Raw genomic sequence first — 57,097 nt, forward strand, 5'->3', positions numbered from 1 at the left:
GCCGTGCGCCGTGCGGTGCGCCAGCGGCCGGATCTCGGCGCGCGAGGCGGCGACCACCCCGCCCACCAGGCGACGGGTGGGGCGGAGGGTGTCGGGGTCGGCACCGCCGTCGAGGGACAGGATGCGGTCGGCGCCCAGGACCCGGACGTGCCCGCGGCCACGCGAGACGCTCGACGAGCCGCCGGAGGACAGGTCGACCACGGCCAGGGCGGGCGGATCTCCCTCGAAGGCCTTCTCCAGGACGGCGAGGACCTCCTCGGTCACCGAGCCGGTGACCGGCCGGGACCCCGACAGCACCGCCCAGACGTCCTCGAGCACGTCGTCGTCGCGCGGATCGGTGACCAGGACCCAGTGGTCACCGGCCCCCAGCAGGACACCGTCCCCTGCGGCGTACCTGGTCTCCACGACCACGAGCCTCTCCTCATTCGGTGCGAGTGCCCAACCGACTAGTCCGATAGTGTCATCACTCGGGGCTCAAGCGTGCCACTCTTGCTCAACTTGTCCGCTGCGCGCGCGGTACCTAGGCTYCATCCTGCGCCGTCGGGGGACGGACATTTCACACCGCGGTAGGGGGCTGCCAGTGGCACGGGTCGGCTTCATGCGACGGCACCGCACCGCCATCGCCTCGAACGCCGCGCTGGCGATCGCGGCCGGCGCCGTGCTCACCTACGCCGTCGCCGCCGATGGCTACCAGGCCCACGAGGCCGAGCTCAACGACGGTGGYATCTGGGTCGTCAACGGCAAGGACGGCATCTACGGCCGCATCAACAAGCCGATCAACCAGCTCGACACCGTCGTCTTCGCCGAGCGGGGCGACCTGCCGCTCGACGTCGTCCAGGACGGCGCCGCCGTGCTGGCGCTCGACGAGCGGGCCAGCACCGCCCAGGTGATCAACCCCGTCACCGGCGAGCTCGATCCCAATGGCCGGATCTCCGTGCCCTCCGCGGGGGACGTGCAGCTGGCGGGCGGCACGCTCGCCTCCGTGGACGCCGAGTCCGGTGGCATCTGGGTGGCCCACATGGACGCCGTGACCGGGCGGTCGCTCGTCACCGGCGCGGACCGGCAGTCCGACCCCTTCGAGGAGGTCGGAGAGGGAGCGGCGCTCGCGGTCAGCCTCGCCGGCACCGCCGTGGTGACCTCGGCGACCGATCGCACCGTGACCTACGTCGTCCCCGACGGGGACGCCTTCGCCAAGCCCCGGACCGAGGACCTGCCCGAGGCCGCCGGTGAGCCCACCGCCGTCACGACCGTCGGTGGCACCGTGGTCACCCTCGACGCCGCGACGGGAGCGCTCACCGTGCTCGGCGGCGGGAGCGCCAGCGTCCCCGAGGACAGCGTGCTTCAGCAGCCCGGCCCCGACGCGGACACCGTGCTGGTCGCCAGCCGCGGCAGCCTGATGAGCGTCGACCTCGCCACGGGCGGGACCACCGTGGTGACCGAGGGGGTCGACGGCCGGCCCGCCGAGCCGGTACGCCTCGGCGCCTGCCAGTACGCCGCGTGGTCCGGCGGCCAGGGCACCGTCGCCGTGCGGTGTGGCGACGACGAGCCCACGGTCTCCGGCCTCGGCGGCAAGGGGCGCGACCTCGCCTTCCGCGTCAACCGGGGCGAGATCGTGCTCAACGACGCCATCACCGGATCGGTGTGGGACGTCGAGGACCTCGACCCCCAGAAGATCGACAACTGGAACGCCTTCACGGCGAGCAAGAAGGTCGAGGACGAGGACAAGAAGAACCAGGAGCAGAGCAACGGCGACCGCCGTCCGCCCAAGGCCAAGCCCGACCAGTACGGCGCGCGCCCCGGCCGGACGACCGTGCTGCACCCCCTCGACAACGACTCCGCACCGGACGGCCGGCTGCTGAGCATCGTGCAGGTCGACGAGCCCAGCGGCGGCGCCCAGGCCGAGATCAGCCCCGACGGCCAGACGATCGTCCTCTCGCTGCCCGACCAGGCTCGTAGCACGTCCTTCGAGTACTACGTGGACGACGGGCGGGACCTCTCCGCGCACGCGACCGTGTCGGTGGGCGTCCGCGGGGACGCCGACAACCGGGCACCCGAGCCCCGCGAGGGCTTCAAGCCCCGGGTGTGGCGGGTCCCCGCCGCCGGCTCGCTCTCGGTCCCGGTGCTCTCCGACTGGCGCGACGACTCCGACGGCGACACCGTGGTGCTCGACTCCGCCACCGCGGTGGGTGGGGAGCAGACCGGTGCGGTCGCCCGCACCACCTCCGACGGACGAGTGCGATTCACGGCGCCCCGCGACGGCGGCGAGCCCGTCCAGGTGTCGTACTCCGTGACCGACGGCCGCTCCGCGCCGGTACGACGCACGATGACCTTCCAGGTGCAGGACAAGCTCGACCAGGAGTCCTTCGCCGCGACGGCCGAGCCCGACGTCGTCCGCGGCGAGGTCGGCCAGCCGATCAAGATCCGGCCGCTCCTCAACGACCTGCCCGGCTCGGACCCGTCGGACCCGGACGCCGGGCTGGCCCTCGGGAGCAAGCTGCCCGAGCAGGCCGGCGCGACGATCAGGACCGACACCGAGAACGGCATCATCACGTTCACCGGCGCCAAGGCCGGGTCGTTCTTCCTCGACTACGACGCGGCCTACGGCAACGCGCCGCTCGACGGCAGCACCATCCGGGTCGACGTGCAGCCCGCCCGGGGCGACCGCGACCCGATCGCGATGCCCGACACCCTGACGGTCTACGGCCAGTCGGCGGCGATCGTCGACGTGCTGGCCAACGACCTCGACCCCGCCGGTGGGCTGCTCGCCGTGCAGCGCGCCGCGGCCGACGACCCCGGCCAGCTGGACGTGGCGATCATCGACGGTCGCTGGCTGCGGATCTCCGCGCCCCGCGGGACCCTCGCGCCCAACCCGCAGCTGGTCACCTACACGATCAGCAACGGCCCTCGGTCGGGCGTCAAGGGCGAGGTGTCCGTGAGCCTGCGCCCGGTCCCGAAGGACAACGCCCCCGTCACCGCCGTGGACCGCGTCACGGTGCGGGCGGGCACGCCGGTGACCGCCCCGGTCCTCGACAACGACCTCTCGCCGTCGGGGGACCGGCTCTCGCTGCTCGGTGACGTCGTCGAGGGCTCGCCAGGTGCCCTGGAGGTGATCGCCCCTCTCGACGTGAAGGGCGACGTGGGTCGCGCCTTCGTCTCGGGCCGCACGGTGCGCTACGTGGCTCCGGCCGACATCGCCGAGCGGGACTCCTTCAAGATCCCCTACATCGCCGCCAACACGACCGGCCAGACGTCCCCGGGGCTGCTGGTCGTCACCATCACGCCGGCGGACGCGCCCAACACGGCCCCCGAGCCGCCCACCCTGGAGTCGCGGGTCGTGTCCGGCGACACGGTCAAGGTGCGGCTCGCCGGCAGCGGCATCGACCCTGACGGCGACCCCGTCACGATCGCGGGCATCACCTCGGCGCCGCGCAAGGGCCGCCTGGTGTCGTTCGGTGGCAACTTCCTGGAGTACCAGGCCTACCCGCRCACCGTCGGCACCGACGAGTTCGCCTACTCCGTGGTGGACACCCGGGGCGGTGTCGCGACGGGGACCGTGCGCATCGTCGTCGTAGCGCCGGACGAGCCGCAGAGCCCGCTGGCCGTCGGTGACCAGCTCACCGTCGAGCCGGGGCGCACGGCCACCTTCGATCCCCTCGCCAACGACTTCGTCGCCCCCGGCGACGACGTCCGCATCGAGCTCGTCGACCCGCCGGCCGGCGTGGAGCTCGACCCGGACACCAGCCTCGTGAGCGTCCCGGCCCCCGACCGGGTGGACGCCCCGGCCGTGCTCGTCGTCTACTCGATCACCAACGGCCTCGACTCCTCGCGGGCCGTGATGAGGCTCGAGACCGCGGCCGACTACAACAACCCGCCGGTCGTGTACGACGCCTTCGGTCGCGCCGACGACAGCGAGAGCGTGACGGTCGACGTGCTCGAGGGCGCCTACGACCCCGACGGCAGGGTCGATGACCTCGTCGTGGCCGAGGTGCTGGGCGACCCCGACGTCGCCCGCATCGCGGGCGACCGCATCAAGGCAGACCGGGCCGCCGCCCCGCTCGTGGTCCCGTTCCGCGTCGAGGACGGCGACGGCGCCTCCGCCACGGCGTCGCTCTACGTGCCGCCGACCGGCACCGGCATCCCGTACGTCAAGCCCGGTGCCCTCATCGAGCTGGACCGCGGCGGCGACTTCTCGGGCAAGCTCGACGACTTCGTCGTCAACCCTTCGGGCGGCGCCCTGCGGCTGACCGGCAAGCGCGCGGTCAGTGCGTCCCCCGCGCAGCTGCAGCCGGCCCCGGACGGCGAGCGCGGCTTCACCGTCGCGTCCGACGCCGACTACCGCGGCCCCGGTGCGCTGCTGCTCGAGGTGACCACGGCCACCGACCCGAGCGGCAACGAGGACCCCCAGGACCCCACGGACGGCTACACGGCCCTGCTGTCGGTCCCGGTGCAGGTCGGCGACGACACCCCCGAGCTCGAGTGCCCCGAGTCCACGATCCCGATCTCGGCCGGGCAGGACTACGACCTCGACATCGCCTCCCTGTGCAACGTCTGGACGCTGGACCCCGCGGACGCGGCCGGCCTCGACTACGAGGGCACCTTCACCGAGGTCGTCGAGGGCGTGGGCGTGAGCGGCAACGGCAGCCCGGTGCTGCGGGTCAGCGCCGCCGAGGACGCCACCGAGGGTGGCACGGCCGTCCTGTCGATCACCGCCGGCGACAGCAACGCCGAGCAGATCCGCTTCCGCCTCGCCGACGCGCCGCCGCCCTCGCTGCTTCCGATCCGCATCGACGACATGGAGGCGGGCGAGTCGAAGACCTACGACCTCGCCAGTTTCCTCGAGCCGGGTGTCTCCCAGCCCGATCCCACCGTGGTGTCGGTCGACCCCGTGGGTGGCTCGGGCGTGAGCGCGAGCGCCAGCGGGTCGTCGGTGACGCTCAAGGCCGGACCTGACGCCCAGGGCACGTCGAGCTTCCGGATCGTGATGAGCGACGTCGCCGACTCAAACAACCCGGAGCGGACCGCCGAGGGCCGCATCGAGTTCGAGGTGCGTGGCACGCCCGGTGCGCCCGGTCCGCCCCGGCCGTTCCCGTCCCTGCAGTCCAACAAGATCTCCATGGGCTGGACGCCCCCGCAGGACGACGGCGGGTCCCCGATCACGGCCTACGAGGTCGTCGAGCTGCGGAAGAACCGGTCGATCACCTGCCGCACCAACGAGTGCGACTTCGGTGGCCTCGAGAACGCCAAGGCCTACCGGTTCAAGGTCCGGGCGATCAACAAGGTCGGCAAGGGGGACTGGAGCCCCATCTCCCAGTCGGCGTTCGCCGACACGGCTCCCGGCCGGGTCGACAACATCCGCATGCAGTCCCGCGGCGACCACACGATCACCGTCGCCTGGAGCCCGCCCACGACCCAGACCTCCAAGGTCCTCAGCTACGTCGTCACGTGGCAGGGTGCCCAGCCGCAGACGGTGCCCGGCGACCAGACCTCGCTGGTGGCCGGCAACCTCGACAACAACACCCAGTACTCGTTCACGGTCAAGGCGCTCAACCGGGTCAACTACTCGCCCCCGCGCACCTCCGAGCCGTTCCAGTCCATGGGCACGCCCGCGCCTCCCGGCACGCCCGCCGTCGTGGACCTCGAGTCCGGGGTGGCGCAGACGTCGGTGCGCATCACGTGGCCCGCGACCCTGCCCGAGGGGCCCGGTCCGACGCTCTACACCGTCACCTACGCGACGCCGTCGGGGACGCAGACCGTTCCGGGCTGCTCGCGCGTCCAGGCCACCACCTGCGTGCACTCCGGCATCACCTACGACGGCACCACGTACGCGTACACCGTCAAGGCGCACAACCCCGACAACACCTCCGGGCCGAGCCAACCGGCGACGTTCCAGGCGGTGGGCAAACCCGCGAGCTGGGGTGCCTGGTCGGTCGCGCCGACCGGCGTGGACCAGCAGGCGCGGGTGCAGGCCGTGGCACCGGAGCCGCGGGGCAAGACGGCACGCGTCGCGATCCTGGTGGGCGGCGGCGTCGTCTGGGAGGGCAACGTGGCCGCAGGCCAGGCGATCTCCCAGGTCGTCCCCACGGCGAGCAACGGCACGGCGTACCAGGTGCAGCTCCGGATGTGCAACGAGTTCGCCGCCCAGGGCGGCTGCACCAGCTCGGACGTCAAGACCACCCAGACCTACGGACCGCTGCGCAGCTCGCACATCTACAGCACGACCCCCGTGGTGGAGGGCAAGTCGATCCGCTGGGTGATCGAGGGCACCAGCAACGGTGACGCCGCGATCATCGACTTCCAGGCCGAGGGCGGCGCCCTGCAGACGATCCGCCTGCCCGGACCGGGGGCCTTCCGGATCGAGACCACGCCGGTGGCGACGACCGACTACAACCAGCGCCAGTCGATGGCGTTCACGCTGTACGACGACGCACCGGCCGGTCGCGGGGAGTTCCGCGACGGCGCCACCGCCGAGTCGGGTGACCCGCCGCCGCCCACGCTGAACCTCTACAAGGGCACGGCGTGCTCGGACAACGACGACGACGCCGCGCCGGACTGTCAGGGCAACATCCTCGACCCGGCGTGCGACGGACCGACATGCGCGCGGCTCCACTTCACCACCGCGGGCTGGACCAACAACTTCTCGTGCACGATCTCGCAGAGCTCCACGTGGAACTTCCGGGGCGAGAGCAAGTCCTTCGACTCCTCCGACGGGGTCAAGACGACGGACTGGTACTTCGGCTCCGGCTACGTCCAGCTCACCTGCAAGTCCAACAAGCAGGAAGTGACGTCCGGCATCAGCTGGTAGCCCGCCCCGAGACACCCACCCCTCACTCCGCACCACACCGACGAGGCACGACACCGATGAACAGGAAGCGTCCATGACGATCTCGCACGAGCAGGCCGACTGGTTCAAGGGGACCTTCGACCAGCTGACCGACAACATGGAGAAGGCCGTGCTGGGCAAGCGCCACGTGGTGCGGCTGGCGCTGACCTGCTTGCTCTCCGAGGGCCACATCCTGCTCGAGGACTTCCCGGGGACGGGCAAGACGATGCTGGCCCGGGCGCTGGCCAACACCGTCCAGGGCAGCCACGCGCGGATCCAGTTCACGCCGGACCTGCTGCCGTCCGACGTCATCGGGGTGACCGTCTACGACCAGCACAAGGGGACCTTCGACTTCCACCCCGGCCCGATCTTCCACACGATCGTGCTCGCCGACGAGATCAACCGGGCGTCGCCGAAGACCCAGTCCGCGCTGCTGGAGGTCATGGAGGAGAGCCGCGTCACCGTCGACGGCGTGGCCCACTCGGTCGGTCGGCCGTTCCTCGTCATCGCCACCCAGAACCCCATCGAGCAGGCCGGCACCTACCGGCTGCCCGAGGCCCAGCTGGACCGCTTCCTGATGAAGACGTCGATGGGCTACCCCGACCGCGCCGCCACCGTCGAGCTGCTCGTCAACGCGGCCGTGCGCGACCGCGCCTCGCTCGTCACCCCGGTGATCACCGCGGACACGATCTCCCAGATGAGCGGGCTCGCCGACCAGGTGTACGTCGACCCGGCCGTCATCGGCTACRTCGCCGAGCTCGCCGAGGAGTCGCGCCGCCAGCCGCACGTCAAGCTCGGGCTGTCGCCCCGCGGCTGCCTGGCCTTCATCCGGGTCGCCAAGACCTGGGCGGCCGCCGACGCCCGCGACCACGTGCTGCCCGACGACATCAAGGAGCTCGCCGAGCCCGTGCTGTCGCACCGCCTGCTCCTCGACGCCGAGGCACAGTTCAGCGGCGTGAGCGTGCAGACCGTCATCGGTCGCCTGCTCGACTCGGTCGCACCGCCCACGGACCGGGTGGCCTGAGCTGCCGATGGAGCGCGTGAAGGAGCTGTTGACGATCGTCCGCCCCACGGGGTGGCTGGTCCTCGGCATCGGTGTGGGGGCGGCGTACGTCGCGGCCCTCGCGGGCTGGCGGGAGATGGCCGTGCTGGCGGCCGCCTGCCTGCTGCTGCTCGCGATCGCGGCGCCCTTCCTCCTCGGCCGGACGTCCGTCGACGTCGACCTGCGCCTCGAGCCGGAGCGCGTCGCCGCGGGGGACTCGGTCGCGGCCGGCGTCGTCGTCCGCAACATCGCCGGCGGACGGCTGCTGCCGACGACGCTCGAGGTGCCCGTCGGGTCCTCCATCCACCGCTACGGCATCGGCTCGCTGCCGGCCGGGGGAGTGCACGAGGAGTCGTTCACCATCCGCACCGAGCGCCGTGGTGTCATCCGGGTCGGCCCCGCCACCACCCGTCGGGGCGACCCGATCGGCATCTTCTCCCGCGACATGGTGTGGACGCCGGTGCGCGAGGTCCTCGTGCGTCCTCCGATGGTGCCCCTGGACTCCCTGGGCGCCGGGCTGCTGCGCGACCTCGAGGGCGTCTCGACCGACGCGGTCTCCCAGAGCGACCTCGCCTTCCACGCCCTGCGCGAGTACGTCCCCGGCGACGACCTGCGCCACATCCACTGGCGCTCCTCGGCCAAGGTGATGGCCTCGACGGGGGAGTCCGCCCTGCTGGTGCGGCAGTACCTCGACACCCGGCGCAGCCACGCCGCCCTGGTCGTGGACGACGACCGGCAGTCCTGGAGCAGCGACGAGGCCTTCGAGGACGCCATGTCGGTGGCCGCGTCGATCGCGGTCCGCGCCGTGCTCGACGAGTTCGACGTCTCCTTCGTGTGCGGCGAGACCGCCTCGACCGGGTCGGACGGCCACCTGGCCCTCGACGCGGTGTGCCGGGCCGACTTCGGCGACACCGGCATCGTGGCGGCCAGTCGCCGGGCCACCGCCGTCGCCCCCGACTGCAGCCTGCTGTTCCTCGTGGGGGGCAAGGACACGTCCTTCACCGACATGCTGCGCGGCTCGGCCGCCTTCCCGCCCGAGGTCCGCCGCTTCGCCGTCGTCCTCGATCCCGAGGGCACCAGCCGGGTCACCGAGACCGGCGGCCTCCCCGTCCTGCACCTCGCCGCCAAGGAAGACCTCGGCGGCCTGCTCCTCTGGAGCCTGCGATGAGCCACGTGGACACCCAGACCCGTTCCCGGCCCGGCCACCTGGTCCCCGACACCCACTCCGTCGTGGACCTGGTGTTCGTGCTGCTGCTGACGGGCGTCGCGCTCTGCGGCCTGGCCACCTCCTTCACCGGCTGGTCGTTCCTGGTGATCGGGATGCTGGGCGCCGTGGTCGCCGTCGTGGTGACCCACCTGTGCCGGGCGGCCGGCTGGCCGCTCGTCGCCCCGGTGCTCCTGCTCACCGTCGTGTTCTTCGTGCTCGGCGGACCGCTCTGCCTGCGCTCGGTGGGGGACACGGCCTTCGTCCCCGGGGGCCGGACTCTCTCCACGCTCGTCGACCAGGCTCTCTTCGGGTGGAAGGACCTGCTCACCACGCTCCCGCCCGTCGACGGGGACGGTCCGCTGCTCGTCCTGCCGTGGCTGCTCGGGCTGGTCGCCGGGGTCCTGGGGACCTCGCTGGCGCACCTGCACCTGCGCCGGTCGTGGCTGACCGCCCTGCTCCCGGTGCTGGGCCTCACCCTCGTGCTGGCCGCCGTGATCCTCCTCGGCGTGCGCCACCCGCAGTCCCTCGTCGTCCAGGGGTCGGCCTTCGCGGCCCTGGCCCTGGGCTGGCTCGCGCTGCGCGCACGCCGGTCGTCGGCGACGGTGCACGGCGGCACCTCCGGCTGGGGCCGGCTCGTGGTCGGGGCCGGGCTCGTCGCGCTGGCCTCGGTGCTCGCCGTACCCGCCTCCGCGCTCGTCATGGGCGACGACGACGGCGAGCGCGCCGTCGTACGCAACTGGGTCGAGCCGCCCTTCGACATCGGCAGGTACCCCTCGCCGCTGGCGGGCTTCCGCAAGTACGTCGACCCGCTCGGCAAGGACGACGCGACCAACGTCTACGACCGCACGCTCTTCACGGTGACCGGCGCCCCGGCGGGGACGCGGGTGCGGCTCGCCACGATGGACCACTACGACGGCATGGTGTGGGGAGCGACCGACAACGCCCTGCCCGAGGCCGCCGCGGACTCCTTCCAGCGCGTCTCGTCGACCATCGACAACCCCGTCGAGGGTGAGCGGGTCGAGGCCACCGTCACGATCGGGGAGGCGTACGACGGCGTCTGGCTCCCGACCGTCGGCGCCCTCCAGTCCCTCGACTTCCGCCTCGGCGACCCGGACGGCAAGGCCGAGGCGTTCCGCTACAACCTCGCCACGTCGACGGCCGTGGTGCCGACCGGGATGCACGAGGGTGACACCTACTCCTTCAGCGCCGTGGTGCCCGACGACTCCCTCGACTCCAGCACCGTGGCCTCGAGCGTCGTGGTCCCGGCCCCGGAGGACACGTCGTTCCTCAAGGCGCCCGCCGCCCAGTGGTCCGCGAAGGCGACCACGCCCATCGAGCGCGTCTACGCCATCGCCGAGCACCTGCGGACCGAGGGCAAGTACTCCGACGGCGTCCGCAAGTCCGAGCAGGTCTACCACCCCGGCCACAACGTCCAGCGGCTCTCGGACGGCTTCGTCCAGGCCCAGCAGATGGTCGGCAACGACGAGCAGTACGCCGCGATCATGGCGCTGCTGGCCGGCGAGGTGGGGGTGCCGGCCCGCGTCGTGCTGGGCGCCGAGGTGCCCGAGGGCGGTGTGGTCACCGGCAAGGACGTCTCGGCCTGGGTGGAGCTCCGTGCCGCCGACGGGTCCTGGCGGACGCTGCCGACCGAGGCCTTCATGTCCGACGAGCCGCCGGCCGACCAGCTGCCGGAGACCAACACCCCCATGACCGGCACGATCGTCCCGCCGCCGGTGCCGATCCCGCCGCCCTCGGACGCCGGCGACCAGAGCGACGCCGAGCTCAAGGAGCGCAAGGCGGACAAGAAGGACGCCGACGAGGACGAGGAGTCGGTCGTCGAGCGCCTGCCCGGCTGGATCCTGGTGGCCGCGACGTACGTCGGTGGCCCGTTGCTCGTGGTCCTGCTGGCGGTCGCTGCCATCCTCGGGCTCAAGCTGCTGCGTCGACGTCGCCGGCGCAACGCCGCCAGCGTGTCGGCGCGCTTCGTGGGGGCCTGGCGCGAGCTCGTCGACCACGCCCGTGACCTCGGCCGGCCGGTGCCGCTGGGCCCGACCGTGACCCGGCGCGAGCAGTCCGGGTCGATCGGGACCGAGCAGGCTCCCTCGCTGGCACGTCGGGCCGACAGCTTCGTCTTCGGCCCCGCCACCCCCGAGGCGGGGGCCGCCGCGACCTTCTGGGAGACTGTGGACGCCGAGCGACGCTCGATGTCGCGGTCCGTGGGCCGCCGTCAGCGCCTGCTCGCCGCGATCAACCTGCGATCGCTGCGCCCGACCGGGCCGAGCGGCCGTGCGATCCGCCGCCGCCTGCGCTGATTGGTCTTTTCCCGGAGCGCGAGACTAAACTGGCGTGTCGGCCCAACGTGGGTTGTGTTTCGTGGTGCCTCGCGGCTGCCGGAAGCGCCTCGACCGCCAGCAAAAGCGGTTCGTGACGTGCCCGGGTGATGAGGTCCACGGCCGCGCTTCACGAGGTCCACCGGTCCCTGAGGGCCGGAGGTTCGCGGGCCGACCCCCGCCACCAACGTGGCGTGGTGCAGCAACGGTAGACAAACGACCAACAGATTGTGGAGGACATGCCGAAGAAAGAAGGCGTGATCGAACTCGAGGGCTCCGTCGTGGAGGCCCTTCCGAATGCCATGTTCCGGGTCGAGCTGACCAACGGACACAAGGTGCTCGCCCACATCAGCGGCAAGATGCGCCAGCACTACATCCGGATCCTCCCCGAGGACCGCGTGGTGGTGGAGCTGTCCCCCTACGACCTGACCCGCGGTCGGATCGTCTACCGCTACAAGTAACCAGCCGATCCGAAAGGTCCTTCTGATGAAGGTCAAGCCCAGCGTCAAGGCGATGTGCGACAAGTGCAAGGTCATCCGTCGCCACGGACGCGTCATGGTCATCTGCGAGAACCCGCGCCACAAGCAGCGCCAGGGCTGAGCAGTCCCGTTGGGGCCGGGCGAAGCCCGGACACAACGAGACAGCGAACCCCGCTGCCGCTCGCGGCAAGGGGACAGCTCATCGCAGGACCGCAACTGAGACACCCACAACGTGATCGCTAGCCCGGCAGCAGCCGGTGCGAAGACACCTCCGGAGCAGTGGCCGGAGCCCGCAGGAGCGGGATGCGACACGACCGAAACCATTGTGAGCAACAGACAAGGAAAGCCACATGGCACGCCTCGTTGGTGTTGACCTCCCGCGCGACAAGCGCATCGAGATCGCACTCACCTACATCTACGGCATCGGCCGTACCCGCGCCCAGCAGCTGCTCGCCGCCACCGGGGTCGACCCGAACGCGCGAGTGCACACGCTCGGCGACGAGGAGCTGGTCAAGCTCCGCGACGAGATCGAAGCCAACTTCAAGATCGAGGGTGACCTCCGTCGCGAGGTCCAGGCAGACATCCGCCGCAAGATCGAGATCGGCAGCTACCAGGGTCGCCGTCACCGCATGGGCCTCCCGGTCCGCGGCCAGCGCACCAAGACCAACGCGCGTACCCGCAAGGGTCCCAAGCGCACTGTCGCCGGCAAGAAGAAGGCGAAGTGACCCGGCGCTGACGCGCTGAGTCCCGCCGATTCACTCGAAGCTTCCAGACCAGAACCTCGTAGGAGATACCTGAATGCCTCCCAAGAGCCGCGCGACCAAGGTCCGCCGCAAGGAGAAGAAGAACGTCGCTCAGGGCGAAGCCCACATCAAGAGCACGTTCAACAACACCATCGTCACGATCACCGACCCCACCGGGGCGGTCATCTCGTGGGCCTCTGCCGGCACCGTCGGCTTCAAGGGCTCGCGCAAGTCCACGCCGTTCGCCGCGCAGATGGCAGCCGAGGCTGCGGGTCGTCGGGCGATGGAGCACGGGATGAAGAAGATCGACGTCTTCGTGAAGGGCCCCGGTTCGGGCCGCGAGACGGCGATCCGTTCGCTGGGTGCGATCGGCCTCGAGGTCGGCACCATCCAGGACGTCACCCCCACGCCCCACAACGGATGCCGGCCGCCCAAGCGCCGCCGCGTCTGACCCGACACCCGAGAAAGAGAGACTTCCTGCCATGGCCCGTTACACCGGCCCGATCACCCGCAAGTCGCGCCGCCTCGGTGTCGACCTCGTCGGCGGCGACGCTGCCTTCGAGAAGCGTCCCTACCCCCCCGGCCAGCACGGCCGTCGCCGCATCAAGGAGAGCGAGTACCTCCTCCAGCTGCAGGAGAAGCAGAAGGCCCGCTTCACCTACGGCGTGATGGAGAAGCAGTTCCTCCGCTACTACAAGGAAGCCAACCGTCGCCAGGGCAAGACCGGTGACAACCTGCTCCAGCTCCTCGAGTGCCGCCTCGACAACGTGGTCTACCGCGCCGGGTTCGCCCGTACGCGTCGCCACGCCCGTCAGCTCGTCGTGCACGGTCACTTCACGGTCAACGGTCACAAGGTCGACATCCCGTCGTTCCAGGTGTCGGCCCACGACATCATCGACGTCCGCGAGAAGTCGCTCGAGATGACCCCGTTCATCGTCGCCCGCGAGACCCACGGCGAGCGTCACGTTCCTGCATGGATGGAGGCCATCCCGACCCGGATGCGCATCCTGATCCACCAGGTGCCGGTCCGTGCACAGATCGACGTGCCCGTCACCGAGCAGCTCATCGTCGAGTACTACTCGAAGAAGTAATCCTTGCCGGTGGCTGTCCTCGGGGGCGGCCACCGGTCCCTCCCTTTCACAACAATCCTGTGACTTCGGGCCCGTCAAATGGTGGGTGGGTCCGGAAAGGAAAAAATCAGTGCTTATCGCTCAGCGCCCGACCCTGTCGGAAGAGTCCGTCGACGAGTTCCGTTCGCGGTTCGTCATCGAGCCGCTGGAGCCCGGCTTCGGCTACACGCTCGGCAACTCGCTGCGCCGTACCCTCCTGTCCTCCATCCCCGGTGCGTCCGTCACCAGCATCAAGGTCGACTCGGTGCTGCACGAGTTCTCGACGATCGAGGGCGTGACCGAGGACGTCACCGAGATCATCCTCAACCTCAAGGGCCTCGTCGTCTCCTCGGAGCACGACGAGCCGGTCGTCATGTACCTGCGCAAGTCGGGTGCCGGTGACGTCACCGCAGCGGACATCACGCCGCCCGCCGGCGTCGAGGTCCACAACCCCGACCTGAAGATCGCCACGCTGTCCGACAAGGGCAAGCTGGACGTCGAGCTCGTCGTCGAGCGTGGCCGCGGCTACGTCTCGGCCGTGCAGAACAAGGGTGCGGACAACGAGATCGGCCGCATCCCGGTCGACTCGATCTACAGCCCGGTCCTCAAGGTCACCTACAAGGTCGAGGCCACCCGTGTCGAGCAGCGCACGGACTTCGACAAGCTGGTGATCGACGTCGAGACCAAGCCGTCGATGCGTCCCCGCGACGCCATCGCCTCGGCCGGCAAGACGCTGGTCGAGCTCTTCGGCCTGGCCCGTGAGCTCAACGTCGAGGCCGAGGGCATCGACATCGGTCCCTCGCCCGTCGACGAGCAGCTCGCCGCCGACCTCGCCCTCCCGGTCGAGGACCTGCAGCTGACGGTCCGGTCCTACAACTGCCTCAAGCGCGAGGGCATCCACACCGTGGGTGAGCTCATCAGCCGCTCGGAGCAGGACCTGCTCGACATCCGCAACTTCGGTGCGAAGTCGATCGACGAGGTCAAGGCCAAGCTGGTCGAGATGGGTCTGTCCCTCAAGGACAGCGCGCCCGGCTTCGACCCGCACGCGGCCCTGGCGGCGTACGGCGACGACGACGACGACGCCTTCGTCGAGGACGAGCAGTACTAATTGAATGGCGCGAGCGGGTCGCCTCCGGCGCCCCGCTGCCGCGCCGCAGTTGATCTTGACTGTGGTTGCGGTTGCGTGGCGTCTCACCGGCGCCCCGCTCGCCCGGTCCAAACCGTTCCTCTCCCTGAGGGACGTCTACCCCGGTACCTGACACGGCCGGAGAGAAGCGAGAACTGACATGCCCAAGCCCAAGAAGGGCAAGCGCCTCGGCGGTAGCCCCGCCCACCAGCGCCTGATCCTCTCGAACCTGGCCACCGCCCTGTTCGAGCACGGCCGCATCACCACCACCGAGACCAAGGCCCGCATGCTGCGCCCGGTCGCGGAGAAGCTGATCACCAAGGCCAAGCGTGGAGACCTGCACAACCGTCGCGAGGTCCTCAAGACCATCCGCGACAAGTCGGTCGTGCACACCCTCTTCACCGAGATCGGCCCGACGTTCGCCGAGCGCCCCGGCGGCTACACCCGGATCACCAAGATCGGTCCGCGCAAGGGCGACAACGCCCCCATGGCGGTCATCGAGCTGGTGACCGAGGCGTACAGCCCCAAGGCTGCCTCGACCAAGAAGACGCAGGCCGCCGCCCCGGCGCCGGCCGCTGCGGCCGAGGAGGCTCCCGCCGAGGAGACCACCGAGGCCGAGGCGACCGAGGCCGAGGTCCCCWCGGTCGCGGCCGACGAGGACGTCACGGACGGCAACGTGTCGGGCAAGTACTCCGGCTCGCACGCGCCGATGGAGAACGCCGACGAGGCCCCCGAGGGCTTCCCGGTGAAGGGCAACGAGAACTCGATGAAGTTCCACGAGCCCGACGGCCAGTGGTACGCCCAGACGGTCGCTGAGGTGTGGTTCGACTCGGTCGAGTCCGCCGAGGCCGCTGGCTTCACGCGCGCCGGCGAGTGATCTGACCGCTCTCCTTCGAAGGCCCGTCACCCCGCTGGGGTGGCGGGCCTTCGTGCGTCCGGCTCACCTCGCGGGCAGGGAGCGTCGCCCGCCGCGCAGGCGGGCGTCCCCGAGGTCCGCACGCTGGCCGGCGCTCCAGCCGTCCCGGGCACCGGTGCCGGAGAGCCGCCGGGCCGTGGCCTGCTGGAGGTGGGGGTACGTCTCGTCGCGCGCGGCCTCCACGGCGTGCGAGCGGTCGGCCAGGACGATCGCACTGGACGTGCCGCGCCGGGCGAACCGGTCGTCCGCGCCCTCGGCGGCGGCCCTCTCGACGCGGACCAGCCGGGCGCCGATGGACTGGGTGAAGCCCGCCAGCCAGCTGCGTCGGAACGCGGCCGGGTGGTCGTGGGACGGCACCGGGGTGCGCGCGAGGGTGTGCAGCCCCTGCACGAGGAGGCTGGTGAACAGGATCTCCACCCGCTGCAGGTCGGACCGGTGGCCGAACAGGTGCAGGGACAGCTCCTTGGTGCCGTCGGGGTAGCGGGTGCGGCGCACGCCACGACACCCGAGGGCGGACGCGACGGTGCCGAGCAGGTCGGCCTTGTCCGCGGCATAGGGGCGCTCGACGACGATGACGAGGTCGCCGACCACGTCCAGGGACGGGTCGGCGAGGGCGAGCAGGGCGCGGTCGATGCCGTGGGCCGCCATCAGCGCGGCGGCCTTGGCCGTGTAGGTCTCGGCCTCCGCTGCAGTCGCGGCGGGGTCCTCGGCCTTGGCCAGCAGCTTGCGCACCCGGGCCAGCATCGGGGCGGTGTCGTCGGTGTGGTCCATGTCAGTGGCTCCCGGGGTCAGTGGTGGTGCTCTCGGAGACTGGCACGGCGTACCGACAACCCGAGGGGCTCATCCACAGCTCGTCACGGCAGCGACGCCAGGACCTCGGCGGCCGAGAGGGTGCGCGGCGCCCCACCGGTCAGGGTCAACCGGCGAGTGGCGGCCACCACCGCCTCGCAGGCCGGGGTGGGGACGCCGTGCAGCCGACCGAGGAGCACGACCTCGCCGGCGAGATAGTCGACCTCTGTGTCCCCGGTCCCTCGCTGCAGGCTCTGCCACGTGGAGCCGCCGGCGGCCGGCAGGTCCTCGCGTTGGCGGAGCACGTCGCCGCGCCGCTCCCGGTCGGCCTCGGCCGTGGTGAGCGTGAGGCCCGCCGCAGCCAGGACGCGCTCACCCTCGAGGTGCGCGACCTCGGCCAGCTCGTCGGCCTCTGCGCCGGGCGCGAACGACGCGTCCACGCCGTTGCCGACGTTCATCAGGAGCTTGCGGCGCTTCCACGCCATCACGTCGTCACGCTCCACGGACTCGAAGCCGGCCGCGCGCAGGTCGGCGGCGATCGAGGCCGTGCGGTCGTCGGTGCCGTCCGGGATGCGACCCACGTCCAGGATGCCGGGCACGGGATGGCACTTCGCGACCACGAGTCCGGGCTCGAGGTGGGTGGAGGGCAGCATCACACACACGGCGTAGGTCGCCGCGAACCTGCGCAGGGCCGCGAGCTCGGTCGCGACGCCGTTGGTGGCGCAGACGACCGGGGTGCCGGCGGGTGCGTGYGCGGCGAGGTCGTCGAGGGCGGCTGCGGCCTGGTGCGACTTCACCGCGAGCAGCACGACGGTGTCGTCGGTCCACTCCACGTCGGCGGCGGTGTCGGTGGCCGGGGCCACGATGCGGTGCATGCCGTCGCCCGTGTCCAGCCGCAGCCCGCCGTCGCGGATGGCGGCCAGGTGCGCACCGCGGGCCACCAGCGTGGTGGGGAGGCCGGCGAGGTGCAGGTGGCCGCCGACGACCCCGCCTACCGCGCCGGCACCGTGGACGACCCACCTCATCGCGACCACCCCTGCTCGAGGAGTCGTGAGGTCTCGGCCAGGGTGAGCCCGGCGCGCCGGGCCGCGAGGGCGAGGGCGTCCGCCGCGTCTTGGACGGCCGTCGGGGTGGCGACCGTGCCGGTCACGCGGGTGCCGCGCCGTCCCTCGGTGGCCACGAGGCCGTCGGCCTCGAGCTCCTTGTAGACGCGGGCCACGGTGTTGACCGCCAGTCCGAGGTCGCCCGCGAGGGCGCGGACGGTCGGCAGCCGGCTGCCGGCGGGGAGCCGGCCGTCTCGGATCCGGGCGGCGAGCTGGACCCGGACCTGCTCGTACGGCGCGGTGCCCGACTCCGGATCGAGGGGATCGAGGTCGATCCTGGCGAGCTCCATGCGCGCCAGCCTAGGTGCGGAGGTGGTAGAACCACGCCATGGACCGGGTGGAGCAGGTGGCGCTGGTGGTCGGTGAGGCACTCGTCGACGTCGTGCGGGGACGGGACGGCAGCGAGCGCGACCATGCGGGCGGGAGCTCGGCCAACGCGGCGGTGGCGATGAGTCGACTCGGTCGCCCGGTGTGGTTCGCGAGCGCGTGGGCCGACGACGCGCACGGCCGGCTGCTCGCCAGCCACCTCAGCGCCAACGACGTACGGATGGCGGTCGACCCGCTCGTGCTCACCCGCACGGCCACGGCCGTGGCGACGCTGGCCGAGGACGGTTCGGCGAGCTACGTCTTCGACATCGAGTGGCGGGTGCCGGACATGTCGCTGCCCGAGCACGTCGTCCCGGCGGTGGTGGTCTACGGCTCCATCGGGGCCGCACTGGCGCCCGGGGCCGACGACGTCGCGGCGCTGGTGGAGTCGGCCCGGGGGAGCGCGCTGAGCGTGTTCGACGTCAACGCACGGCCGGCCATCACCGGCACGGGGGACGAGGTCGTCGCCCGGGCCGAGCAGATGGCGCGCCTGGCTGACGTCGTCAAGGCGAGCGACGAGGACCTGGAGACGCTCTGGCCGGGTCGGACCCAGCGTGAGGTGGCCGGCCTCCTCCTCGCCGCCGGGGCCGGGGCGGTGGTGGTGACCCTCGGCGGAGCCGGGGTGCGCTGGTACGCCGACGAGGGCGAGGTCGAGGTCGCCGCGCCGCGGGTCGAGGTCGCCGACACGATCGGGGCCGGGGACACGGTGACGGCCGCGGTCGTCCACGCCTTGTGGGACCTGGGCGTCGTGGGTCCCGGCGCGGGTGAGCGCCTGCGGGCCCTGTCGGCCGACGACCGGTCGGGGGTGCTCGAGTTCGCCGCGCGCGCCGCCGCGGTGACCGTCAGCCGTCCCGGCGGGGACCCGCCCCACCGGCACGAACTGGACTGAGGGTCGTCAGCGCGCCGGGGGCGCCCAGGCCGGGTCGCGGCCGATGAAGCCCATCAGCCGGTCGACCACCGGTGCGTCGTCGGCGACGGCCACCGGCGCGCCGTACTGGCCCGAGGAGCGCAGCACCTCCTCCATCTGCTGGAGGCCCCCGAGCAGCGCGCCCGCGAAGTCCTCGTCCAGGGCGACCTCCTGCCCGGTGGCCCGCGCCAGGTCCCAGCTGTGCATGAAGACGTCGGAGATGTAGAACTGGTCGACCGCGACGGCGAGGCGGTGCGTCCCGACGTACGGGTGGGTGAAGGACTCCTCTCCCCGCTCCTCGATGACGGCCTGGACGGCGTCGGCGTGGTGGTCCCACGCTCCGGCCGGGTCATCGGCGACCGCCGGTCCGGGCGGGAGGGAGACGCCCCCGGCGGTGAGGAAGCCGGGGAACCACTCCACGAGGTGGGCAACCACGTCCCGCGCGGTCCAGCCGTCGACGGGGGCGGCCGCCTGCCAGTCGTCGGCCCCGTGGACGAGTGCCCCGAACGTCTTGGACACCTCCCGGTGGCGCGCGGCCGGCGTGTCGGGCAGGGCCATCTCAGGCGGCCCCGTCGGCGAGCAGGGCGTCGAGCGAGCGGTAGCCCTCGTGGATGCCGACCTCCATGCCGCTGGCCAGCATGCCGTCGCGAGCCTCGAACGAGTCGCACAGCGAGAAGGCGTGCAGCCGGGTCATCCCGTTGCCGAGGTCCTCGAAGGTCATCGTCTCGAGGGCGACCGCCTCCGGCATCTCCTCCCACGTGAAGGTCTGCACGAGCCGGTCCTCGCCGACGTAGGGGAAGGTGCCGCGGAAGGCGAACTCCTCGCCGTCACGGCGCCCGACGTACCGGTAGGAGCCGAGGGTGCGGCAGTCCCAGTGGTCGATGGTCATCGCCACCGAGTCGGGCCCGACCCACCGGGCGAACAGGTCGGGGTCGGTGTGCGCCCGCATGAGCTGGGCGGGAGTCGCGGCGAAGTCGCGCCAGATGTGGACGGCGGGCACGGTCGGGTCGGCCTCGATGGCGGCCTCGGCGTAGCGGTGGTCCTGTGCGGTGGTCATGATGCGGTTCCTTCCTGGGCGGTGGGGTCATCGGTCTCCTGCAGGGAGGCCAGCACGGCGTCGAGGCGGGCGAAGCGCTCCTCGGCCTGTCGCCGGTAGCGCTCGATCCACTTGGTCATCAGGTCGAACACCTCGGCTTCCAGGTGCACCGGGCGGCGCTGGGCCTCTCGGCTCCGACTGACCAGGCCGGCCTCCTCGAGCACCTTGAGGTGCTTGGAGACCGCCTGGAGGCTCACGTCGTACGGCGCGGCGAGGTCACCGACCGTCGCGTCGGCGACGGTGAGGCGAGCGACCATGTCGCGTCGGGTGGGGTCGGCAAGGGCGGCGAAGACGCGGGAGAGCTGGTCGGTCATGGTCGTCCACCTTCCTCAACTGATCGGTTGATCAAAGGTAGTCCGGACGCTGAACGGTTGTCAACCGTTGCGTTGAATGCACTGCTCGGGACGGGTCTTCAGCCCAGCCAGTCGTGCACGAGCGACACCACCGACGCGCCCTCGCCCGACGCCGAGGCGACCCGCTTCATCGACCCGGCCCGGATGTCGCCGGCGGCGAAGATGCCCGGGACCGTCGTCGCGAGGTTGGCGGGTGGCAGTCCGTCCACCCAGGCCTCGGGGGGGACGTCGCGGCCGGTGAGCACGAAGCCGCGCTCGTCGCGGGCGACCTCGTCGGGCAACCACTCGCACTGCGGGTCGGCGCCGAGCAGCAGGAACAGGCCGCGGATCTCACGACGGTGCCGGTCCCCGCTCGTCACGTCCTCGACGTCCACCCACTCCAGGCGTCCGTCGCCGCCACCGTCCACGACGCGGGCGCTGCCGAGGACCTCGATGCGCGGGTTGTAGCCGATCTCGCTGATCAGGTAGTGCGACATGGTCGCCGCCAGGTCCGGGCGACGGATCATGATCGTGACCGAGCGGGCGAAGCGGGCCAGGTGCACGGCCGCCTGGCCCGCGCTGTTGCCGCCGCCGACCACGATGACGTCGGCCCCCTCCATCTCCCGCGACGCGGTCATCGCGGCGCCGTAGTGGACGCCGTACCCGACCAGCCCGTCGAGGGAGGCGATGCCGATGCGTCGGTAGGTGACGCCGGTGGAGATCACCACCGCTCGGGCGTGCACGTCGCCACCCTCGGTGCGCACGACGTGCGGGCGCCCGTCCGCGCCCGGCTCGAGGGAGACGACCGGCCACCCGGTGAAGAAGCGCGTGCCGAAGCGGATCGCCTGGTTGCGGGCGCGCTGGGCCAGCCGCATGCCCGAGATGCCGCGGGGGAAGCCGAGGTAGTTGCGGATCATCGAGCTGGTGCCGGCCTGGCCGCCGATGGCCTCACCCTCCACGGCAACCGTGGAGAGACCCTCACTGGCTCCGTAGACGCTGGCCGCCAGGCCGGCGGGCCCGGCGCCGATGACGACGAGGTCGACCACCTGGTCGACCTCGATGTCGTCGGGACGGCCGTAGAGGGTCACCGCGAGGTCGTGGGTGCTCGTGGGGACGAAGGGCGCCGTCGAGGTGAATGCTTCCACCAGGGGCCAGCGTCCGTCGTCGACCACGCGCCGGGAGACCACGTCGCGGCCCTCCTCGCTGTCGGGGTGGAAGACGCCGCACGGCAGGCCGACCCGCTCGAGGTAGTCCCGCAGCTGGAGGGTGAGCACGTCGTTCTCGGGCGTGACGATGCGGACCGTCACGACCTCGGGCACCGCGACCGTGGCGGCCCAGTCGTTGAGCAGGTCGATGACCGCGGTGTGGAACTCCTCGTCGCGCACCCCGCGCGGCATCAGCAGGAACGCGTCGTACTTGCCGGTCGCCTGGCCGTGGCGCAGGGCCTCGGCGTCGCGGCGGAAGTTCTCCCAGTGCGAGACCACGACGCGGCGCGCGGTCGGGACGGTCTGCCGGATCTTGCCGATCGCCGGGTAGAGCTCCATGTCGGGCAGCTCGGACTCCAGGACGAAGAGGGCGACCTGCCCGCCCGAGCCGATCACCTCGACGGCGTGCTGCTTGCCCTCGGCGGCCGTCGTGGCGAGGCGGACGTCGTACTCGCGTGCGTAACGGGAGAACTGCTCCTCCAGGACGTCGAGGTGCGCGCCGGAGACGAGGATGATCGCGGGGTTGCTCACGCGTCGAGTATGGCGGCTCGGGGCGCGCGAGGGAGGGCCTGCGAGGGCCACCTAGGATCGTCGGGTGCGCATCCGCCTCGACCTGTCCTACGACGGGACCGACTTCAGGGGCTGGGCGACCCAACCGTCGCTGCGGACGGTGCAGGCGACGCTCGAGGACGCGCTGGCCACCGCGTTCCGGCTACCGGTCGTGCGGGTGGTGTGCGCGGGGCGTACCGACACCGGCGTCCACGCGCGCGGGCAGGTCGTCCACCTGGACGTGGCGCCCGAGGACCTGGCGCGGGCGGCCGGGAGGTCGGCGGAGCCGCCCGCGGAGGCGCTCGTACGTCGCCTCAACGGCCTCCTGCCCGCCGACGTCCGGGTGCACCGTGGGTCCGTGGCGCCCGAGGGCTTCGACGCCCGCTTCTCCGCGACCTGGCGTCGCTACGCCTACCGCGTGGCCGACGACCCGACCCTGGTCGACCCCCTCGTGCGCTCGCACGTGCTGGCCTGGCCGCGGCGGCTCGACCTCGACGCGATGAACGGTGCCGCGACCTCGTTGATGGGGCTGCGCGACTTCGGGTCGTTCTGCAAGCGCCGCGAAGGGGCGACCACCGTCCGGACCCTGACGGAGCTGTCGTGGAGCCGCGACGAGACCGGCATCGCGGTCGCCCGGGTGGTCGCCGACGCGTTCTGCCACAGCATGGTGCGCTCGCTCGTCGGCTGCCTGCTCGCCGTGGGGGACGGGCGCAAGCCGCCGGAGTGGGCCGCCGAGCTCATGGTCGCGCGTCGTCGCGATCCCGCACTGACCGTCATGCACGCCCACGGGCTGACGCTGGAGGAGGTCGGCTACCCCGAGGGTGCCGAGCTCGCAGCGCAGGCCGAGCGGGCCCGCAACACCAGGGAGGCCATCGATGACTGAGGACCACTACTTCTCCGCCGACCCCGCCGCGCCGTTCGAGCGGGAGACGTTCACGGCGTCCGTGTGGGGACACGAGCTGGAGCTGACCAGCGGTGCGGGGGTGTTCAGCCGGGGGCACCTCGACCACGCGACCGCGGTGCTCTTCCGGGAGCTCGAGCCGCCGGTGCCGGGTCGGTTCCTGGACCTGGGCTGCGGGTACGGCGTGATCGGGCTCGGCATCGCCGCCGCGGTGCCGCTCTCGTCGGTGATCGGCGTCGAGGTCAACGAGCGCGCGATCCTGCTCGCCAACGAGAACGCCGCCGCGCTCGGGGTAGGCGGGCACTTCGTCGCCTGCCGGGCCTCCGACGTGCCCTCCGACATGCAGTTTGACGAGATCTGGTCGAACCCGCCGATCCGGATCGGCAAGGAGGCGCTGCACGAGCTGTTGCTGACCTGGCTGCCCCGGCTCGCGCCCGACGGGCGTGCCGTGATGGTGGTCGGCAAGAACCTGGGCGCCGACTCGCTCCAGCGTTGGCTGGGGGAGCAGGGCTACCCGACGACGCGGCTCGCGTCCGTCAAGGGCTTCCGGGTGCTGGAGACGCGGCGGGCCTGAGCCCGCCGCCACCCCGGCTCAGGACTCGATCTGCTCGATGATCGAGTCGACGTCGGTGTCGGAGAAGAGCGGCAGGATCACCATCGTCCACTCCGAGCGCTTCTCGTCGAGGGCGCTGGCGAGGTCCCACGCGGCCTGGGCGCCCATGGGGCCGAGGCGGACCACGTCGCCGGCCTCCTCGTCGTCGAAGTCGGTGTCGACCTCGACCATCCAGGTGTCCGACCAGTCGGTCGCGAAGTCGTCGAAGGCGGCGTCCTTGTCGTCCGGGGTGTCCTCGGAGACGGGGAAGATCAGGCCCATGTGAGTTCCGTTCGTTCGGGTGGAGCGGACGGGGTCATCGTGGCACGTGAACGAAGTGGCAGGTACGCCGCGGGGTCGTGGTCCCGGTGCTGGTATCGGGCCAGGCGCGGCCGGTGGCGGTGCTGCCGGTGTGGTCGCGGCGGTAGGTGAGGGCGGCGGGAGCGGCGTTCAACGACCGCCGGCGCGGATGAGGTCGAGAACCTCGGCGGTGGGTCGGACGTCGCCGAAGGAGCGGTAGACGACGTGCAGGGCCGCGTTGTGGTCCTGGTCGCGCATCGCGGCACAGCCGTCGGCGACCAGGATGACGCGAAGGCCCAGGGTGGCGGCGTCTCTGACGCTTCCCTCGACGCACACGTTGGTGACGGTGCCGGTGACGACCACGGTGTCGATCTCGCGCTCGGCCAGCAGGCCGGCCAGCGGGCTGCGGCCCGGGAAGAAGGCGCTGTGCGCGGTCTTCTCGACCACGAGGTCCGTGTCGGCGACCGCGAGGGCCGGCCACAGGCGCTCGGCCGGCGTCCCCTCACCGCCCGAGCGGGCGTACAGCTCGGCGATCTCGTCGCCGAGGTGCTCGCGGTCGCGGGCGGTGGGTTCGCTGTGGCCCGGCACGATCCACGCCACGGTGCCGCCCGCCGCGCGGAGCTCGTCGGCGAGCAGGTTGATCCCGGGGACGATGCCGCGGCAGTACGCCGAGGGCTCGACGAAGAAGTCGACCATGTCGACGACCACCAGGGCGGTCCGGACCGGGTCGAGGGACTCGAACGCGTGCCGACGACCACGGCGCTGCTCGTGGCGGAGGTACTCGCGCTCCTCGATGCGCCAGTCGTGGAGGGCCGCGTCGGGRGAGGTGGTCACAGGGTCAGCGTAGGGACACCACGCCACCTGCAAGAGTGGCTCCATGACGTACGACGCCGCCGAGGACCGCTACGAGTCGATGGACTACCGCCACACCGGGCGCAGCGGGCTCAAGCTCCCCGCGCTCAGCCTGGGGCTGTGGCAGAACTTCGGGACCGACCGTCCCGAGGAGACCCAGCGGGCCATCCTGCGCAAGGCCTTCGACCGCGGAGTGACGCACTTCGACCTGGCCAACAACTACGGCCCGCCCTACGGTCGCGCCGAGGAGAACTTCGGGCGCTACCTGCGCGACGACTTCGCGCCCTACCGCGACGAGCTCGTCATCTCGACCAAGGCCGGCTACGACATGTGGCCCGGCCCGTACGGCCAGGGTGGCGGCAGCCGCAAGTACGTCCTGGCCAGCCTCGACCAGTCGCTGGCACGGCTCGGGCTGGACTACGTCGACATCTTCTACAGCCACCGCTTCGACGCCGAGACGCCCGTCGAGGAGACGATGGCCGCCCTCGACACCGCGGTCCGCAGCGGTCGCGCCCTGTACGCCGGGATCTCGTCGTACTCCGCCGACAAGACGCGCGAGGCGGCGAGCATCGCCCGTGAGCTCGGCACCCCGCTCCTGATCCACCAGCCGTCGTACTCGATGCTCAACCGCTGGATCGAGGCTCCTCACGCCGGCGGGCAGAGCCTCCTCGACGAGCTCGAGGAGCAGGGGATGGGCTGCATCGTCTTCACCGCGCTCGCCCAGGGTCTGCTGACCGACCGCTACCTCGACGGGGTCCCGCGGGACAGCCGCGCGGCCCGCGACGACAGCACGCTGGCCGGCCTCGAGCACGACGTGCTCGACCGGGTGCGGGCCCTCAACGACATCGCGCAGCAGCGCGGGCAGAAGCTGGCCCAGCTCGCCCTCCAGTGGGCGCTGCGCGACTCGCGGGTCACCAGTGCGGTCATCGGGGCCAGCAGCGTGGAGCAGCTCGACACCAACCTCGACGCCCTCGACGGGCCGCCGCTGACCGCCGACGAGCTGGTCGCCATCGACCAGCACGCCGTCGAGGCCGGCATCAACCTGTGGGCGAAGCAGACCGAGGAATGAGCGAGGCCGTCACCCGGGTCGTGGTCGTGGGGGCCGACGCGGCCGGCATGTCGGCGGCCCACCAGGCGCTGCGCACCGCGCGCCGCACCGGCACCGCGCTCGCGGTGACCGTGCTCGACCGCGGGTGCCACACGTCGTACTCCGCCTGCGGGATCCCGTACTGGATGGCCGGCGAGGTGGGCTCGGCCGACGAGCTCGTCGCCCGGACCGCCGAGCAGCACCGCGAGGCCGGCATCGACCTGCGGCTCGGGACCGAGGTCGTCTCGGCCGACGTCGCCGGACGCACGGTCACGACGGCCGCGGGGGAGACCCTGGAGTACGACGAGCTGGTTGTCGCCACGGGCGCCCCGGCGATCGTGCCGGACTGGGCCCTGCGGCCCGACGGCACGCCCTACGACATGGTCGGCCCGGTCAAGACGCTCGACGACGGTGCCGCCTGGCTGGACCGCTTCGACGCGGCGGGCGACGGGGCGCACGTGGTGGTCGTCGGCGCCGGCTACATCGGCGTCGAGGTCGCCGAGGCGGCCCTGCGTCGCGGGCTCGGGGTGACCGTGGTGACCCGCGGGCGCGGGCTGGCGCTGCTCGAGGACGAGATGTCCGAGCGGGTGGCCGTGGCCCTCTGCGACGCGGGTGCCGAGGTGGTGCTCGGGGTCGAGGTCACCGGGCTGGACACGGTGCAGGACGAGTCCGGGGCCGACCGGGTGACCGGAGTGYGGTGGGAGGGCGACCGCCGCGACGCCGACCTCGTCGTGCTGGCCATCGGGGTCCGCCCGGCCACCGCCTTCCTCGCCGGCTCGGGACTCGAGACGTCCGCCAACGGGGCCCTGCGACCGGACCCGCGCGGTCGGGTCGCCGACCACGTGTGGGCGGCCGGCGACTGCTGCGAGGTACGCCGCCGCATCGACGACCGTTGGGTCTTCCGGCCCCTCGGGACGCACGCCACGAAGCACGGGCGGGCCCTCGGGGACAGCCTGGCCGGCGGGACCTTGGCCTTCCGGGGCATCGTCGACACCTCGATCACGAGGTTCGCCGCCGGCGAGCAGTACCTCGAGATCGCCCGGACCGGCCTGACCCGCGACGAGGCGGAGCAGGCCGGCCACGACCCGGTGACGCTGGTGACCGAGGGGACCACCGCCACCGGCTACATGCCCGAGGCCGACCCGATCGCCGTGTGGGTGATGGCCGACCGGGACACCCGGCGGCTGCTCGGGGTGCAGGTCGTGGGCGGCCGTGGGGCGGGCAAGCGGGTCGACACCGCGGCGGCGGTCCTGTGGGCGGAGGGCACCGTCGACGACCTCGCGTGGATGGACCTGGCCTACGCCCCGCCGTTCTCCTCGGTCTGGGACATCCTGCAGATCGCGGCCCGCCGGGTCGCGGAACGCATCTGAGGAGCGGCCCGAGGCCTAGGCCCCGGCGACCGCCTTGCGCACCTCGTTGACGCACAGCGCGACGAAGGCCAGCGCGATGATCGTCATCAGGACGTTGGAGTGCAGCTTGTTGCGCCACTCGACGGGCGTGCGGTCGGTGTTGAGCAGCCACAGCAGGGTGACGGCCAGGAACGGCATGAAGAACGCGCCCAGCACGCCGTACGCCAGGATCAGCCAGACCGGCTTGCCGAGGAACAGCATCGCCATCGGCGGGAACGTCAGCCACAGGATGTAGGCCTTGTACCACTTGCCGCCGGCGCGGGCGTCCGCGTCGTCGCTGTGCCCGCCGCGCACGTTGGTCATGAAGTCGGCGAACATCAGGCTCACGCCGTTCCAGACACCGACCAACGACGACATGGCCGCGGCCCAGAAGCCGATGAGGAAGACCTTTCCGGCCCACTGCCCGTAGCGGTCCTGGAGCACGACCGCGAGGTCCACCAGCCCGGCGTCGCCCTCCTCGATGGCCACGCTCGTGGAGTACAGGAGCTCGGCGCCGACGATGAGGGTGGCGAGCACGAAGATGCCGGTCACGACGTAGGCGACCGTGTTGTCGATGCGCATGACGCGCATGTAGGACGGGGTGGCCCAGCCCTTCTCGCGCAGCCAGTAGCCGTACGCCGCGAGGGTGATGGTGCCGCCGACGCCGCCGGCCAGGGCCAGGGTGTTGACCAGTCCGCCGTCGGGGATGCGGGGGGCGAGGCCGGTGAGCAGCTCGGGGATGTTGGGCGTGGTCAGCAGCGCGGCGCCGACCATGGTGACGAACATGAGCCCGACGAGGGCGGCGAGCACCTTCTCGAAGACGCTGTAGCGACCGGACCACACCAGGGCCAGGCCGATCAGGCCGGAGATGATGCCCCACCACGTCACCGAGAGGGTGCCGGTGAGGCCGGCCAGCGCGAGGCCGGTGCCGGCCATCGCGGCGGCGCCGTACACGAAGCCCCAGATCACGATGTACGGCGCGAAGTACCACGTCGTCCAGATGCCCAGCGAGCGCCAGCCCTCGAAGATCGTGCGGCCCGTGGCGAGCGAGTAGCGGCCCGCCCCCTCGACCAGGACGATCTTCATCACGCACCCCACGACCACGCACCACAGCAGCGTGTAGCCGAACTTCTGGCCGGCGATGAGGGTGGCGACGAGGTCGGCCGCACCGACGCCGGTGGCGGCGACGACGAGACCCGGACCGATGACGCGCCACTTCGGGACGGTGGACGTGGATTGCTCGTTCTGGACGGACATGCCCCACACCCTAAGGTGGTCCAGACCACTACCGACACGCTGCCCGCAGGATTTAACGCGTGGTCGCAGCCGCGCGCGTGCCGGACAATGGGTTGCGTGGGACATGTGGATGTGTCGGGAGTGCGCTACGAGCTGCCCGACGGACGAGTACTGCTGGACGAGGTCTCCTTCCGGGTCGGCGACGGCGCGAAGGTCGCCCTGGTGGGCGCCAACGGCGCCGGCAAGACGACCCTGCTGCGGATCGTGACCGGTGACCTGGTCCCGCACGCGGGCGCGGTCACGCGCTCCGGCGGGCTCGGCGTGATGCGCCAGTTCGTCGGACACGGCGGCGTGGACGAGACGGTCGCCGACCTGCTGCTGAGCGTCGCGCCGCCCCGCGTGCAGGCCGCCGCCCGTGCGGTCGACGAGTGCGAGCTCGCGCTGATGGAGACCGACGACGAGGCGACGCAGATGCGCTACGCCGAGGCGTTGTCGGAGTACGCCGACGCCGGTGGCTACGACCTCGAGGTCACGTGGGACACGTGCACCGTCGCCTCCATGGCGATGCCCTACGACCGGGCGAAGCACCGATCCCTGTCCACCCTGTCCGGCGGCGAGCAGAAGCGGCTGGTCCTGGAGTACCTGCTGCGCGGTCCCGACGAGGTGCTGCTGCTCGACGAGCCCGACAACTACCTCGACGTGCCCGGCAAGATCTGGCTCGAGCAGCGCATCCGCGAGTCGGCCAAGACCATCCTGTTCATCAGCCACGACCGCGAGCTGCTCGCCAACACCGCGACCCGGATCGTCACCGTCGAGCTGGGCGCGGCCGGCAACCTCGTGTGGACGCACCCCGGCGGCTTCGCGAGCTACCACGAGGCCCGTGAGGACCGGTTCCTGCGCTTCGAGGAGCAGCGCAGGCGCTGGGACGAGGAGCACGCCAAGATCAAGGCCCTCGTGCTGCGGCTCAAGATCAAGTCCGAGTACAACGACGGCATGTCCTCGCAGTACCGCGCCGCCCAGACGCGGCTGCGGAAGTTCGAGGAGGCCGGACCGCCCATGGAGCAGCCGCGCGAGCAGCAGGTGACGATGCGCCTCAAGGGCGGCCGCACCGGCAAGCGCGCCGTGGTGTGCACCGACCTCGAGCTCACCGGGCTCATGAAGCCCTTCGACCTCGAGGTCTGGTACGGCGAGCGGGTCGCGGTCCTCGGCTCCAACGGCTCCGGCAAGTCGCACTTCCTCCGGCTGCTCGCGGCCGGTGGCAGCGACCCCGACGTCGAGCACCGCCCCGTGGGCGAGCCGCCCGCGCCGGTGCCGCACACCGGCAAGGCCAAGCTGGGTGCCCGGGTGCGACCGGGCTGGTTCGTGCAGACCCACGACCACCCCGAGCTCCGCGGCAAGACGCTGCTGGAGATCCTGCACCGCGGCGACGGGCAGCCCGCCGGCCAGGGCCGGGCGGGCATGGGGCGCGAGCAGGCGAGCCGGGTCCTCGACCGCTACGAGCTCGCGCACGCCGGCGAGCAGACCTTCGAGTCGCTGTCCGGCGGCCAGCAGGCGCGCTTCCAGATCCTGCTCCTGGAGCTGAGCGGGGCCACCCTCCTGCTGCTCGACGAGCCCACCGACAACCTCGACGTGCAGAGTGCCGAGGCGCTGGAGGCGGGGCTCGAGGCCGTCGAGGGCACGGTGCTCGCGGTCACCCACGACCGGTGGTTCGCCCGTGGCTTCGACCGGTTCCTGGTCTACGGCGCCGACGGCGAGGTCTACGAGCCCGACGGGCCCGTCTGGGACGAGGGCCGGGTCGTGCGGGCCCGATGAGCGAGGTGGTCGGCACGCTGGAGGCTCGGCTTCGTGCCGGTGGCCCGGCTCGGGGACGTCCAGAAGCGCGTGGAGGGCTGATCAGACGAACGCGCTGATCCCGGTCTCCGCCCGGCCGATGAGCAGCTTCTGGATCTGCGAGGTGCCTTCGTAGAGCGTCATCACACGGGCGTCGCGGAGGTACTTCGCGGCCGGGTAGTCGTCGACGTACCCCGCCCCGCCGTGCACCTGGATCGCGTTGTTGGCGGCGCGGACGGCGGCCTCGGAGGCGAAGAGCTTGGCCTTGGACGCCGCCGTGCCGAACGGCTCGCCCCGGTCGATGAGGTCGGCGCAGCGCCACACCAGCAGCCTCGCCGCGTCGGCGTCGACCGAGATGTCCGCGAGCATGTCCTGCACCAGCTGGAAGGACGCGATCGGCTTGCCGAACTGCGTGCGCGTCGTGGCGTACTCCACCGAYGTCTCCAGGCAGCCCTGGACGATGCCGACGCACCCGGCGGCGACGGCGAGGCGACCCTTGTCGAGGGTGCTCATGGCGATCTTGAAGCCGCGGCCGACCTCGCCGAGCACCGCCGAGCCCGGGACCCGGACGTCGGTGAGGAAGAGCTCGGCCGTCGCCTGCCCGCGCAGGCCGAGCTTGCCCTTGATCTCGCGGGCCTCGAAGCCGGGGGTGTCGGTCGGGACGAGGAACGCCGTCACCCCACGGGGCCCGTCGTCGCTCGTGCGGGCGAAGACCAGGGCCACGTCGGCCCAGGTGCCGTTGGTGATGAAGAGCTTCTGCCCGTTGAGCACCCAGTCCGAGCCGTCGCGGGTGGCCCGCGAGGTCAGGTTGCCGGCGTCGGAGCCGGTGTCGGGCTCGGTCAGGCCGAAGCAGCCGAGCTTGTCGGCCGTCGCGAGCCGGGGGAGCCACTCCTGCTTCTGCTCCTCGGAGCCGAAGAACAGGATCGACTTGCCGACCAGGCCGCTGCTCACCGACACGATGCCGCGCAGCGCCGAGTCGGCGCGCCCGAGCTCCTCCATGGCGAGCGCGTAGGTGACGTAGTCGCCGCCCAGCCCGCCGTACTCCTCGGGGATGGTGAGGCCGAAGAAGCCGATCTCGGCCATCTTGGGCACGATGGCGAGGTCGACCGCCTCGTCGCGGTCCCACTGGGTGCGGTGCGGGATCGCCTCCCGGTCAAGGAAGGTCCGCGCGAGGTCGCGGAAGGCCTGCTGCTCCTCGGACAGGGAGAGGTCCATCAGCCCAACGCCTCCAAAGTGCCGTGGTCGGTGACACCCGCGGCCAGCCGGCCCAGGTGGTGGTCGCCGTCGCCGAACAGGTGGTCCAGCACGGTCAGGTGGGCGGTGGCGGTGCCGACGGAGTACTCCGCGGTCATCGCGATGCCGCCGTGCAGCTGGATGGCCTCCTGGCCGATGTGGCGCGAGGCCCTGCTGGTCTGCAACGCACACCGCGCGGCCGCGTCCCGCAGCGCGTCGCGGTCACCGGTGGAGATGGTCATCGTCGCCCAGTCGACGACGCTGTGCGTCAGCTCGAGGGAGACGTACATGTCCGCGGCCCGGAACGTCAGCGCCTGGAAGGTGTTGAGCGTGACGCCGAACTGCTTGCGGCTGGTGAGGTACGACGTGGTGGCCGCGAGCTGCGCCTGCATCACCCCCAGCGCCTGGTTGGCCGCCATGACCCGGGTGAGGTCCAGCATCGTGGCGATCGTCGCGGACCGGTCGGCGGAGGCGTCACCCAGTGGCACGGCAGGGGTGGCGTCGAGGACGAGACGCGCGGCACGCCCCCCGTCGTACGTCGGGTAGCCGGTGCGGTGGGCCGCATCGCCGTCGGCCGTGAAGTCGACCAGGAAGAGGCCGGTGCCGCCCTCGGGGAGGGTGGCGGTGACGACGACCTGGTCGGCGCGGGCACCGTGGAGCACCGGGTCCTTGGTGCCGGTGAGGGTCCAGCCGTCCCCGTCCCGGGTCGCCGTGGTGCCGGGGGCGTCGGTGGCCCAGCGCGCACCCTCGGGCTCGTCGTGCGCGACGGCGAGCACTCGCTCACCCGCTGCGACGGCGCCGAGGATCTCGGCCCGCTGCTCGGCGGTGCCGGAGGCGGACACCAGCCCGCCGGCCAGCACCACGCCGGTCAGGTAGGGCTCGGGAGCCAGCACCCGGCCGAGCTCGCGGCACACGATGCCGATCTCGACCGGGCCGGCACCGACGCCGCCGTCACTCTCGGCGAAGGGCAGCCCCAGGACGCCCATCTCGGCCAGCCGGCCCCAGAGGTCCTCGTCGAAGCCGGGGTCCTCCGACGTCGTCCGGCGGCGGACCTCGTAGTCGCCGTACTGCTTGGTGAGGAGGCCGCGCACGGCCTCGCGCAGCGCCTGCTGCTCGTCGTCATAGGTGAAGTCCATGTCAGAGTCCCAGGATCGTGCGGGCGATGATCTGGCGCTGGATCTCGTTGGACCCGCCGTAGATCGACGCCTTGCGGAGGTTGAGGTAGGTCGGTGCGCTGCGACGGGCCCAGCCCGCGAGCGGGGAGTCGTCGTCGGCCCCGGAGGCGATCGAGGCCGGCCCGGCCAGGTCGACGGCCAGCTCGCTGACGGCCTGCTGGAGCTCGGTGCCCTTGAGCTTGAGCACCGACGACGCCGGGTGGGGCTCACCGCCGGCGGAGTGGGCCACCACGCGCAGCGCGGTGAGCTCGAGGGCCAGCAGCTCGTTCTCGAGCTCGACGATGCGGGCCCGGACGTAGGGGTCGTCCAGCCGGTCGCCGGCGTTGTCCTTGAGGGTGGCGAGCGCCCGCTTGGTGAGGCCCACCGGGGCGACGCCGACGCGCTCGTTGCCGAGGAGGAACTTGGCGATCGTCCAGCCCCCGTTGAGGTCGCCGACGAGCATGTCGCCGGGCACCCGGACGTCGGTGAACCAGACCTCGTTGACCTCGTGGCCGCCGTCGATGAGCTCGATGGGGCGCACCTCGACGCCGGGCAGCGTCATGTCGATGAGCAGCATCGAGATGCCGGCCTGCTTCTTCACGTCGGGGTCGGTGCGGACCAGGGTGAAGATCCAGTCGCCGTGCTGGCCCAGGGTCGTCCACGTCTTCTGGCCGTTGACCACCCAGTCGTCGCCGTCGCGGACCGCGGTGGTGCGCAGGCTGGCCAGGTCGGAGCCCGCGTCGGGCTCGGAGAAGCCCTGCGACCACCAGATGTCGAGGTTGGCCGTCGCGGGCAGGAAGCGCTCCTTCTGCTCCTGGCTGCCGAACTGCGCGAGCACCGGGCCGATCATCGAGGCGTTGAAGGCCAGCGGGACGGGCACGCCGGCTCTCTGCATCTCCTCGTGCCACAGGTGGCGCTGGAGGTCGGTCCAGCCGCGTCCGCCCCACTCCTCGGGCCAGTGGGGGACCGCCAGCCCGGCCTTGTTGAGGACCTGCTGGCTCTCCACGATCTGCTCACGCGTCAGGTGCCGGCCGTCCAGCACGGCGTCGCGGATCTGCTGCGGGAACTCGGTGGTGAAGAACGTGCGCATCTCCTGGCGGAACGCGGCGTCCTCGGCAGACAGCTCGAGCTGCATGGGGCTCCTTGGGGTCGTCACCTGGTGTGGCGACCCCATCATGACGCGGACCGCCACACGAGGCGACGGGGGCCACGCGCGGGGTGTCCCGCGCGTGGCCCCCGTCCGGCCGGTCGTCGGCTCAGCCGGCGGCAGCGTCCGAGTCGAGCGCGAGCGTGGCGGTCTGCTCCTGGCCGCCGCTGGTCCAGGTGACCTCGACCTTGTCGCCGGGGCGGTAGGACCGGATGGTGGCGACCAGCGAGTCGGCGTCGGTGATGGCGTGGTCGCCGACCCGGGTGATGACGTCGCCCTGCTGGAGGCCGGCGTCGGCCGCCGTCGAGCCGTCGCTGACCTGCCCGACCTTGGCGCCGCCGGATCCCTCGGCCGCCGTGCCGGAGTCCGACACCTGGATGCCGAGACGGGCGTGGGTGGGGGTGTCGCCGGCGATCATCTGGTCGACGATCGGCATGACCTCGTCGATGGGGATGGCGAAGCCGAGGCCGATCGAACCGCCCTGGGCGCTGGTGTCCTGGGACGCCGTCCGGATCGAGGAGTTGATGCCCACGACGGCACCGGTCATGTCGACCAGCGGCCCACCCGAGTTGCCGGGGTTGATGGCCGCGTCGGTCTGGATCGCGGGGTACGTCGTGGAGTTGCCCTCGCTGTCCGTCCCGACGTTGACCGGTCGGTCCAGCGCGCTCACGATGCCGCTGGTGACGGTGGAGTCGAGGCCGAAGGGGGCGCCGAAGGCGACGACGTCCTGGCCCACGTCGAGGTTGGCCGACTGGCCGATGGTGGCGGCGGTGAGGCCGCTGACCCCGTCCGCCTTGATGACCGCGGTGTCGGTGAGCGGGTCGGTGCCGAGCACCTCGGCGGGGGCGTTCGTCCCGTCGGCGAAGTAGACGCGGACGGTGCCGCCGTTGGCGGCGACCTCGACGACGTGGTTGTTCGTCAGGATGGTGCCGTCGGCGCTGAGGATGATCCCGGAGCCCGACCCCTGGCCCTGCTGCCCGGCCACCTGGATGGTCACGACGGACGGCAGGACGGAGGTGGCCACAGCCTCGACCGAGCCGTCGGTCGCGGGCGTGTCGCCCTGGTCGACGACCGGTGCCGTCGTGGCCGTCGAGCCGGAGGCCGACGGGGGGTCGCCCTGCGTCTGGTCCCACAGCGCGGCCCCGCCGAACCCGGCGCCGCCACCGACGAGGAGCGTGGTGGCGAGCACGCCGGCCACCAGCCCACCGCGGCGCCGACGCTTCGGCGCCGGCGGGCCCTGCTGGTACGGGGCCGTCCCGTACGGGTTCGTGGTGTACGGGTGCGTCGTCGGGTCCTCGAACGGGGGAGGGGGCGGAGTGCTCATGTCCCGAGTGTGTGCCGCGACCCTGTGTCCCGGCTGAGAGGGCGCTGGGAAGGTCCCGAGACCTTCAGGCTTGCCGGATCACCCCCGAGTCCCTAGCGTGACGCAGGCCACATCCACCGCACTACCTTCTCGGGAGTCCCAGTGCGCACCCCCCTTGCGGCCGGCCTCGGCCTGCTCCTGTCCGGCTCCGCCCTCGCGGTCGTGCCGCCCCCCGCCCTCGCCGACCCCGCCCCGGCCCCGGAGCTGGTCACGCTCGTCGGCGACCTCCAGTCCGAGCTCGGCTGCGCCGAGGACTGGGCCCCGGCCTGCGGTGCCACGCGCCTGGAGCCCGTCCCCGGCACCACGTCGTACGCCCTGGACGTGGAGGTCCCGTCCGGCACGTACGCGTTCAAGGTCGCCCTCGACGGCGGCTGGGACGAGGCGTACGGCGCCGACGGCGGGGCCGCCGACATCCCGCTCGTCCTCCAGCACGATGCGAGCCTGACCTTCTCCTACGACGACGAGACGCACCGGGTCGCCGTGGCGCCCACCGAGCAGCCGACCGCGCGGGTGACCGCCGCCGACGAGGCGATGGCCGGGACCTCGCTGCGCACGCCCCTGACCCGCGAGCGTTTCTACTTCGTGATGGCCGACCGGTTCGCCAACGGCGACCCCTCCAACGACGCCGGCGGGCTCACCGGCGGGCCGCTGGAGACGGGCCTCGACCCGAGTGCCAAGGGCTTCTTCCACGGCGGCGACATCGCCGGGCTCTCGGACCGGCTCGACTACATCGAGGGGATGGGCACCACCGCCATCTGGCTGACCCCGAGCTTCAAGAACCGTCCCGTCCAGGGCGCCGGGGACCAGGCCAGCGCTGGTTACCACGGCTACTGGGTCACCGACTTCACCCGGATCGACCCGCACTTCGGCACCAACGCCGAGCTCGAGGCCTTCATCGACGAGGCGCACGAGCGCGGCATCAAGGTCTTCTTCGACATCATCACCAACCACACCGCCGACGTCATCGACTACGCCGAGGAGGGCCCCCACACCTACGTGGGCAAGGAGTCGGCCCCCTACCGTGACGCCGCGGGCCAGGAGTTCGACGACCGCGCGTACGCCGGTGGCGACACGTTCCCGGTGCTCGACGCCGCCACGTCGTTCCCCTACACGCCGGTCCTCGGGTCCGAGGCGGACCGGACGGTCAAGGTCCCGGCGTGGCTCAACGACCCGACCAACTACCACAACCGCGGCGACTCGACCTTCGCCGGCGAGTCCTCGACGTACGGCGACTTCGCGGGTCTCGACGACCTCTTCACCGAGCAGTCGGACGTGGTCGACGGGATGGTCGACGTCTACAAGTCGTGGGTCGACTTCGGGATCGACGGCTTCCGCATCGACACCGTGAAGCACGTCAACATGGAGTTCTGGCAGCAGTTCGCCCCGGCGATGCGGGCCGAGGCGAAGCGCGTCGGCAACGACGACTTCTTCGCGTTCGGCGAGGTCTACGACTCCAACCCGGCCTACCTGTCGAGCTTCACCACCGAGGGCCGCCTCGACGCCACCCTCGACTTCGGCTTCCAGGGCGCGGGCACCGGCTTCGCCAAGGGCGGGGCGACGACGAAGCTGCGCGACTTCTACGCCGGCGACGACCACTACACCGACACCGACTCCAACGCGTACTCGTTGCCGACCTTCCTCGGCAACCACGACATGGGCCGCATCGGCAGCTTCCTGGCCGGCAGCGACCACGTCCTCGAGCGCGACCGGCTCGCGCACGCCCTGATGTACCTCACCCGCGGCCAGCCGGTCGTCTACTACGGCGACGAGCAGGGCTTCACCGGCGACGGCGGTGACCAGGACGCGCGTCAGGACATGTTCCCCAGCAAGGTCGCGACCTACAACGACGACGACCTGATCGGCACCGACGCGACGACCGCCGGGGCCAACTTCGACACCACCCACCCGCTCTACACCGCGATCCGCGACCTGGCCCGCCTGCGGGAGACCCACCCCGCGCTCGCCGACGGCGCCCAGCTGCACCGCTACGCCTCCGACGGCCCCGGCGTCTTCGCCTTCAGCCGCATCGACGCCGAGGAGGACCGCGAGCACGTGGTCGCCCTCAACAACGCGACCACGGCCAAGACGGTCACCTTCGGCACCGAGATGCGCCGCGGCACCTTCACGCAGCTCTGGCCGGCCGGCCGGTCGTCGCTGCGCACCGACGCGGAGGGTCGCCTCACCGTGACCGTCCCGCCGCTGTCCGCGGTCGTCTGGCACGCCAACGGCACCCTGCCCCGGCGCAAGGACGCCCCGGCGGCGCACGTCGAGGCGCCGTCCGCGGGCGGGGTCGTCGGCGGCCGGACCCCGGTCACGGTGGCGGTGCCCGACGGCGGGTTCAACGAGGTGACCGTGGCCTGGCGCCCGGTCGGTGCGCAGGACTGGACCCCGCTCGGCACCGACGACAACGCGCCGTACCGCGTCTTCCACGACGTCTCCGGGCTGCCGAAGGGCACCCTGGTCGAGTACCGCGCCGTGCTGCGCGACAGCTCGGACAACCTCTCGGTGACCTCGACGTACGCCACGGTCGGCGACCCGGCCACCGCGCCGGTCCCCGGCGGCGGCACCGGCCCGGTCACCCAGCCGGCCGCGGTGTCGGTGCCCGGCAGCCTCAACTCCGAGATGGGGTGCCCCGGCGACTGGATGCCCGCGTGCGAGCAGGCGCAGATGTCGCTGGATGCCGACGACCAGGTCTGGCGCAGGACGGTCTCGCTGCCGGCCGGCAGCTACGCCTACAAGGCCGCCATCGACGGCTCGTGGGACGAGAACTACGGGGCCGGCGGCGCGTCCGGCGGAGCCGACATCCCGCTGGCGCTCGACGCGGCGCGGGACGTGACGTTCTACTACGACCACGCCACGCACTGGATCACCAGCGACGCCCAGGACCCGATCATCACCCTGGCCGGCAGCCTGCAGTCCGAGCTCGGCTGCACCGACGACTGGTCGCCCGGCTGCATGAGGGGCTGGCTGCAGGACCCCGACGGCGACGGCACCTACACCTTCACCACGTCCGGGCTCCCGGCGGGCAGCTACGAGACCAAGGTGGCCCACGGCCTGTCGTGGGCGGAGAACTACGGTGCGGACGGCGCCCGCGACGGCGCCAACATCGCCTTCGACGTCCCAGCGGAAGGAGTGGACGTGGTCTTCTCGTACGACGCGGCCAGCCACCGGCTTACCATCAGCTCCCGCGCCACCGGCGCCACCCCCGACCTCACCGTGGCCAAGGCCCAGTGGGTGCGCGACGACCTCGTCGCCTGGGACGTCCCCGATGCCGACACGCGTCGCTACCGCCTGCACTGGTCCGCCGCCGGTGACCTCGCGGTCGACGCCGAGGCCGTCACCGGGGGCTCCAGCGTGCCGCTCCGGCTCGACCCGGCCGGGTTGCCGGCCGACGTGCTCGCCGACTTCCCGCAGCTCGAGGGCTACGAGGCCTTCCGGCTGGACCGCACCGCCGTCCGGCAGGTCCGCGAGATCCTGACCGGCCAGCTGGCCGTCGCGTCGTACGACACGAGCGGCACGCTGCACGACGCCACCGGCGTCCAGGTCCCCGGCGTCCTCGACGACGTGTACGCCGCCGCAGCCGACCGCGAGCTGGGGGTCACCTGGCAGGGCCGGCGTCCGACGCTGGCCCTGTGGGCGCCGACGGCGCAGGACGTCGCCGCGCTCGTCGACGGCCGTCGGGTGCCGATGAGGCGGCAGTCCGACGGCACCTGGACGGTCACCGGTCCCGCCACGTGGAAGGGCACCGCCTACACCTACGAGGTGAAGGTCTGGGCGCCCGAGGCCCAGCAGGTCGTCACCAACCGGGTGACCGACCCGTACTCGGTGGCCCTGACGACCAACTCGGCGCAGTCCCTGGTCGTCGACCTGTCCGACCCGGCGCTGGCGCCCTCCGGCTGGTCGCGCACCAGCGCCCCGCGCATCGCGCAGCCCGAGGACCGCAACGTCTACGAGCTGCACGTGCGCGACTTCTCCATCGGCGACGAGACCGTGCCGGCGGGGGAGCGGGGCACCTACCTCGCCTTCACCCACGACGACACCGCCGGGATGCGCCACCTGCGCGAGCTGGCCGACGCGGGGCTCAACACCGTGCACCTGCTGCCGGCCTTCGACATCGCCACCATCGAGGAGCGCCGCTCGGCCCAGGCGGTGCCGGCGTGCGACCTCGAGGCGATGGCCCCGGACTCCACCGAGCAGCAGGCGTGCATCGACGCCGTCCGCGGCAAGGACGGCTTCAACTGGGGCTACGACCCGCTGCACTACACGACCCCGGAGGGCTCCTACGCGACCGATCCCGAGGGCACGCGCCGTACGGTCGAGTTCCGCCGGATGGTTCAGGGCCTCAACGGCGCCGGCCTCCAGGTCGTCATGGACGTCGTCTACAACCACACGGCGGCGAGCGGCCAGGCGGCCACCTCGGTCCTCGACCGGGTCGTCCCCGGCTACTACCAGCGTCTCGACGCCAAGGGCGCGGTGGAGACCTCGACGTGCTGCTCCAACACCGCCACCGAGCACCGGATGATGGAGAAGCTGATGATCGACTCCGTGCTCACCTGGGCGCGCGAGTACAAGGTCAACGGCTTCCGCTTCGACCTGATGGGACACCACAGCCTCGCGAATATGCAGCACCTCCGCGCGGCGCTGGACCGCCTCACCGTGCGCCGCGACGGCATCGACGGCCGGTCGGTCTACCTGTACGGCGAGGGGTGGAACTTCGGCGAGGTCGCCGACGACGCCCGCTTCGTGCAGGCCACCCAGCGCAACCTGGCCGGCACCGGGATCGGCTCCTTCAGCGACCGGCTCCGCGACGCCGTGCGCGGCGGGGGTCCCTTCGACGAGGACCCGCGGGTCCAGGGCTTCGGGTCCGGCCTCTTCACCGACCCCAACGGGGCGGCGGCCAACGGCACCGCGGACGAGCAGCGCACCCGGCTGCTGCACCTGGAGGACCTGGTCAAGCTGGGCCTGGCGGRCAACCTGCGGGACTTCTCGTTCCGCACCTCCACCGGTGAGACGGTGACGGGCGAGGACGTCGACTACAACGGCCAGCCGGCGGGGTACGCCGCCGACCCGAGCGAGACCGTCACCTACGTCGATGCCCACGACAACGAGACGCTCTTCGACTCGCTGGCCCTCAAGCTGCCGCGGGGCACCTCGATGGCCGACCGGGTCCGGATGAACACGGTCTCCCTGTCCACCGTGGCGCTGTCGCAGGGCGTGGTGATCTGGCACGCCGGCACCGACCTGCTCCGCTCCAAGAGCTTGGACCGCAACTCCTACGACTCCGGCGACTGGTTCAACCGAGTCGACTGGTCACGCCGGGAGAACACCTTCGGGTCGGGTCTGCCGCTGGAGGCGGACAACTCCGCGAAGTGGGACTTCATGCGCCCGCTGCTGGCCGACCCGGCGCTGGAGCCCGGACCGGAGGCGATGGACGCCGCGCACGCCGCCGCCCTCGACCTGCTGCGGATCCGCACGTCCTCGCCGCTCTTCCGGCTCGGCAGCGCGGCCGCGATCCAGGACAAGGTGTCGTTCCTCGACTCCGGCCCCGGGGTCATCGCGATGCTCGTCGACGACACCTTCGGCGCCGACGCGGACGTCGACCGCGACGGGGTCCTGGTGGTCTTCAACGCGACGCCGTCGGCCACCACGGTGTCCGGCACCGGGGCGGGCTGGAGCCTGCACGACGTGCAGGCCTCCGGTGTCGACGAGGTCGTCAAGGGGTCCACGGCCGCCGCCGACGCGGTGAGCGTGCCGGCGCGCACGACGGCGGTCTTCGAGCGCTGAGCCCACGACACTTGCCATGATGGAAAGTCACTTGTAGCCTTTCCATCATGGAAAGTATCTCGGCAGGCGACGCCCGCCGCTCCCTCGACTCGATCGGTGCCTCGCGCCAGGACCTCGCCCGCCGGCTGACGACCCCGCGCTGGTACTACCCGGTCCTGGGGCTGCTGGTGGCCCAGATGGTGCTCGTGTACGGCCTGGTCGGGGGTCTGCCCGCCGTCCTGTCGGCCCTCCTCGTGGCCCTGGGATCGGGATGGCTGGTCCGGACCTACGCCGGCCACACGGGACTGCGCATCTCGAGGCCCGCGGGCCTGCGCAGCGCCGTGGCCATGGCGGCGTTCGCCGTGGGGCTGGCCGCTCCCGTCCTGGCCGTCACCTTCGTCGACGACCTCGCCACCGGGGTCGTGCTCGCGCTCGCCGTCGTCTGCCTCGTCTCCGTCGTCGTCCTCGGCCCGGTGTACGACGACGCGTTCCGGGCGGACCTGCGCCGCCGGCCCGACGCGGACGCGACGTGACGACGCCCCGCTTCGACGAGGTCGTCCACGCGCCCAACCGCCTCCAGGTGTGCGCGATCCTGGCGGCGGTCGACAAGGCCGAGTTCGCCACGGTGCGCGACTCGCTCGGGGTGGCGGACAGCGTGCTCAGCAAGCACCTCAAGGTGCTCGTGGACGCCGGCTACGTGGCCCTGGACAAGCCGAGCGGCTCGGGCCGGGTCCGGACCTGGGCCAGCCTCACCAAGGCCGGGAGGGCCGCGTTCGCCGGGCACGTCGCCGAGCTGCAACGGCTGGCCGCCGCGGCCGACCTGCCGCTCTGAGTCCTGCGCCAGACGCACGACGCCCCCGACAGGAGACCTGTCGGGGGCGTCGTACGTGGCTGTGCGTCAGCGGACGATCAGGCCCAGCGCTCGGAGGCGGGGGTGAAGGTCAGCTGGCGGTCGCCGGTGTAGATCTGCTTGGGGCGCGCGATCTTCTGGTCCTTGTCCTGGACCAGCTCGAGCCACTGCGCGAGCCAACCCGGGGTGCGACCGATCGCGAACAGGACCGTGAACATCTCCGGCGGGAACTGGAACGCCTCGTAGATGAGGCCGGAGTAGAAGTCGACGTTGGGGTAGAGCTTGCGCTTGACGAAGTACTCGTCCTCGAGCGCGATCTTCTCCAGCTCCTTGGCGATGTCCAGCAGCGGGTTGGTGCCGGTCACCTCGAAGACGTCCTCGGCCGACTGCTTGATGATCTTGGCGCGGGGGTCGTAGTTCTTGTAGACCCGGTGGCCGAAGCCCATCAGCTTCTCGTTGCCGTCCTTGACCCCGGCCATGAACGCCGGGATGTTCTCCTTGGAGCCGATGCGCCGCAGCATCCGGAGCACGGCCTCGTTGGCGCCACCGTGCAGCGGCCCGAAGAGGGCGCCCACGCCGGCCGCCACCGCGGAGTAGGGGTCGACCTGGGTCGAGYCCACCGAGCGCACGGCGTTGGTGGAGGCGTTCTGCTCGTGGTCGGCGTGCAGGATGAACAGCACGTCGAGGGCCTTGACCAGCCGCTCGTCGGCCTCGAACTTCTTCTCGCTCATCTTGAAGAGCATCGAGAGGAAGTTGGCGGTGTAGCCGAGGTCGTTGTCCGGGTAGACGAACGGCTTGCCCTGCGCGTGGCGGAACGACCAGGCGCCGAGGGTGGGCATCTTGGCGATCATGCGCACGATCTGCATGTGTCGGTTGTCGGCGTCGGTGATGTTGCGCGCGTCCGGGTAGAACGTCGACAGCGCACCGGTGGAGGCCATCAGCATGCCCATCGGGTGGGCGTCGTACCGGAAGCCCTCCATGAAGGACTTCACGTTCTCGTGGACGAACGTGTGGTAGGTGATCTCGTGCACCCAGGCGTCCATCTCCGCCTTGGTGGGGAGCGCGCCGTGGATCAGGAGGTAGGCCACCTCGAGGAAGCTGGACTTCTCGGCCAGCTGCTCGATCGGGTAGCCGCGGTACTCCAGGATGCCCTTGTCGCCGTCGATGTAGGTGACGGCGCTGCGACACGACGCCGTGTTGACGAAGCCGGGGTCGTAGGTGGCCAGACCGGGCTGGTCGTCGCCGACCTTGATCTGCCCGAGGTCCTTGGCGGCGATGGTCCCGTCGGTGATCGGGATCTCGTAGTCCTGGCCGGTGCGGTTGTCGCGTACGGTCAGGGTGTCGTTGCCGGAAGCATCGTTGCTCACGTCGGCTCCTTGATGGGTTCGTGGGATTCCCGACCAACCTAGCCGCGACACCGCGCGGGGTGCCAACCCGCCCCCGCCGTCGGTGGACAGCCGGCCCGCGCCGTTTTGACCCCCCTCCGCGCTGCGCCGTAGTCTTGCTGGTCGCGACTCCTGCCGCGCTCCGGTCCGCACGGACCGAGGGTGCAGACCCGGACGATCATGAGCCGGGCAGTGTTCGTCAGAAGCCGCTGCAGCACACCGGGTGGGACATCTCCCTCCCGTACCTACGAACGAGAACGGGATACAGCCGTGCGCACGTACAGCCCCAAGCCCGCTGACATCCAGCGAGAGTGGCTCGTCATCGACGCCACCGACGTGGTCCTGGGACGCCTCGCCGTCCAGACCGCCAACCTCCTCCGCGGCAAGCACAAGCCGACCTTCGCCCCGCACATGGACATGGGTGACTTCGTCATCATCGTCAACGCGGACAAGGTCGCCCTCTCCGGCAACAAGAAGGTCACCAAGCTGGCCTACCGCCACTCGGGCTACCCGGGCGGCCTGTCCGCCACGCCCTTCGGCGAGCTGCTCGAGAAGGACGCCCGCAAGGCCATCGAGAAGGCTGTCTGGGGCATGCTCCCCAAGAACAAGCTCGGCCGCCAGGTGCTGAAGAAGCTCAAGGTCTACGCCGGCCCGAACCACCCCCACGCGGCCCAGCAGGCCATCCCGTTCGAGATCTCCCAGGTCTCCCAGTAATCCCGATCGAGGACTGACTCCATGACTGACAACATTGAGAGCACCGAGGTCGAGGAGACCTACGAGCCCAACGCCGAGGGCGTTGCCTACAGCTCCGAGAGCTCGCCTTCCGCTGACACCCCGGCCCGCCCTGCGACCATTGCGCCCGCCGGCGCCACCGGTCGCCGCAAGGAGGCCGTCGCCCGCGTCCGGATCGTTCCGGGCACCGGCGAGATCACGGTCAACGGCCGCACGCTCGACAGCTACTTCCCCAACAAGCTGCACCAGCAGATCGTGAACGAGCCGTTCACCAGCCTGCAGCTCGAGGGTCGCTTCGACGTGATCGCCCGCATCCACGGTGGCGGCATCGCCGGTCAGGCCGGCGCCCTGCGCCTCGGCATCGCCCGGTCGCTCAACGCCGTGGACGAGGAGGCCAACCGCGCCACCCTCAAGAAGGCCGGGCTGCTCACGCGTGACGCCCGCGCCGTCGAGCGCAAGAAGGCCGGTCTCAAGAAGGCCCGCAAGGCCTCGCAGTTCAGCAAGCGCTGATCGTCTACGGTCGAGCCTCATGACTCGACTCTTCGGCACGGACGGCGTCCGGGGCCTGGCGAACGCCTCATTGACGGCGGAGCTGGCCCTGGACCTGTCCGTTGCCGCGGCCCATGTCCTGGCCGACCGCGGAGAGTTCGCGGGGCACCGTCCCCGCGCCGTGGTGGGTCGGGACACGCGCATCTCCGGGCAGTTCCTCGAGGCGGCCGTCGTCGCCGGGCTGGCCTCCGCCGGCGTCGACGTCCTGCTGCTCGGCGTCCTGCCGACCCCGGGCGTGGCGCACCTGACCGACAAGCTCGGCGTCGACCTCGGTGTCATGCTCTCGGCCTCGCACAACCCGATGCCCGACAACGGGATCAAGTTCCTGGCCCGGGGTGGGCACAAGCTCGACGACGCCATCGAGGTCGCCATCGAGCGACGGATGCGTGAGGAGTGGCGGCGCCCCACCGGTGGCGACGTCGGTCGCGTCACGACGTACGACGCCGCGGTCGCCGACTACGCCGCCCACCTGGTCGGCGCGACGACGCGGCCCCTCGAGGGCATCAAGGTCGTCCTCGACTGCGCCGAGGGCGCGGCCTTCGAGGCCGGCCCGCTGGCCCTGCGCGAGGCCGGCGCCGAGGTGATCGCGATCCACGCGTCCCCCGACGGCCTCAACATCAACGACAACTGCGGCTCGACCCACCTCGGCTCGCTGCAGGCCGCCGTCCTGGAGCACGGCGCCGCTGCGGGGTTCGGCCTCGACGGCGACTCGGACCGCTGCCTGGCGGTCGACCACGAGGGCAACATCGTCGACGGCGACCAGATCCTCGCCGTCCTGGCCCTGGCCATGCGCGACGAGGGCCGGCTCGCCAAGGACACCGTCGTGGCGACGGTGATGAGCAACCTCGGCTTCGTGCAGGCCCTGCGCGGTGCCGGCATCGGCGTGCGCCAGACCAAGGTCGGCGATCGCTACGTCCTCGAGGCGATGAAGGTCTCGGGCTACTCCCTCGGCGGCGAGCAGTCCGGGCACGTGATCCTCTCCGACCACGCCACCACCGGCGACGGCATCCTGACCGCGCTCAAGGTGCTCGAGCGGATGGCGTCGACCGGGCAGTCGCTCCAGCAGCTGGCCGGCGTGATGATCCGCCTGCCCCAGGTGCTGGTCAACGTCCCCGACGTCGACAAGGCCCGCACCGACGACGACGCCGTGCTCGCCGCGGCGGTCGCGGAGGAGGAGGCCGCGCTCGGGGACACCGGCCGGATCCTGCTGCGCCCCTMGGGCACCGAGGCGCTCGTGCGCGTCATGGTCGAGGCCCCGACCTCCGAGCTCGCGCACTCCGTGGCGCACCGGCTCGCCGACGTGGTCAAGCGCCAGCTGGCCCTCTGACCCACGGGCCCGCAGTACCCGGCTGCTCCGGCGCCCCGACTCGCCTAGGGTCGCGGCCGTGACCATCGAGATCCGGAGCGTCGACCCGCACGACGAGAGCGCGCTGCGGGCGTGGTGGGAGGTCGGCGCCGCCGCCACCGCCGAGCGCCCGGGCCGCCCGTGGCCGCGGTGGGAGGTCAGCCGGACCGCCCTTCCCGCGGACAACCCGGAGCGCGCCACCACGCTGCTCGGAGCCTTCGACGGCGAGACGATGGTGGGGTCGGCGCTCCTGCTGGCCCCGCTGAAGGAGAACCTCCACACGGCCGCGTTCGACGTCTACGTGCTGCCGTCTCGGCGACGCTCGGGCATCGGCACGCACCTGCTCGCCGACGTGGAGTCCAGGGCCGCCGCGTTGGGACGGACCACGCTGCAGTGCGAGGCCTACGTGCCGCCGGGGGAGAGCGGCCCGGCCGAGGCGTTCGGGCACGCGAGGGGGTACGTCGTCGCCAGCCGTGAGGGCTTCAAGGAGCTGGTGCTGGCCGACTTCGCCGCCCGGCGCGACGACCTGGTCGCCGAGCTCGGCGACCGGGCGGCGGCGTACCGCATCGTCACCTTCGACACGGTCTGCCCCCACGCGCACCTGGAGTCGTTCGGTCGGCTGCTCGGCATGCTGATCGCCGAGATCCCGCTGGGCGAGCTCGACCTCGCGGACTCCGAGTGGCCCCCCGAGCGGCTCCGCGGCGCCGAGCGACGCTGRCTGGACATCGGTCGCCACGTCCTGACCGCGTTGGCGATCGCCCCGGACGGGTCGGTGGCCGGCTCGAGCGACGTACGTGTCAACGACGCCGACCCCACTCACGGCCAGGTGGGGATCACCCTCGTCGACCCGGCGCACCGCGGCCACCGCCTCGGTCTCGCCCTCAAGGTGGCCACCCACGACCTCGTCCTCGCCGGCTTCTCGGAGTGCGCCTCGGTCGACACCTCCAACGCCGAGGTCAACACGCACATGAACGCGGTCAACGAGGCGCTCGGCTACCGCGGCATCGAGACGCTCCTGGAGCTGCAGAAGGTACGGACGGGAGGCGCTCAGAGCTTGCGCAGGCGGACGTAGCGCACCGAGTGGTCGGGGTCCTTGCGCAGCACGAGGGTGGCGCGGGCGCGCGTCGGAGCGACGTTCTCGACCAGGTTGGGGCCGTTGATGGCGTCCCAGATGCGACCGGCCTCGCTGCGAGCCTCGGACTCGGAGAGCATCGCGTACTTGCGGAAGTAGGAGAGCGGGTCCTGGAACGCCGTCCCGCGCAGACGCAGGAACCGCTCGACGTACCAGCGCTTGATGTCGCCRACGGCCGCGTCGACGTACACCGAGAAGTCGAAGAAGTCGCTCACCGCGAGGCCGGCCCTGCCGTCGTCGCGGACCCGCGCGGGCTGCAGGACGTTGAGGCCCTCGATGATCACGATGTCCGGACGCTTGACCACGACCTTCTCGCCGGGGACCACGTCGTAGACGAGGTGGGAGTAGATCGGCGCCTCGACCTCGTCCTTGCCGGACTTGATGTCCACGACGAAGCGCATCAGGGCCTTGCGGTCGTAGGACTCCGGGAAGCCCTTGCGGTGCAGGATGCCCCGCCGCTCGAGCTCGGCGTTGGGGTGCAGGAAGCCGTCGGTGGTGACCAGCGCGACGTTGGGGTGCTCGGGCCAGTGCGCGAGCATCTGCTGCAGCACCCGCGCGGTGGTCGACTTGCCGACCGCCACGGAGCCGGCGAGGCCGATCACGAACGGGGTGCGCGGCGGCTGCTGGCGGTGCAGGAACTCCTCCTGCTCGCGGTGCAGGCGGCCGGCCGAGGCGACGTACAGCGACAGCAGGCGGGACAGGGGGAGGTAGACCTGCTCCACCTCGTGGAGGTCGAGGGCGTCGCCGAGGCCGCGGAGACGCGTCACCTCGTCGGGCGTGAGGGGGTTCTCGGTCTCCCGGGCCAGCGCGGCCCAGGCGGCCCGGTCGAGCTCGACGTAGGGAGAGGCCTCGCTCGCACCGTGGAGGCCCTCCCGCTCAGCGGCACCGGCAGCGGACATGCGCAGGATTCTTGCACCGGCGGCGGGCCGCGGCGGGACCGGCACGCTTGCGTAGACTCCGGCCCATGTGCGGAATCGTGGGCTACGTCGGTGACAAGCAGGCGCAGGACGTCGTGATCGAGGGGCTGCGGCGCCTCGAGTACCGGGGGTACGACTCCGCGGGCATCGCTCTCGTGGACACCGCCGCCGGCGACGGCCGGATCGCCTCGGACAAGCGGGCCGGCAAGCTGGCCAACCTCGAGAAGGCCATCGGCGAGAGCCCGCTCCCCGCCTCGACGACCGGCATCGGCCACACCCGCTGGGCCACCCACGGAGCGCCCAACGACAAGAACGCGCACCCGCACCTGGGCCAGGTGGCCCGCGTCGCGGTCGTGCACAACGGCATCATCGAGAACTACGCGTCGCTGCGCTCCGAGCTCGAGCGTGCCGGCCACGAGATGCTCTCGGACACCGACACCGAGATCGCCGCGCACCTGCTCGAGCTCGAGGTGCAGACGGGCGTCGACCTGACGACCGCGATGCAGCACGTCTGCCAGCGGCTCGAGGGTGCGTTCACGCTCGTCGCGGTCGACGCCGAGGACCCGTCCCGCGTCGTGGCCGCCCGGCGCAACTCGCCGCTCGTGGTCGGCGTCGGCGAGGGCGAGAACTTCATCGGCTCCGACGTCGCGGCCTTCATCGAGCACACCCGCGAGGCCATGGAGCTCGGCCAGGACCAGGTCGTCACCATCACTCGCGAGGGCGTCGAGGTCACCGGCTTCGACGGCTCGCCGGCGCAGGGCCAGCGCTACCACGTCGACTGGGACCTCTCGGCCGCCGAGAAGGACGGCTACGACTGGTTCATGCGCAAGGAGATCTTCGAGCAGCCCCGCGCGGTGGCCGACGCCATGCTGGGTCGCCACGACGGCAGTGGCCGGCTGCAGCTCGACGAGGTGCGGCTGTCCGAGGACGAGCTGCGCACCGTCGACAAGATCATCATCGTCGGCTGCGGCACCGCCAACTACGCCGGCCTCGTCGCCAAGTATGCCATCGAGCACTGGACCCGGATCCCGTGCGAGGTCGAGCTGGCCCACGAGTTCCGCTACCGCGACCCGATCCTGACCCGCGACACCCTCGTGGTCGCCATGAGCCAGTCGGGGGAGACCGCCGACACCCTGATGGCCATCCGGCACGCCCGGGAGCAGGGCTCACGCGTGCTGGCCATCTGCAACACCAACGGCTCGACGATCCCGCGCGAGTCCGACGCGGTGATCTACACCCACGCCGGCCCGGAGATCGGGGTCGCGTCCACCAAGGGCTTCCTCACCCAGCTCATCGCCTGCTACCTCCTCGGCCTCTACCTCGCCCAGGTCCGCGGCATGAAGTTCGGGGACGAGATCTCCCAGATCCTCGACGAGCTGGCCAAGATGCCCGCGCACGTCCAGACGGTGCTGGACCGGTCCGAGGACATCTACGCCCTCGCCGCCCGCCACGCCGAGACCCGGTCGGTGCTCTTCCTGGGGCGCCACGCCGGCTTCCCGATCGCCCTCGAGGGTGCGCTCAAGCTCAAGGAGCTCGCCTACATCCACGCCGAGGGCTTCGCGGCCGGCGAGCTCAAGCACGGTCCGATCGCGCTGATCGAGGAGGGGCTGCCGGTCTTCTGCATCGTGCCTCCCCGGGGGCGCGACGAGCTGCACCAGAAGATGGTCAGCGCCATCCAGGAGATCCGGGCCCGGGGGGCCCACACGATCGTGCTGGTGGAGGAGGGCGACGAATCGATCACGCCGTACGCCGACGAGCTGATCCGGCTGCCCAAGGTCCCGACGCTGCTCCAGCCGGTCGTGTCGGTGGTGCCGCTGCAGCTCTTCGCCTGCGAGCTGGCCACGGTGATGGGCCACGACGTCGACCAGCCGCGCAACCTCGCCAAGTCCGTCACCGTCGAATGAGCACCCCTCGAGGTGCCCGATGATCGTCGGCGTCGGCATCGACGTGGTCGACCTGGACCGCTTCGAGGATTCGCTGCGCCGCACCCCGGCGCTGCGGGACCGGCTGTTCACCCCGTCCGAGGCGTCGCGCCCGCACGCGTCCCTGGCCGCCCGCTTCGCGGCCAAGGAGGCCATCGCCAAGGCGCTCGGCGCTCCCGTGGGCATGGCCTGGCACGACGCGGAGATCGTCTCGGAGGAGACGGGGCGGCCGCGCTTCGAGATCCGCGGGACGGTGCTCGCGCAGGCCGAGGCCCTCGGGGTCCGGCACGTGCACGTCTCGCTGTCGCACGATGCCGGGATCGCCTCGGCCGTGGTGGTCCTGGAGGGCTGAGGGCCTCCATCGCCGCTGGGCTACGGTGACGCCATGGGCTTCCTGGACTCCGTCAAGAACGTGCTCAAGGGCGCCGTCGCCGCACCGCCCCGGAACGTCACGGAGCCCGCCTCGCCGCCCCCGCACCCGTCCGAGACCCCGAAGGTCGAGGAGCCGGCGCCCGCGCCGGTCTTCACGACGTACACGATCCGCACCGGCGACACCCTCGGCGACATCGGTGCCCGGCACGGCGTCGCGCGCGCCGAGCTCGCCCGGCTCAACGACATCGACGAGCCGGACCTGATCTTCCCCGGCCAGGAGCTCCGCATCCCCACCAGCTGACCCGCTGCGGCGCGCCCACCCGCCCGGGGCAGCCGCTAGCGTGGCGGCATGCGCCGTGCCCACACCGTCCTCGAGGTGCGTGACGCCGAGGCCGACCTGATGCGGACGCTGCCCGACGGCGCGCTCATGCAGCGGGCCGCCACCGGCCTGGCCCACGCCGTCCTCGACCTGCTCGGCGGCGGCTACGGCCGCCGCGTCCTGCTGCTCGTCGGCTCCGGCGACAACGGCGGGGACGCGCTGTACGCCGGGTGCGTGCTGCTCCGCCGCGGCTCGCGCGTCGCCGCGGTGCTGCTCGGCAGCAGCCACCACGAGGAGGGGCTGGCCGCCTTCCGGGCGGCCGGCGGCACGATCGTCGAGGACGTCACCGACAGCCACCGGCCGGACGTCGTCGTCGACGGCATCGTCGGCATCGGCGGTCGTCCCGGGCTGCGGGACGAGGCGGTGGCCGCGCTGGACGCCCTGGCCGGGGCGCCGGTGGTGGCGGTCGACGTGCCCTCGGGGGTCGACGTCGACACCGGCGAGCTCGGCGGGGCGCACGTCGTCGCGGACCTCACGGTCACCTTCGGCACCCACAAGGTGGCCCACCTGGTCGGTCCCGCCGCCGGGGTGTGCGGCGCGGTCCATCTCGTCGACCTCGGTCTCGAGCTGCCGCCCGCGGCCGTCGAGTCCCTCCAGGCCGCGGACGTCGCCGCGCTGGTGCCCCGGCCCGGACCCGACGACCACAAGTACTCCCGCGGTGTCGTCGGCGTCCGCGCCGGCTCCGAGACCTACCCCGGGGCCGCGCTGCTCTGCGTGGCCGGCGCGGGCAGCGGGCTCGTCGGGATGGTCCGCTACGTCGGCAGCGCCGCCGACCAGGTACGAGCCGCGCACCCGGAGGTGGTCGGCGACGGGCGGGTCCAGGCCTGGGTCGTGGGTCCCGGGGGCGGGGACGAGGCCGGGGCCCAGCTGGCCGCCGCCCTCGAGGACGGCGTCCCCGTGCTGGTGGACGCCGACGGGCTCGCGCACGTGCGGCCCGGCCAGGCGGCGGTGCTCACCCCGCACGCGGGCGAGCTGGCCCGGATGCTCGAGACCCGGCGGGAGGCCGTCGAGGCCCGCCCGCTGGCCCACGCCCGGCTCGCGGCCGAGCGGTACGACGCGGTGCTGCTGCTCAAGGGACGGCACACGCTGGTGGTGGCGCCGGACGGCCGGACGCGGGTCACGACGACCGGCCTGCCCTGGCTGGCCACGGCGGGCGCGGGCGACGTGCTGTCGGGCCTGATCGGCGCGCTGCTGGCCGCCGGTCTCGCTCCGTGGGACGCCGCGTCGGTCGGATCCTGGCTCCACGGGGCCGCGGCGACGCTGGCCTCGGGCGGCGGACCCCTGGTGGCGGGGGACGTCGCGGCCGCGCTGCCGGCGGTGGTGCGGTCCCTCCGGTGACCGGTGCTGCCCGGCGGATGGAAGAATCGGTCCATGCCGTCCCGCGCCGAGATCGTCGTCGACCTCGCCGCGATCCGTCACAACGTGCGCACCCTGCGTGAGCTCGTGGGTCCGGACGTCGCCATGATGACCGTGGTCAAGGCCGACGGCTACGGCCACGGGATGGCCCCGGCGGCCCGCGCGGCCCGCGAGGCGGGCGCCGAGTGGCTGGGCGTCGCGACCATCGACGAGGCGCTCACGCTCCGGGCGGCCGGCGACACCGGCCGTGTCCTGTGCTGGCTGACCGTGCCGGGCGAGGACTACGCCGCCGCGGCCGACGCCGGGCTCGACGTCACGGCCTACTCCGTGGCCGAGATGGACGAGATGGTCGGCGCCGGCGTCACCCGCGTGCAGCTCAAGGTCGACACCGGGCTCTCGCGCGGGGGTGCGGCGCGGGGCGACTGGCCGGCGCTGTTCGCGCACGCCGCGGCCCTCGAGGGGGAGGGACGCGCGCGGATCACCGGCATCTGGTCGCACTTCGCCGCCAGCGACGAGCCCGACCACCCGGCCAACGCCGCCCAGGAGGAGGCGTTCCGCGACGCGCTCGCCCTCGCCGAGGACGCCGGCCTGCATCCCGAGGTGCGCCACCTCGCCAACTCCGCCGCCGCGGTCCTGCGGCCCGGGTCCCGCTACGACCTGGTGCGCTGCGGCATCGCGTCGTACGGACTGGACCCCGCGCCCGGCGTGACACCCGACCTGGGCCTGCGCCCGGCGATGACCGTCCGCGCCGACCTCGCGCTCGTCAAGCGGATCGCGGCCGGCGACGGCGTCTCGTACGGCCACACCTGGGTCGCCGAGCGGGACACGACCGTCGGCGTCGTCCCCGTCGGCTACGGCGAGGGCGTCCCGCGTGCCGCCGGCAACCGGGTCGAGGTCTGGGCCGGTGGAGCACGCCGGCCGGTCCGGGGACGGGTCTGCATGGACCAGGTCGTCGTCGACCTGGGCGACGACGAGCTCCGACCGGGCGACGACGTCGTCCTCTTCGGCCCCGGCTACCGGGGTGAGCCCACGGCGCTGGAGTGGGCCGAGGCCCTCGACACCATCAACTACGAGATCGTGACGCGGATCGGTGGCCGCCTGGCCCGCCGCCACGTGGACGGAGAAGACGCATGAGCGGCGCGAAGGGTGCCCTCGGGCGCCGGGTGATCGGAGCCGCCGCCGGAGCGGCCGGCCTGGCCGCGGCCGGTGCCGCCGTGGGCGTCGTGGCCCACCGCAGCCGGGTGATAGCCCACCGTGGCGTCGGGGACCGCACGCCGTTCGGCTCGCTGCACTCGACGCCCCTGCACGTGATCGCCGACGACGCCGTCGACCTCTACACCGAGGTCGACGAGCCCGACCCCGACCGGCACAGCCCGCTCGCCACCGGCGACGTGACGGTGGTCTTCGTGCACGGGTACTCGATGAACCTCGACTGCTGGCACTTCCAGCGCGCCGGCTACCGCGGCCAGGTCCGCACCGTCTTCTACGACCAGCGCTCCCACGGCAAGTCGGCGCGCTCGTCGGAGGAGAACGCCACCATCGACCAGCTCGGCAAGGACCTGCTGCGCGTCATCGAGCAGACCGCGCCCGGCCCGGTCGTGCTCGTCGGCCACTCGATGGGCGGGATGAGCATCATCAGCCTCGCCCAGCAGCACCCCGAGCTCTTCGGGGACCGGATCGTGGGCGTCGCCCTCATCTCCACCACCGCCGGCGGGCTCGACCCCGGCCGGATCCTGTTCCCGATGCTGCCGATGGGCATGGGGGGTCGGGTCATGGGGCGTGCAGTCCGCACCCTCGACCGCGGGCACCGGGTCGTCGACCTGGCCCGCAAGTGGGGCCACGCCATCGCCGACGTGGTCACCGACCGCTACGCGTTCGGCGGCGACGTCCCCGGCCACTACGTGGAGTTCCTCTACGAGATGCTCAACGCGACGCCCTTCGCGGTGGTCGCCGACTTCTACCCGGCCTTCGCGACCCTCAACCACTTCGACCACGTCGAGATCCTGGGCAAGGTGCCGACCGCGATCATCTGCGGCACCGACGACAAGATCACCAGCGTCGGGCACAGCCGCAAGCTGCACTCGCGCATCCCCGGCTCGAGCCTGCTGGAGTGCGAGRGAGCGGGCCACATGGTGATCCTCGAGCGCCACGAGGAGGTCAACGCCGAGCTCGACGACCTGATCTCGCTCGCGCTCGCCCGGATGGAGGCCTCGTGAGCGTCGTCGTACGCCGCGTCGGTCCCGAAGCGTCCGTCGAGGTCCTGTCCGTGGTGCGCGCGGCCTTCGGGGCCCGACCGACCCTCGACCCGCCCGCCGACGCGATGGCCGAGACGCCGGAGAGCATCGAGGCCGAGCTGGCGGCGTACGGCGGTCTCCTGGCCACCCTGGACGACCGCCCGGTCGGTGCGCTGCTCTTCGCGCCCCGACCCGAGGCCTGCTACCTGCGCCGCTTCGGCGTGGTGCCCGACGCGCAGGGCCACGGCGTCGCCGCGGCCCTGGTCGAGGCTGCGGTGACCGGCGCGATCGGGCACGCGTGCCTCGGCGTGCTGGCGCGCGAGGAGCTGCCCGCCACGATCGGCTTCTGGGAGCGGCACGGCTTCCGCGAGACCGACCGGCACTCTCCCTACGTCGAGCTGCGCCGTGCGCTCCCCACGACGTACGACGCCCCGGACGCCGACTCGATGCGTGACCTCGGCACCCGGGTGGGCTCCGCCCTGCGGGCCGGCGACCTCGTGGTGCTCACCGGCGAGCTCGGTGCCGGCAAGACCACCTTCACCCAGGGCCTGGGGGAGGGGCTGGGCGTCCGGGGTGGTGTCACCTCGCCGACCTTCGTCATCGCGCGGGTGCACCCCTCGCTGGTCGACGGTCCCGACCTGGTGCACGTCGACGCCTACCGGCTCGGGGGCATCGCGGAGCTCGACGACCTCGACCTCGACACCTCGCTCGACACCGCGGTGACCGTGGTGGAGTGGGGCGCCGGGCTGGCCGAGGGCCTGGCCGAGCAGCGCCTCGACGTGACCATCACCCGCGCCCTGGCCGACGAGGTCGGGACCGATGACCTCGACCCTCGTCGCGTCGAGCTGCGCCGGGTCCTCCCGACCACCTGAGTAGCCTCGCACCGTGCTCCTCGCCTTCGACACCGCCACCCCGCTCGTCACCGTCGCCTTGCACGACGGCGACGACGTGGTCGCCGAACGCCTCTCCACGACGCCGATGAAGCACGGTGAGCAGCTCGCCCCGCTGATCGAGGCCGTGCTCCACGACCGGGGACTGGTCCGCCAGGACCTCACCGCGATCGCCGTCGGGGTCGGACCCGGGCCGTTCACCGGTCTCCGGGTCGGCCTGGTGACCGCGCGCACGCTCGCGCTGGCCCTCGAGCTCCCGGTGTACGGCGTCTGCACCCTCGACGTCCTGGCCATCGAGGCGGTCGAGGTGGGCGCCGTCAGCGAGGACTTCGTGGTCGCCACCGACGCCCGGCGCAAGGAGGTCTACCTCGCGTCGTACGACGCCGACGGCGCCCGCGTCTTGGGGCCAGAGGTCCTCAAGCCGGCCGACGCCGCCACCGGCGTGCCCGTGGTGGGGGAGGGCGCGGTGCTCTACCCCGAGTCCTTCCCGCAGGCGGTCGGACCCGCGCGACCCAGCGCCGGCTGGCTGGCGCGCGTGGTCGCCGAGGAGCGTGCCGAGCTGCTCGACCCCGAGCCGCTCTACCTGCGGCGTCCCGACGCGGTCGTCAGCGCGACCCGCAAGCCCGTCCTGTGATCCGGCTCGCCACCGGCTCGGACGTCGCGGCGGTCGGCGCCCTCGAGCGGGACCTGTTCGGTGCGGACGCCTGGGACGAGCGGGCCGTGGTCGCCGAGCTGGACGGGCCCGGGCGGCGCTTCGTCGTGGCCGAGGACCCGGACCACGAGCTCTCCGGGTACGCCGTGTCGATGACGCTCGGCGACATCGTCGACCTGCAGCGGATCGCCGTGCACCCGCGCCACCGACGCGCCGGGCTGGCCACCGCCCTCCTCGAGGACCTCCTCGACCACACCGGAGCGGCCGACCGGATGCTGCTGGAGGTGAGCGAGCGCAACGAGGCGGCCGTCGCGTTCTACCTCGTGCACGGCTTCACCCGCATCGACGCGCGGCCGCGCTACTACCGCGACGGGGCGGACGCGCTGGTCCTGCAGCGCACCCTCGCACCGGTCCGACCCGCGTCGGGGACAATGGCGCCATGAGYGACGCACCCCTCGTGCTCGGCATCGAGACCTCCTGCGACGAGACCGGCGTCGGCATCGTCCGCGGCCACACCCTGCTCGCCGACGCGATCGCGAGCAGCGTCGACGAGCACGCCCGCTTCGGCGGCGTGGTGCCCGAGGTGGCGAGCCGGGCTCACCTCGAGGCCATGGTCCCGACCATCGAGCGCGCCTGCGAGACCGCCGGCATCGCGCTGCGCGACGTCGACGCCATCGCGGTCACCAGCGGACCGGGACTGGCCGGCGCGCTGCTGGTCGGGGTCGCGAGCGCCAAGGCCCTGGCCCTGGGCCTCGGCAAGCCGCTGTACGGCGTCAACCATCTCGCCGCCCACGTCGCCGTGGACCAGCTCGAGCACGGCCCGCTGCCGGAGCCGTGCCTGGCGATGCTCGTCTCGGGGGGCCACTCCAGCCTGCTGCGTGTGGAGGACGTGACGACCGCCGTCGAGCCGCTCGGCGCCACCATCGACGACGCGGCCGGCGAGGCCTTCGACAAGGTCGCCCGCCTCCTGGGCCTGCCCTTCCCGGGCGGCCCCCACATCGACCGTGCCGCCGCGAGCGGCAACAGCGTCGCCATCGACTTCCCGCGCGGGCTGACCCACCGCCGCGACCTGGAGCGCCACCGCTTCGACTTCTCCTTCAGCGGGCTCAAGACCGCCGTCGCGCGATGGGTGGAGACCCAGCAGCGGGCCGGCGCCACCATCGACGTCAACGACGTCGCGGCGTCCTTCCAGGAGGCCGTGTGCGACGTGTTGACCCGCAAGGCGATCGACGCGGCCACCAGTCAGGGGATCGAGGACATCCTCATCGGCGGCGGGGTGGCGGCCAACAGTCGGCTGCGCGCGATGGCCGTGGAGCGAGCCACGGCGGCGGGGATCCGGGTCCGGGTGCCGCGACCGGGGCTGTGCACCGACAACGGCGCGATGGTGGCGGCCCTGGGTGCGGAGCTCGTGCAGAGA

General features: G+C 72.1%; 51 protein-coding genes. 34 read left to right on the plus strand and 17 right to left on the minus strand.

Going from position 1 to position 57,097, the window contains the following annotated elements; genetic code table 11:
- A partial coding sequence (locus AC1DQF_RS04720; RefSeq protein ID WP_477524052.1) for a hypothetical protein occupies positions 1-405 on the minus strand: 405 nt, incomplete at its 3' end.
- A 175-nt stretch (positions 406-580) separates the two neighbouring features.
- Here AC1DQF_RS04720 and AC1DQF_RS04725 point away from each other — a divergent pair.
- The 11 genes from AC1DQF_RS04725 to rplQ all read left to right on the plus strand — a co-directional run bounded on the left by AC1DQF_RS04725 (position 581) and on the right by rplQ (position 15,733).
- Positions 581-6,802, plus strand: coding sequence for an Ig-like domain-containing protein (locus AC1DQF_RS04725; protein WP_477524053.1), 6,222 nt, complete (start codon positions 581-583; stop codon positions 6,800-6,802).
- 73 nt (positions 6,803-6,875) lie between these two features.
- Positions 6,876-7,844 carry an AAA family ATPase gene (locus AC1DQF_RS04730; RefSeq protein ID WP_477524054.1) on the plus strand — a complete coding sequence of 323 codons (969 nt, stop codon included), beginning with the start codon at positions 6,876-6,878 and terminating at the stop codon, positions 7,842-7,844.
- Positions 7,845-7,851: 7 nt separating this feature from the next.
- Positions 7,852-9,030, plus strand: a complete 1,179-nt coding sequence (locus AC1DQF_RS04735) for a DUF58 domain-containing protein (protein ID WP_477524055.1) — start codon at positions 7,852-7,854, stop codon at positions 9,028-9,030.
- Positions 9,027-11,381, plus strand: a complete 2,355-nt coding sequence (locus AC1DQF_RS04740; protein WP_477524056.1) for a transglutaminase-like domain-containing protein — start codon at positions 9,027-9,029, stop codon at positions 11,379-11,381. Before AC1DQF_RS04735 ends, AC1DQF_RS04740 begins: the two co-directional genes overlap by 4 nt.
- A 257-nt stretch (positions 11,382-11,638) precedes the next feature.
- Complete coding sequence (gene infA, locus AC1DQF_RS04745) at positions 11,639-11,860, plus strand: translation initiation factor IF-1 (RefSeq protein ID WP_056927040.1); 222 nt, start codon at positions 11,639-11,641, stop codon at positions 11,858-11,860.
- Between the two features lie 25 nt (positions 11,861-11,885).
- Positions 11,886-11,999 (plus strand): 50S ribosomal protein L36, encoded by a 114-nt coding sequence (gene rpmJ / locus AC1DQF_RS04750; protein WP_056887143.1) that lies wholly within the window; start codon positions 11,886-11,888, stop codon positions 11,997-11,999.
- Positions 12,000-12,228: 229 nt separating this feature from the next.
- The gene (gene rpsM / locus AC1DQF_RS04755) at positions 12,229-12,603 is read left to right on the plus strand and encodes a 30S ribosomal protein S13 (protein WP_056599771.1); all 375 of its coding nucleotides are present in this window, start codon (positions 12,229-12,231) and stop codon (positions 12,601-12,603) included.
- A 73-nt stretch (positions 12,604-12,676) separates the two neighbouring features.
- Complete coding sequence (gene rpsK / locus AC1DQF_RS04760) at positions 12,677-13,072, plus strand: 30S ribosomal protein S11 (RefSeq protein ID WP_056887144.1); 396 nt, start codon at positions 12,677-12,679, stop codon at positions 13,070-13,072.
- 31 nt (positions 13,073-13,103) lie between these two features.
- Positions 13,104-13,712 (plus strand): 30S ribosomal protein S4, encoded by a 609-nt coding sequence (gene rpsD / locus AC1DQF_RS04765; RefSeq protein ID WP_457207013.1) that lies wholly within the window; start codon positions 13,104-13,106, stop codon positions 13,710-13,712.
- A gap of 109 nt (positions 13,713-13,821) precedes the next feature.
- Positions 13,822-14,838 carry a DNA-directed RNA polymerase subunit alpha gene (locus AC1DQF_RS04770; protein ID WP_477524057.1) on the plus strand — a complete coding sequence of 339 codons (1,017 nt, stop codon included), beginning with the start codon at positions 13,822-13,824 and terminating at the stop codon, positions 14,836-14,838.
- Positions 14,839-15,016: 178 nt separating this feature from the next.
- On the plus strand, positions 15,017-15,733 hold the full coding sequence (gene rplQ, locus AC1DQF_RS04775) for a 50S ribosomal protein L17, sunset domain variant (protein ID WP_477524058.1): 717 nt from the start codon (positions 15,017-15,019) through the stop codon (positions 15,731-15,733).
- Between the two features lie 63 nt (positions 15,734-15,796).
- Here rplQ and AC1DQF_RS04780 read toward each other — a convergent pair whose 3' ends face one another.
- The 3 genes from AC1DQF_RS04780 to AC1DQF_RS04790 all read right to left on the minus strand — a co-directional run bounded on the left by AC1DQF_RS04780 (position 15,797) and on the right by AC1DQF_RS04790 (position 17,954).
- The gene (locus tag AC1DQF_RS04780) at positions 15,797-16,543 is read right to left on the minus strand and encodes a DUF2786 domain-containing protein (RefSeq protein ID WP_477524059.1); all 747 of its coding nucleotides are present in this window, start codon (positions 16,541-16,543) and stop codon (positions 15,797-15,799) included.
- An 83-nt stretch (positions 16,544-16,626) separates the two neighbouring features.
- A complete protein-coding gene (locus AC1DQF_RS04785) occupies positions 16,627-17,586 on the minus strand; it encodes a ketopantoate reductase family protein (RefSeq protein ID WP_477524060.1) in 960 nt (319 codons plus the stop codon).
- On the minus strand, positions 17,583-17,954 hold the full coding sequence (locus AC1DQF_RS04790; RefSeq protein WP_477524061.1) for a GntR family transcriptional regulator: 372 nt from the start codon (positions 17,952-17,954) through the stop codon (positions 17,583-17,585). The genes AC1DQF_RS04785 and AC1DQF_RS04790 overlap by 4 nt, the downstream gene beginning before the upstream one ends.
- Before the next feature lie 38 nt (positions 17,955-17,992).
- Between AC1DQF_RS04790 and AC1DQF_RS04795 the strand changes: the two genes are divergently transcribed.
- Positions 17,993-18,919, plus strand: coding sequence for a PfkB family carbohydrate kinase (locus tag AC1DQF_RS04795; RefSeq protein ID WP_477524062.1), 927 nt, complete (start codon positions 17,993-17,995; stop codon positions 18,917-18,919).
- Between the two features lie 6 nt (positions 18,920-18,925).
- On the opposite strand, the gene AC1DQF_RS04800 is transcribed toward AC1DQF_RS04795, so the two are convergent.
- The 4 genes from AC1DQF_RS04800 to AC1DQF_RS04815 all read right to left on the minus strand — a co-directional run bounded on the left by AC1DQF_RS04800 (position 18,926) and on the right by AC1DQF_RS04815 (position 22,101).
- Positions 18,926-19,495: a TIGR03086 family metal-binding protein gene (locus tag AC1DQF_RS04800; protein WP_477524063.1), complete on the minus strand. Its 570-nt coding sequence runs from the start codon at positions 19,493-19,495 to the stop codon at positions 18,926-18,928.
- Position 19,496: 1 nt separating this feature from the next.
- The gene (locus tag AC1DQF_RS04805; RefSeq protein ID WP_477524064.1) at positions 19,497-19,994 is read right to left on the minus strand and encodes an SRPBCC domain-containing protein; all 498 of its coding nucleotides are present in this window, start codon (positions 19,992-19,994) and stop codon (positions 19,497-19,499) included.
- Positions 19,991-20,347 (minus strand): ArsR/SmtB family transcription factor, encoded by a 357-nt coding sequence (locus tag AC1DQF_RS04810; RefSeq protein WP_477524065.1) that lies wholly within the window; start codon positions 20,345-20,347, stop codon positions 19,991-19,993. The genes AC1DQF_RS04805 and AC1DQF_RS04810 overlap by 4 nt, the downstream gene beginning before the upstream one ends.
- A gap of 98 nt (positions 20,348-20,445) precedes the next feature.
- The gene (locus AC1DQF_RS04815; RefSeq protein ID WP_477524066.1) at positions 20,446-22,101 is read right to left on the minus strand and encodes an NAD(P)/FAD-dependent oxidoreductase; all 1,656 of its coding nucleotides are present in this window, start codon (positions 22,099-22,101) and stop codon (positions 20,446-20,448) included.
- A 64-nt stretch (positions 22,102-22,165) separates the two neighbouring features.
- On the opposite strand from AC1DQF_RS04815, the gene truA reads away from it, so the two are divergent.
- Both truA and AC1DQF_RS04825 read left to right on the plus strand, forming a co-directional pair.
- Positions 22,166-23,002, plus strand: a complete 837-nt coding sequence (truA, locus tag AC1DQF_RS04820) for a tRNA pseudouridine(38-40) synthase TruA (RefSeq protein ID WP_477524067.1) — start codon at positions 22,166-22,168, stop codon at positions 23,000-23,002.
- Positions 22,995-23,594: a class I SAM-dependent methyltransferase gene (locus AC1DQF_RS04825; protein WP_477524068.1), complete on the plus strand. Its 600-nt coding sequence runs from the start codon at positions 22,995-22,997 to the stop codon at positions 23,592-23,594. The genes truA and AC1DQF_RS04825 overlap by 8 nt, the downstream gene beginning before the upstream one ends.
- Positions 23,595-23,612: 18 nt before the next feature.
- Here AC1DQF_RS04825 and AC1DQF_RS04830 read toward each other — a convergent pair whose 3' ends face one another.
- Complete coding sequence (locus AC1DQF_RS04830; protein WP_477524069.1) at positions 23,613-23,894, minus strand: hypothetical protein; 282 nt, start codon at positions 23,892-23,894, stop codon at positions 23,613-23,615.
- A 168-nt stretch (positions 23,895-24,062) separates the two neighbouring features.
- The gene (locus AC1DQF_RS04835; RefSeq protein ID WP_477524070.1) at positions 24,063-24,746 is read right to left on the minus strand and encodes an isochorismatase family protein; all 684 of its coding nucleotides are present in this window, start codon (positions 24,744-24,746) and stop codon (positions 24,063-24,065) included.
- A gap of 43 nt (positions 24,747-24,789) precedes the next feature.
- Between AC1DQF_RS04835 and mgrA the strand changes: the two genes are divergently transcribed.
- The gene (gene mgrA / locus AC1DQF_RS04840; RefSeq protein ID WP_477524071.1) at positions 24,790-25,833 is read left to right on the plus strand and encodes an L-glyceraldehyde 3-phosphate reductase; all 1,044 of its coding nucleotides are present in this window, start codon (positions 24,790-24,792) and stop codon (positions 25,831-25,833) included.
- Positions 25,830-27,221 carry an FAD-dependent oxidoreductase gene (locus AC1DQF_RS04845; protein WP_477524072.1) on the plus strand — a complete coding sequence of 464 codons (1,392 nt, stop codon included), beginning with the start codon at positions 25,830-25,832 and terminating at the stop codon, positions 27,219-27,221. Before mgrA ends, AC1DQF_RS04845 begins: the two co-directional genes overlap by 4 nt.
- Before the next feature lie 15 nt (positions 27,222-27,236).
- Here the strand turns inward: AC1DQF_RS04845 and AC1DQF_RS04850 are convergent, their stop codons facing one another.
- Positions 27,237-28,496: an Nramp family divalent metal transporter gene (locus tag AC1DQF_RS04850; RefSeq protein ID WP_477524073.1), complete on the minus strand. Its 1,260-nt coding sequence runs from the start codon at positions 28,494-28,496 to the stop codon at positions 27,237-27,239.
- Between the two features lie 96 nt (positions 28,497-28,592).
- Here AC1DQF_RS04850 and AC1DQF_RS04855 point away from each other — a divergent pair, with 96 nt between their 5' ends.
- Positions 28,593-30,287 (plus strand): ABC-F family ATP-binding cassette domain-containing protein, encoded by a 1,695-nt coding sequence (locus AC1DQF_RS04855; RefSeq protein ID WP_477524074.1) that lies wholly within the window; start codon positions 28,593-28,595, stop codon positions 30,285-30,287.
- An 81-nt stretch (positions 30,288-30,368) separates the two neighbouring features.
- Here the strand turns inward: AC1DQF_RS04855 and AC1DQF_RS04860 are convergent, their stop codons facing one another.
- The 4 genes from AC1DQF_RS04860 to AC1DQF_RS04875 all read right to left on the minus strand — a co-directional run bounded on the left by AC1DQF_RS04860 (position 30,369) and on the right by AC1DQF_RS04875 (position 35,163).
- Positions 30,369-31,520, minus strand: a complete 1,152-nt coding sequence (locus tag AC1DQF_RS04860) for an acyl-CoA dehydrogenase family protein (RefSeq protein ID WP_477524075.1) — start codon at positions 31,518-31,520, stop codon at positions 30,369-30,371.
- Positions 31,520-32,674 (minus strand): acyl-CoA dehydrogenase family protein, encoded by a 1,155-nt coding sequence (locus AC1DQF_RS04865; RefSeq protein ID WP_477524076.1) that lies wholly within the window; start codon positions 32,672-32,674, stop codon positions 31,520-31,522. Before AC1DQF_RS04865 ends, AC1DQF_RS04860 begins: the two co-directional genes overlap by 1 nt.
- Before the next feature lies 1 nt (position 32,675).
- Positions 32,676-33,827, minus strand: coding sequence for an acyl-CoA dehydrogenase family protein (locus AC1DQF_RS04870; RefSeq protein WP_477524077.1), 1,152 nt, complete (start codon positions 33,825-33,827; stop codon positions 32,676-32,678).
- 121 nt (positions 33,828-33,948) lie between these two features.
- Positions 33,949-35,163 (minus strand): S1C family serine protease, encoded by a 1,215-nt coding sequence (locus tag AC1DQF_RS04875; protein ID WP_477524078.1) that lies wholly within the window; start codon positions 35,161-35,163, stop codon positions 33,949-33,951.
- Positions 35,164-35,304: 141 nt separating this feature from the next.
- On the opposite strand from AC1DQF_RS04875, the gene pulA reads away from it, so the two are divergent.
- From pulA to AC1DQF_RS04890, 3 genes are read left to right on the plus strand one after another with little or no spacing between them, the layout of a single operon-like run.
- Entirely contained in the window at positions 35,305-40,986 is a 5,682-nt protein-coding gene (gene pulA / locus AC1DQF_RS04880) for a pullulanase-type alpha-1,6-glucosidase (RefSeq protein WP_477524079.1), read from the plus strand.
- Between the two features lie 47 nt (positions 40,987-41,033).
- A complete protein-coding gene (locus tag AC1DQF_RS04885; protein ID WP_477524080.1) occupies positions 41,034-41,498 on the plus strand; it encodes a hypothetical protein in 465 nt (154 codons plus the stop codon).
- Positions 41,495-41,797 carry a transcriptional regulator gene (locus tag AC1DQF_RS04890; RefSeq protein ID WP_477524081.1) on the plus strand — a complete coding sequence of 101 codons (303 nt, stop codon included), beginning with the start codon at positions 41,495-41,497 and terminating at the stop codon, positions 41,795-41,797. The genes AC1DQF_RS04885 and AC1DQF_RS04890 overlap by 4 nt, the downstream gene beginning before the upstream one ends.
- 77 nt (positions 41,798-41,874) lie before the next feature.
- On the opposite strand, the gene AC1DQF_RS04895 is transcribed toward AC1DQF_RS04890, so the two are convergent.
- Positions 41,875-43,182 carry a citrate synthase gene (locus AC1DQF_RS04895; RefSeq protein WP_477524082.1) on the minus strand — a complete coding sequence of 436 codons (1,308 nt, stop codon included), beginning with the start codon at positions 43,180-43,182 and terminating at the stop codon, positions 41,875-41,877.
- A 288-nt stretch (positions 43,183-43,470) separates the two neighbouring features.
- Between AC1DQF_RS04895 and rplM the strand changes: the two genes are divergently transcribed.
- From rplM to AC1DQF_RS04915, 4 genes are read left to right on the plus strand one after another with little or no spacing between them, the layout of a single operon-like run.
- Positions 43,471-43,914 (plus strand): 50S ribosomal protein L13, encoded by a 444-nt coding sequence (gene rplM / locus AC1DQF_RS04900; protein WP_056927076.1) that lies wholly within the window; start codon positions 43,471-43,473, stop codon positions 43,912-43,914.
- 21 nt (positions 43,915-43,935) lie between these two features.
- The gene (rpsI, locus tag AC1DQF_RS04905; protein WP_477524083.1) at positions 43,936-44,442 is read left to right on the plus strand and encodes a 30S ribosomal protein S9; all 507 of its coding nucleotides are present in this window, start codon (positions 43,936-43,938) and stop codon (positions 44,440-44,442) included.
- A gap of 19 nt (positions 44,443-44,461) precedes the next feature.
- Positions 44,462-45,808 (plus strand): phosphoglucosamine mutase, encoded by a 1,347-nt coding sequence (glmM, locus tag AC1DQF_RS04910; RefSeq protein ID WP_477524084.1) that lies wholly within the window; start codon positions 44,462-44,464, stop codon positions 45,806-45,808.
- A 58-nt stretch (positions 45,809-45,866) separates the two neighbouring features.
- A complete protein-coding gene (locus tag AC1DQF_RS04915; protein WP_477524085.1) occupies positions 45,867-46,898 on the plus strand; it encodes a GNAT family N-acetyltransferase in 1,032 nt (343 codons plus the stop codon).
- Here AC1DQF_RS04915 and coaA read toward each other — a convergent pair.
- Positions 46,874-47,857 carry a type I pantothenate kinase gene (coaA, locus tag AC1DQF_RS04920; RefSeq protein WP_477524086.1) on the minus strand — a complete coding sequence of 328 codons (984 nt, stop codon included), beginning with the start codon at positions 47,855-47,857 and terminating at the stop codon, positions 46,874-46,876. The genes AC1DQF_RS04915 and coaA overlap by 25 nt on opposite strands.
- Before the next feature lie 65 nt (positions 47,858-47,922).
- On the opposite strand from coaA, the gene glmS reads away from it, so the two are divergent.
- The 10 genes from glmS to tsaD all read left to right on the plus strand — a co-directional run.
- Entirely contained in the window at positions 47,923-49,779 is a 1,857-nt protein-coding gene (gene glmS, locus AC1DQF_RS04925; protein ID WP_477524087.1) for a glutamine--fructose-6-phosphate transaminase (isomerizing), read from the plus strand.
- Positions 49,780-49,798: 19 nt separating this feature from the next.
- Positions 49,799-50,149: a holo-ACP synthase gene (locus tag AC1DQF_RS04930; RefSeq protein ID WP_477524088.1), complete on the plus strand. Its 351-nt coding sequence runs from the start codon at positions 49,799-49,801 to the stop codon at positions 50,147-50,149.
- Between the two features lie 33 nt (positions 50,150-50,182).
- Positions 50,183-50,470: a LysM peptidoglycan-binding domain-containing protein gene (locus AC1DQF_RS04935; protein WP_477524089.1), complete on the plus strand. Its 288-nt coding sequence runs from the start codon at positions 50,183-50,185 to the stop codon at positions 50,468-50,470.
- A 48-nt stretch (positions 50,471-50,518) separates the two neighbouring features.
- The gene (locus tag AC1DQF_RS04940) at positions 50,519-51,886 is read left to right on the plus strand and encodes an NAD(P)H-hydrate epimerase (protein ID WP_477524090.1); all 1,368 of its coding nucleotides are present in this window, start codon (positions 50,519-50,521) and stop codon (positions 51,884-51,886) included.
- A 33-nt stretch (positions 51,887-51,919) separates the two neighbouring features.
- Positions 51,920-53,038 carry an alanine racemase gene (gene alr / locus AC1DQF_RS04945; RefSeq protein WP_477524091.1) on the plus strand — a complete coding sequence of 373 codons (1,119 nt, stop codon included), beginning with the start codon at positions 51,920-51,922 and terminating at the stop codon, positions 53,036-53,038.
- Positions 53,035-54,120, plus strand: coding sequence for an alpha/beta fold hydrolase (locus AC1DQF_RS04950; RefSeq protein ID WP_477524092.1), 1,086 nt, complete (start codon positions 53,035-53,037; stop codon positions 54,118-54,120). The genes alr and AC1DQF_RS04950 overlap by 4 nt, the downstream gene beginning before the upstream one ends.
- Positions 54,117-55,010, plus strand: a complete 894-nt coding sequence (tsaE, locus tag AC1DQF_RS04955) for a tRNA (adenosine(37)-N6)-threonylcarbamoyltransferase complex ATPase subunit type 1 TsaE (protein WP_477524093.1) — start codon at positions 54,117-54,119, stop codon at positions 55,008-55,010. The genes AC1DQF_RS04950 and tsaE overlap by 4 nt, the downstream gene beginning before the upstream one ends.
- Before the next feature lie 13 nt (positions 55,011-55,023).
- Complete coding sequence (gene tsaB, locus AC1DQF_RS04960) at positions 55,024-55,662, plus strand: tRNA (adenosine(37)-N6)-threonylcarbamoyltransferase complex dimerization subunit type 1 TsaB (RefSeq protein ID WP_477524094.1); 639 nt, start codon at positions 55,024-55,026, stop codon at positions 55,660-55,662.
- Positions 55,659-56,123, plus strand: coding sequence for a GNAT family N-acetyltransferase (locus AC1DQF_RS04965; protein ID WP_477524095.1), 465 nt, complete (start codon positions 55,659-55,661; stop codon positions 56,121-56,123). The genes tsaB and AC1DQF_RS04965 overlap by 4 nt, the downstream gene beginning before the upstream one ends.
- Positions 56,120-57,097 (plus strand): tRNA (adenosine(37)-N6)-threonylcarbamoyltransferase complex transferase subunit TsaD (tsaD, locus tag AC1DQF_RS04970; RefSeq protein WP_477524096.1); only part of this gene is annotated, 978 nt, incomplete at its 3' end. The genes AC1DQF_RS04965 and tsaD, both read left to right, overlap by 4 nt.

This window comes from Nocardioides sp. P4_G4 (assembly GCF_056401085.1).

What these genes read in the sequence shown, in the direction of transcription:
- AC1DQF_RS04735 (WP_477524055.1), top strand. Translation starts at nt 7,852, where the DNA reads ATGGAGCGCGTGAAGGAGCTGTTGACGATCGTCCGCCCCACGGGGTGG.
- AC1DQF_RS04740 (WP_477524056.1), top strand. Translation starts at nt 9,027, where the DNA reads ATGAGCCACGTGGACACCCAGACCCGTTCCCGGCCCGGCCACCTGGTC.
- infA (WP_056927040.1), top strand. Translation starts at nt 11,639, where the DNA reads ATGCCGAAGAAAGAAGGCGTGATCGAACTCGAGGGCTCCGTCGTGGAG.
- rpmJ (WP_056887143.1), top strand. Translation starts at nt 11,886, where the DNA reads ATGAAGGTCAAGCCCAGCGTCAAGGCGATGTGCGACAAGTGCAAGGTC.
- rpsM (WP_056599771.1), top strand. Translation starts at nt 12,229, where the DNA reads ATGGCACGCCTCGTTGGTGTTGACCTCCCGCGCGACAAGCGCATCGAG.
- rpsK (WP_056887144.1), top strand. Translation starts at nt 12,677, where the DNA reads ATGCCTCCCAAGAGCCGCGCGACCAAGGTCCGCCGCAAGGAGAAGAAG.
- rpsD (WP_457207013.1), top strand. Translation starts at nt 13,104, where the DNA reads ATGGCCCGTTACACCGGCCCGATCACCCGCAAGTCGCGCCGCCTCGGT.
- AC1DQF_RS04780 (WP_477524059.1), bottom strand. Translation starts at nt 16,543, where the DNA reads ATGGACCACACCGACGACACCGCCCCGATGCTGGCCCGGGTGCGCAAG.
- AC1DQF_RS04790 (WP_477524061.1), bottom strand. Translation starts at nt 17,954, where the DNA reads ATGGAGCTCGCCAGGATCGACCTCGATCCCCTCGATCCGGAGTCGGGC.
- AC1DQF_RS04795 (WP_477524062.1), top strand. Translation starts at nt 17,993, where the DNA reads ATGGACCGGGTGGAGCAGGTGGCGCTGGTGGTCGGTGAGGCACTCGTC.
- AC1DQF_RS04800 (WP_477524063.1), bottom strand. Translation starts at nt 19,495, where the DNA reads ATGGCCCTGCCCGACACGCCGGCCGCGCGCCACCGGGAGGTGTCCAAG.
- AC1DQF_RS04805 (WP_477524064.1), bottom strand. Translation starts at nt 19,994, where the DNA reads ATGACCACCGCACAGGACCACCGCTACGCCGAGGCCGCCATCGAGGCC.
- AC1DQF_RS04810 (WP_477524065.1), bottom strand. Translation starts at nt 20,347, where the DNA reads ATGACCGACCAGCTCTCCCGCGTCTTCGCCGCCCTTGCCGACCCCACC.
- AC1DQF_RS04825 (WP_477524068.1), top strand. Translation starts at nt 22,995, where the DNA reads ATGACTGAGGACCACTACTTCTCCGCCGACCCCGCCGCGCCGTTCGAG.
- AC1DQF_RS04830 (WP_477524069.1), bottom strand. Translation starts at nt 23,894, where the DNA reads ATGGGCCTGATCTTCCCCGTCTCCGAGGACACCCCGGACGACAAGGAC.
- mgrA (WP_477524071.1), top strand. Translation starts at nt 24,790, where the DNA reads ATGACGTACGACGCCGCCGAGGACCGCTACGAGTCGATGGACTACCGC.
- AC1DQF_RS04850 (WP_477524073.1), bottom strand. Translation starts at nt 28,496, where the DNA reads ATGTCCGTCCAGAACGAGCAATCCACGTCCACCGTCCCGAAGTGGCGC.
- AC1DQF_RS04865 (WP_477524076.1), bottom strand. Translation starts at nt 32,674, where the DNA reads ATGGACTTCACCTATGACGACGAGCAGCAGGCGCTGCGCGAGGCCGTG.
- AC1DQF_RS04870 (WP_477524077.1), bottom strand. Translation starts at nt 33,827, where the DNA reads ATGCAGCTCGAGCTGTCTGCCGAGGACGCCGCGTTCCGCCAGGAGATG.
- AC1DQF_RS04875 (WP_477524078.1), bottom strand. Translation starts at nt 35,163, where the DNA reads ATGAGCACTCCGCCCCCTCCCCCGTTCGAGGACCCGACGACGCACCCG.
- AC1DQF_RS04885 (WP_477524080.1), top strand. Translation starts at nt 41,034, where the DNA reads ATGGAAAGTATCTCGGCAGGCGACGCCCGCCGCTCCCTCGACTCGATC.
- rpsI (WP_477524083.1), top strand. Translation starts at nt 43,936, where the DNA reads ATGACTGACAACATTGAGAGCACCGAGGTCGAGGAGACCTACGAGCCC.
- glmS (WP_477524087.1), top strand. Translation starts at nt 47,923, where the DNA reads ATGTGCGGAATCGTGGGCTACGTCGGTGACAAGCAGGCGCAGGACGTC.
- AC1DQF_RS04930 (WP_477524088.1), top strand. Translation starts at nt 49,799, where the DNA reads ATGATCGTCGGCGTCGGCATCGACGTGGTCGACCTGGACCGCTTCGAG.
- AC1DQF_RS04935 (WP_477524089.1), top strand. Translation starts at nt 50,183, where the DNA reads ATGGGCTTCCTGGACTCCGTCAAGAACGTGCTCAAGGGCGCCGTCGCC.
- AC1DQF_RS04940 (WP_477524090.1), top strand. Translation starts at nt 50,519, where the DNA reads ATGCGCCGTGCCCACACCGTCCTCGAGGTGCGTGACGCCGAGGCCGAC.
- alr (WP_477524091.1), top strand. Translation starts at nt 51,920, where the DNA reads ATGCCGTCCCGCGCCGAGATCGTCGTCGACCTCGCCGCGATCCGTCAC.